General features: G+C 65.7%; 52 protein-coding genes (2 of these 52 only partly in view). 23 read left to right on the plus strand and 29 right to left on the minus strand.

Annotated elements, in window-relative coordinates:
* From N3C64_RS05805 to ccoN, 7 genes are all read right to left on the minus strand, one after another.
* A protein-coding gene (locus N3C64_RS05805; RefSeq protein ID WP_260012750.1) for a heavy metal translocating P-type ATPase crosses the window boundary here: on the minus strand, window positions 1–1,115 show its beginning. The gene continues 1,120 nt to the left of window position 1, outside the view; only the first 1,115 of its 2,235 coding nucleotides appear in the window; the start codon lies at window positions 1,113–1,115; its stop codon lies off the left edge, out of view.
* A 3-nt stretch (window positions 1,116–1,118) separates the two neighbouring features.
* The gene (locus tag N3C64_RS05810; protein ID WP_218628843.1) at window positions 1,119–1,574 is read right to left on the minus strand and encodes a FixH family protein; all 456 of its coding nucleotides are present in this window, start codon (window positions 1,572–1,574) and stop codon (window positions 1,119–1,121) included.
* A 24-nt stretch (window positions 1,575–1,598) separates the two neighbouring features.
* On the minus strand, window positions 1,599–3,053 hold the full coding sequence (gene ccoG, locus N3C64_RS05815) for a cytochrome c oxidase accessory protein CcoG (protein ID WP_218628844.1): 1,455 nt from the start codon (window positions 3,051–3,053) through the stop codon (window positions 1,599–1,601).
* 293 nt (window positions 3,054–3,346) lie between these two features.
* Window positions 3,347–4,240: a cytochrome-c oxidase, cbb3-type subunit III gene (ccoP, locus tag N3C64_RS05820; RefSeq protein WP_260012752.1), complete on the minus strand. Its 894-nt coding sequence runs from the start codon at window positions 4,238–4,240 to the stop codon at window positions 3,347–3,349.
* Window positions 4,241–4,255: 15 nt separating this feature from the next.
* Window positions 4,256–4,471, minus strand: a complete 216-nt coding sequence (locus tag N3C64_RS05825) for a cbb3-type cytochrome oxidase subunit 3 (RefSeq protein ID WP_218628846.1) — start codon at window positions 4,469–4,471, stop codon at window positions 4,256–4,258.
* Window positions 4,472–4,482: 11 nt separating this feature from the next.
* The gene (gene ccoO, locus N3C64_RS05830) at window positions 4,483–5,226 is read right to left on the minus strand and encodes a cytochrome-c oxidase, cbb3-type subunit II (protein WP_218628847.1); all 744 of its coding nucleotides are present in this window, start codon (window positions 5,224–5,226) and stop codon (window positions 4,483–4,485) included.
* Window positions 5,227–5,238: 12 nt separating this feature from the next.
* A complete protein-coding gene (ccoN, locus tag N3C64_RS05835; protein ID WP_218628848.1) occupies window positions 5,239–6,837 on the minus strand; it encodes a cytochrome-c oxidase, cbb3-type subunit I in 1,599 nt (532 codons plus the stop codon).
* Between the two features lie 357 nt (window positions 6,838–7,194).
* Here ccoN and N3C64_RS05840 point away from each other — a divergent pair, with 357 nt between their 5' ends.
* On the plus strand, window positions 7,195–8,034 hold the full coding sequence (locus tag N3C64_RS05840) for a universal stress protein (protein WP_260012756.1): 840 nt from the start codon (window positions 7,195–7,197) through the stop codon (window positions 8,032–8,034).
* A gap of 73 nt (window positions 8,035–8,107) precedes the next feature.
* On the opposite strand, the gene fnrL is transcribed toward N3C64_RS05840, so the two are convergent.
* Window positions 8,108–8,854 (minus strand): transcriptional regulator FnrL, encoded by a 747-nt coding sequence (gene fnrL, locus N3C64_RS05845; protein WP_218628850.1) that lies wholly within the window; start codon window positions 8,852–8,854, stop codon window positions 8,108–8,110.
* 58 nt (window positions 8,855–8,912) lie between these two features.
* On the opposite strand from fnrL, the gene hemN reads away from it, so the two are divergent.
* Window positions 8,913–10,268 carry an oxygen-independent coproporphyrinogen III oxidase gene (gene hemN / locus N3C64_RS05850; RefSeq protein WP_260012757.1) on the plus strand — a complete coding sequence of 452 codons (1,356 nt, stop codon included), beginning with the start codon at window positions 8,913–8,915 and terminating at the stop codon, window positions 10,266–10,268.
* 51 nt (window positions 10,269–10,319) lie between these two features.
* Here the strand turns inward: hemN and N3C64_RS05855 are convergent, their stop codons facing one another.
* The 5 genes from N3C64_RS05855 to N3C64_RS05875 all read right to left on the minus strand — a co-directional run bounded on the left by N3C64_RS05855 (window position 10,320) and on the right by N3C64_RS05875 (window position 16,765).
* Window positions 10,320–11,912 carry an ABC transporter ATP-binding protein gene (locus tag N3C64_RS05855; protein ID WP_260012759.1) on the minus strand — a complete coding sequence of 531 codons (1,593 nt, stop codon included), beginning with the start codon at window positions 11,910–11,912 and terminating at the stop codon, window positions 10,320–10,322.
* Entirely contained in the window at window positions 11,909–13,015 is a 1,107-nt protein-coding gene (locus tag N3C64_RS05860) for an ABC transporter permease (protein ID WP_260012762.1), read from the minus strand. Before N3C64_RS05860 ends, N3C64_RS05855 begins: the two co-directional genes overlap by 4 nt.
* Window positions 13,015–14,169, minus strand: coding sequence for a microcin C ABC transporter permease YejB (locus N3C64_RS05865; protein ID WP_218628854.1), 1,155 nt, complete (start codon window positions 14,167–14,169; stop codon window positions 13,015–13,017). Before N3C64_RS05865 ends, N3C64_RS05860 begins: the two co-directional genes overlap by 1 nt.
* Window positions 14,170–14,197: 28 nt before the next feature.
* Complete coding sequence (locus N3C64_RS05870) at window positions 14,198–16,087, minus strand: extracellular solute-binding protein (RefSeq protein WP_375546098.1); 1,890 nt, start codon at window positions 16,085–16,087, stop codon at window positions 14,198–14,200.
* Between the two features lie 135 nt (window positions 16,088–16,222).
* Window positions 16,223–16,765 carry a c-type cytochrome gene (locus N3C64_RS05875; protein WP_218628856.1) on the minus strand — a complete coding sequence of 181 codons (543 nt, stop codon included), beginning with the start codon at window positions 16,763–16,765 and terminating at the stop codon, window positions 16,223–16,225.
* Window positions 16,766–16,970: 205 nt separating this feature from the next.
* Between N3C64_RS05875 and N3C64_RS05880 the strand changes: the two genes are divergently transcribed.
* On the plus strand, window positions 16,971–17,807 hold the full coding sequence (locus N3C64_RS05880; protein WP_260013115.1) for a prephenate dehydratase: 837 nt from the start codon (window positions 16,971–16,973) through the stop codon (window positions 17,805–17,807).
* Here the strand turns inward: N3C64_RS05880 and N3C64_RS05885 are convergent.
* Both N3C64_RS05885 and nudC read right to left on the minus strand, forming a co-directional pair.
* Complete coding sequence (locus tag N3C64_RS05885; RefSeq protein WP_260012765.1) at window positions 17,798–18,259, minus strand: SRPBCC family protein; 462 nt, start codon at window positions 18,257–18,259, stop codon at window positions 17,798–17,800. The genes N3C64_RS05880 and N3C64_RS05885 overlap by 10 nt on opposite strands.
* 24 nt (window positions 18,260–18,283) lie before the next feature.
* Complete coding sequence (gene nudC, locus N3C64_RS05890; RefSeq protein WP_260012772.1) at window positions 18,284–19,315, minus strand: NAD(+) diphosphatase; 1,032 nt, start codon at window positions 19,313–19,315, stop codon at window positions 18,284–18,286.
* Window positions 19,316–19,484: 169 nt separating this feature from the next.
* Here nudC and N3C64_RS05895 point away from each other — a divergent pair, with 169 nt between their 5' ends.
* Window positions 19,485–21,371 (plus strand): bifunctional 2',3'-cyclic-nucleotide 2'-phosphodiesterase/3'-nucleotidase, encoded by a 1,887-nt coding sequence (locus N3C64_RS05895; protein WP_260012774.1) that lies wholly within the window; start codon window positions 19,485–19,487, stop codon window positions 21,369–21,371.
* A gap of 138 nt (window positions 21,372–21,509) precedes the next feature.
* Here the strand turns inward: N3C64_RS05895 and map are convergent, their stop codons facing one another.
* A complete protein-coding gene (gene map / locus N3C64_RS05900; RefSeq protein ID WP_260012777.1) occupies window positions 21,510–22,319 on the minus strand; it encodes a type I methionyl aminopeptidase in 810 nt (269 codons plus the stop codon).
* A gap of 115 nt (window positions 22,320–22,434) precedes the next feature.
* Between map and N3C64_RS05905 the strand changes: the two genes are divergently transcribed.
* From N3C64_RS05905 to N3C64_RS05915, 3 genes are read left to right on the plus strand one after another with little or no spacing between them, the layout of a single operon-like run.
* Window positions 22,435–23,163, plus strand: coding sequence for a competence/damage-inducible protein A (locus N3C64_RS05905; RefSeq protein WP_260012779.1), 729 nt, complete (start codon window positions 22,435–22,437; stop codon window positions 23,161–23,163).
* The gene (locus N3C64_RS05910; protein WP_260012781.1) at window positions 23,160–23,873 is read left to right on the plus strand and encodes a GNAT family N-acetyltransferase; all 714 of its coding nucleotides are present in this window, start codon (window positions 23,160–23,162) and stop codon (window positions 23,871–23,873) included. Before N3C64_RS05905 ends, N3C64_RS05910 begins: the two co-directional genes overlap by 4 nt.
* Entirely contained in the window at window positions 23,870–24,793 is a 924-nt protein-coding gene (locus tag N3C64_RS05915) for an OmpA family protein (protein WP_260012783.1), read from the plus strand. The genes N3C64_RS05910 and N3C64_RS05915 overlap by 4 nt, the downstream gene beginning before the upstream one ends.
* Window positions 24,794–24,829: 36 nt before the next feature.
* Here N3C64_RS05915 and N3C64_RS05920 read toward each other — a convergent pair whose 3' ends face one another.
* Complete coding sequence (locus N3C64_RS05920) at window positions 24,830–25,735, minus strand: LysR family transcriptional regulator (RefSeq protein WP_218628863.1); 906 nt, start codon at window positions 25,733–25,735, stop codon at window positions 24,830–24,832.
* Window positions 25,736–25,938: 203 nt separating this feature from the next.
* On the opposite strand from N3C64_RS05920, the gene N3C64_RS05925 reads away from it, so the two are divergent.
* Window positions 25,939–27,951 carry an NADPH-dependent 2,4-dienoyl-CoA reductase gene (locus N3C64_RS05925; protein WP_260012784.1) on the plus strand — a complete coding sequence of 671 codons (2,013 nt, stop codon included), beginning with the start codon at window positions 25,939–25,941 and terminating at the stop codon, window positions 27,949–27,951.
* 87 nt (window positions 27,952–28,038) lie between these two features.
* Here the strand turns inward: N3C64_RS05925 and N3C64_RS05930 are convergent, their stop codons facing one another.
* The 8 genes from N3C64_RS05930 to N3C64_RS05965 all read right to left on the minus strand — a co-directional run bounded on the left by N3C64_RS05930 (window position 28,039) and on the right by N3C64_RS05965 (window position 36,099).
* Window positions 28,039–28,392, minus strand: coding sequence for a hypothetical protein (locus tag N3C64_RS05930; protein ID WP_218628865.1), 354 nt, complete (start codon window positions 28,390–28,392; stop codon window positions 28,039–28,041).
* Between the two features lie 12 nt (window positions 28,393–28,404).
* Complete coding sequence (locus N3C64_RS05935) at window positions 28,405–29,175, minus strand: DUF6478 family protein (RefSeq protein ID WP_260012787.1); 771 nt, start codon at window positions 29,173–29,175, stop codon at window positions 28,405–28,407.
* A gap of 123 nt (window positions 29,176–29,298) precedes the next feature.
* Entirely contained in the window at window positions 29,299–29,928 is a 630-nt protein-coding gene (locus N3C64_RS05940; protein ID WP_218628867.1) for a hypothetical protein, read from the minus strand.
* A gap of 39 nt (window positions 29,929–29,967) precedes the next feature.
* Complete coding sequence (locus N3C64_RS05945) at window positions 29,968–30,621, minus strand: ATP-binding cassette domain-containing protein (RefSeq protein WP_260012789.1); 654 nt, start codon at window positions 30,619–30,621, stop codon at window positions 29,968–29,970.
* The gene (locus tag N3C64_RS05950) at window positions 30,618–32,219 is read right to left on the minus strand and encodes an ABC transporter permease (RefSeq protein ID WP_260012797.1); all 1,602 of its coding nucleotides are present in this window, start codon (window positions 32,217–32,219) and stop codon (window positions 30,618–30,620) included. The genes N3C64_RS05945 and N3C64_RS05950 overlap by 4 nt, the downstream gene beginning before the upstream one ends.
* Entirely contained in the window at window positions 32,216–33,391 is a 1,176-nt protein-coding gene (locus N3C64_RS05955; RefSeq protein ID WP_260012801.1) for an ABC transporter substrate-binding protein, read from the minus strand. Before N3C64_RS05955 ends, N3C64_RS05950 begins: the two co-directional genes overlap by 4 nt.
* Window positions 33,392–33,394: 3 nt before the next feature.
* Entirely contained in the window at window positions 33,395–34,006 is a 612-nt protein-coding gene (locus N3C64_RS05960; protein ID WP_260012807.1) for a CDP-alcohol phosphatidyltransferase family protein, read from the minus strand.
* On the minus strand, window positions 34,003–36,099 hold the full coding sequence (locus N3C64_RS05965; protein ID WP_260012809.1) for a dihydrolipoyl dehydrogenase family protein: 2,097 nt from the start codon (window positions 36,097–36,099) through the stop codon (window positions 34,003–34,005). Before N3C64_RS05965 ends, N3C64_RS05960 begins: the two co-directional genes overlap by 4 nt.
* Window positions 36,100–36,226: 127 nt before the next feature.
* Between N3C64_RS05965 and N3C64_RS05970 the strand changes: the two genes are divergently transcribed.
* Both N3C64_RS05970 and nagA read left to right on the plus strand, forming a co-directional pair.
* Window positions 36,227–37,057 carry a glucosamine kinase nucleotide-binding domain-containing protein gene (locus N3C64_RS05970; RefSeq protein WP_218628872.1) on the plus strand — a complete coding sequence of 277 codons (831 nt, stop codon included), beginning with the start codon at window positions 36,227–36,229 and terminating at the stop codon, window positions 37,055–37,057.
* Window positions 37,045–38,193: an N-acetylglucosamine-6-phosphate deacetylase gene (gene nagA / locus N3C64_RS05975; protein WP_260012811.1), complete on the plus strand. Its 1,149-nt coding sequence runs from the start codon at window positions 37,045–37,047 to the stop codon at window positions 38,191–38,193. Before N3C64_RS05970 ends, nagA begins: the two co-directional genes overlap by 13 nt.
* On the opposite strand, the gene serB is transcribed toward nagA, so the two are convergent.
* On the minus strand, window positions 38,169–39,041 hold the full coding sequence (gene serB, locus N3C64_RS05980; protein WP_260012814.1) for a phosphoserine phosphatase SerB: 873 nt from the start codon (window positions 39,039–39,041) through the stop codon (window positions 38,169–38,171). The two genes, nagA and serB, sit on opposite strands and share 25 nt — an antisense overlap.
* Window positions 39,042–39,295: 254 nt before the next feature.
* Here serB and N3C64_RS05985 point away from each other — a divergent pair, with 254 nt between their 5' ends.
* From N3C64_RS05985 to N3C64_RS06005, 5 genes are all read left to right on the plus strand, one after another.
* Window positions 39,296–40,441 carry a phosphoserine transaminase gene (locus N3C64_RS05985; RefSeq protein WP_260012816.1) on the plus strand — a complete coding sequence of 382 codons (1,146 nt, stop codon included), beginning with the start codon at window positions 39,296–39,298 and terminating at the stop codon, window positions 40,439–40,441.
* A gap of 74 nt (window positions 40,442–40,515) precedes the next feature.
* Window positions 40,516–42,111, plus strand: coding sequence for a phosphoglycerate dehydrogenase (gene serA, locus N3C64_RS05990; RefSeq protein WP_218628876.1), 1,596 nt, complete (start codon window positions 40,516–40,518; stop codon window positions 42,109–42,111).
* Window positions 42,112–42,176: 65 nt separating this feature from the next.
* Window positions 42,177–42,914 (plus strand): metallophosphoesterase family protein, encoded by a 738-nt coding sequence (locus N3C64_RS05995; RefSeq protein WP_260012819.1) that lies wholly within the window; start codon window positions 42,177–42,179, stop codon window positions 42,912–42,914.
* A gap of 126 nt (window positions 42,915–43,040) precedes the next feature.
* Window positions 43,041–44,216 carry an acetyl-CoA C-acyltransferase family protein gene (locus N3C64_RS06000; RefSeq protein ID WP_218628878.1) on the plus strand — a complete coding sequence of 392 codons (1,176 nt, stop codon included), beginning with the start codon at window positions 43,041–43,043 and terminating at the stop codon, window positions 44,214–44,216.
* 98 nt (window positions 44,217–44,314) lie between these two features.
* Complete coding sequence (locus tag N3C64_RS06005) at window positions 44,315–46,507, plus strand: response regulator (RefSeq protein WP_260012820.1); 2,193 nt, start codon at window positions 44,315–44,317, stop codon at window positions 46,505–46,507.
* Here N3C64_RS06005 and recQ read toward each other — a convergent pair.
* Window positions 46,504–48,579, minus strand: a complete 2,076-nt coding sequence (recQ, locus tag N3C64_RS06010) for a DNA helicase RecQ (RefSeq protein WP_260012823.1) — start codon at window positions 48,577–48,579, stop codon at window positions 46,504–46,506. The genes N3C64_RS06005 and recQ overlap by 4 nt on opposite strands.
* Before the next feature lie 3 nt (window positions 48,580–48,582).
* Entirely contained in the window at window positions 48,583–48,876 is a 294-nt protein-coding gene (locus N3C64_RS06015; protein WP_218628881.1) for a YggT family protein, read from the minus strand.
* 140 nt (window positions 48,877–49,016) lie between these two features.
* Between N3C64_RS06015 and N3C64_RS06020 the strand changes: the two genes are divergently transcribed.
* The 8 genes from N3C64_RS06020 to dxs all read left to right on the plus strand — a co-directional run bounded on the left by N3C64_RS06020 (window position 49,017) and on the right by dxs (window position 56,865).
* Window positions 49,017–49,544 carry an acyl-CoA thioesterase gene (locus N3C64_RS06020; RefSeq protein ID WP_218628882.1) on the plus strand — a complete coding sequence of 176 codons (528 nt, stop codon included), beginning with the start codon at window positions 49,017–49,019 and terminating at the stop codon, window positions 49,542–49,544.
* 65 nt (window positions 49,545–49,609) lie between these two features.
* Complete coding sequence (locus tag N3C64_RS06025) at window positions 49,610–50,959, plus strand: MFS transporter (RefSeq protein ID WP_260012826.1); 1,350 nt, start codon at window positions 49,610–49,612, stop codon at window positions 50,957–50,959.
* A gap of 8 nt (window positions 50,960–50,967) precedes the next feature.
* Complete coding sequence (mepA, locus tag N3C64_RS06030) at window positions 50,968–51,876, plus strand: penicillin-insensitive murein endopeptidase (RefSeq protein ID WP_218628884.1); 909 nt, start codon at window positions 50,968–50,970, stop codon at window positions 51,874–51,876.
* Window positions 51,849–52,751, plus strand: a complete 903-nt coding sequence (locus N3C64_RS06035) for an esterase-like activity of phytase family protein (RefSeq protein ID WP_260012828.1) — start codon at window positions 51,849–51,851, stop codon at window positions 52,749–52,751. Before mepA ends, N3C64_RS06035 begins: the two co-directional genes overlap by 28 nt.
* 93 nt (window positions 52,752–52,844) lie before the next feature.
* Window positions 52,845–53,465, plus strand: a complete 621-nt coding sequence (locus N3C64_RS06040; RefSeq protein ID WP_218628886.1) for a queuosine precursor transporter — start codon at window positions 52,845–52,847, stop codon at window positions 53,463–53,465.
* A 361-nt stretch (window positions 53,466–53,826) separates the two neighbouring features.
* Entirely contained in the window at window positions 53,827–54,075 is a 249-nt protein-coding gene (locus N3C64_RS06045) for an exodeoxyribonuclease VII small subunit (protein ID WP_260012829.1), read from the plus strand.
* The gene (locus N3C64_RS06050) at window positions 54,075–54,941 is read left to right on the plus strand and encodes a polyprenyl synthetase family protein (RefSeq protein ID WP_260012831.1); all 867 of its coding nucleotides are present in this window, start codon (window positions 54,075–54,077) and stop codon (window positions 54,939–54,941) included. The genes N3C64_RS06045 and N3C64_RS06050 overlap by 1 nt, the downstream gene beginning before the upstream one ends.
* A 13-nt stretch (window positions 54,942–54,954) precedes the next feature.
* Window positions 54,955–56,865 carry a 1-deoxy-D-xylulose-5-phosphate synthase gene (dxs, locus tag N3C64_RS06055; protein WP_260012832.1) on the plus strand — a complete coding sequence of 637 codons (1,911 nt, stop codon included), beginning with the start codon at window positions 54,955–54,957 and terminating at the stop codon, window positions 56,863–56,865.
* On the opposite strand, the gene N3C64_RS06060 is transcribed toward dxs, so the two are convergent.
* Window positions 56,866–56,913: the 3' portion of an ornithine cyclodeaminase family protein gene (locus N3C64_RS06060; protein WP_260012834.1), read on the minus strand. Its footprint extends 873 nt past the window's final position; only the last 48 of its 921 coding nucleotides appear in the window; its start codon lies off the right edge, out of view; it ends in the stop codon at window positions 56,866–56,868.

A 56,913-nucleotide genomic window follows, 5' to 3' on the forward strand; every position in this document is an offset into this window, starting at 1 on the left:
GAGGTGTAGCGGGTCTTGGCGCTTTCGGCCATCGCCACCAGATCGGCCATCCGGTGCAGCGCGCTGTCCTTGCCCGCCGCGATCACGCGCAGGGTCAGCGGGCCTGTTAGGTTGACCTCGCCTGCGTTCAGTTTGCTGCCCGGGCCGGCATAGACCGGCAGGCTTTCCCCGGTCAGAAGCGAGCGGTCGGTCTCCGACGTGCCCTCGGTCACCTCGCCATCGGCGGGGATGCGGGCTCCGGGGCGCACGCGGATCAGATCTCCGGGCGCAAGTTCGTTCACCGGCACCACGACCTCGGCGCCATCGCGCAGCAGGGTCGCGCGCGGCACCTCCAGCGCGGCCAGTTCCTCGGCTGCCGAGCGGGCTACCGCGCGGGTGCGATAGTCAAGGTAGCGACCCACGAGCAGGAAGAAGGTCAGCATCACCGCTGCGTCAAAATAGGCGTGATGGCCGTGGTTCATCGTCTCGAAGACCGAGATTGAGGAGGCCAGGATGATCGCCAGCGAGATCGGCACATCCATCCCAAGCCGGCCAGCCTTCAGCGAGGTCCAGGCCGAGGCGAAGAAGGGCTGCCCGGCAAAAGCCACCGTCGGCAGCGCAATCGCGGCCGAGATCCAGTGGAACAGGTCGCGCGTCGCGGCCTCGGCCCCCGACCAGACCGAGATCGACAGCAGCATGATGTTCATCATGGCAAAGCCCGACACGCCGATCCGCATCAGCAGATCGCGCCCGCGCCGGTCGGTCTCGGTCGCAGAGAGCAGGCCGGGATCAAGCTCATGCGCCTCGTAGCCGATTCCGTCGAGCGTCTTGATCAGCTCATCCGCGCCGACCGTACCCTCGGCATCGACGGAAACGCGCTTGAGCGTGAGGTTGACGCGGGCCGAGCGCACGCCCGGGTGGCGGTGCAGGGCGCGCTCGACATCGCTGATGCAGACCGCGCAATGCGCCGTGGGCAGCGACAAGATCAGGCGTGCGCCCTTGATGTCGCCGGATCTCGCGAGATCTTCGGCCGAAGGCGCCGCAAGGCAGGCCGGGCAGGCCGAGGCCGAAACATGCTCGTCGGTGAACTCCGAGGGCGCTTCGGTCAGTCGTCCAGCGGCGGGCGCGACGCTCATGGATCAGCCTCTTACGAAAAGGTCGATGCGCTGACGGAATGGCGTGCCATCAGACGCAACTGCATCAAGATGCAAAAGCCAGGCGCCGGGTTCGAGCGTGAGCGGGGCGACGAAGATGCCGCCCGCATAGGTGAAGGCCGGCTCGATGTCGGCGCGCACATGGGTGGTGCGCCCGACAAGCGCCTTGAGTTCGGAGACGCGGGCCGGAAGGCCGGCCCGGTCGCGGATTACCAGCGAAAGCGTGCCGTTCTCATAGGTGGGCTCGACGCTCCAGCCGAGCTCCTCCTGCGCCGCGCGCTCCTTGTCGAAGGATTGCGAGGCGACGTAGGAGTTCGACACCTCGAGCCCCGGGAAGGTCGCGATCGCCTTCCACGCCATCACGAGGTTGACCGCGATGATGACGCCGAAGGCCGCGACGGCAATCGCCAGAACTTTCTTTCCGGTGATCTCTTTCGCCATGAGAAACTGCTCCCGAGTGATCCGTTAGTCGCGCTTGCCGGTACCGTTGAAGACGGTATCCACCGCCGCACGCGCCGGTGCGCCGACCTCTTCCACCCATACACGCAATTCGGTGCGGTCCGCCAGAGCGGGGGCCGATCCGGCCGGCGCCTCGATATAGACACGTTGGGTCAGCGTCTCGTCGGCGGGGGCCGAGATCTCGTTACCTTCGGCGCCTTCGAGCAGCAGGTTCAGATCGGTGCGCGGCGCGCCGTTCTCACCCGTGACGGTGATGCGGAAGGTCGTCTCATCCCCGGCCTTGTTGCGCAGGCGCATCGTGTAGATGTTGCGCACCGAGCCGTCACCTTGGATCACGTAGAGCGGGTCGCGGTTCGGGGTCAGGTTGAAATCGATCGGAGAGCGCATGAACAGTGCCACGACCAGCGCAACGCCGATACCGGCCCAGAGGGTGAAGTAGAGCAGCGTGCGCGGACGGAAGATGTGCTTCCAGACGTTCTTGGGATGGCCGCCGGCGCGCTCCATCGACTCGTCCTTGAGTGCCATATAGCCGATCAGGCCACGCGGTTTGCCGATCTTGTCCATCATCTCGTTGCAGGCGTCGATGCACAGGCCGCAGGTGATGCACTCCAGCTGCTGGCCATTGCGGATATCGATCCCCATCGGGCAGACCGCAAAGCAGGCGTTACAGTCGATGCAGTCGCCCTGCCCTTCGGGCGTGACGCCCTTGTGCAGCTTGCCGCGCGGCTCTCCGCGCCATTCGCGGTAGGCAATGACGAGCGTGTCCTCATCCATCATCGCGGCCTGAATACGCGGCCAGGGGCAGGCGTAGATACAGATCTGCTCGCGCGCGAAGCCGCCAAAGGCAAAGGTCGTCGCGGTCATCACGGCGATGGTGGTATAGGCGACCGGATGGGCCGCGCCGATAACGAGGTTCTTCAGCAGCTCGGGCGCATCGGTGAAGTAGAACACCCAGGCGCCGCCCGTCGCGATCGAGATCAGCAGCCACAGAATCCATTTCGTGATCCGCTTGCGGACTTTCTCGGCATTCCATTTCTGACGCAGCAGACGGATGCGGGCGTTACGGTCGCCCTCGACCCAGCGTTCGACCAGAATGAAAAGGTCGGTCCAGACGGTCTGCGGGCAGGCATAACCGCACCAGACGCGACCGGCGGCCGAGGTGAAGAGAAACAGCCCCAGGCCCGCCATGATCAGGAGGCCCGCGACGAAGTAGAACTCGTGCGGCCAGATTTCGACCATGAAGAAGAAGAAGCGCCGGTTCGCAAGGTCAACCAGCACCGCCTGATCGGGTAGCGCCGGGCCACGATCCCAACGAATCCAGGGGGTGATGTAGTAGATGCCCAGCATCACCGCCATCAGCACCCATTTCAGGGAGCGGAAACTACCGTTGACACGCTTGGGGAAGACGGGTTCGCGTGCGGCGTAAAGGGGGGGCGGATCGGCTTGATCGGTCGAGCTCACGACTCTCTCCGTTTGCTGAGGCAATCTATGTTCGGGTCCCTTCTGCTATGCAGCAGAAAAAAAGACTTTGACATGCGTCAAAAAGGCAAGTCTGCGATACAGCAATTAGCCATGTGCAGGTAATCAGGCCGAATAAGGCTTTGACAGATTACACCATGCCGCTAAATGTGTATCCCAAATACGAAATTGGGCGGGACCTAAGCCCCGCCCGATAAGGACACCGGCGCCCCCAGGAAACGCGCGAACAGGACGGGGCGCCGGTGCTACCCAAGGGGCCGAAGCCCCCCGGATTGTTATTCGCCACCGCCGAGGCCGTGGACATAGGCCGCAACAGCGCGAATCTCGGCCTCCGACAGACGCTGCTCACCGCCTTCAGGCGCAAAGCTCCACGACGGCATGACGCCGAAGCGGGCATTGGCGACCGTGTAGGTCAGCGCGTCGACATCACCACCGTAGAGCCAGATGGCGTCGGTCAGGTTCGGCGCACCTTGTGCGCGGTCACCGGTGCCGTCTTCCATGTGGCACGAAGCACAGTTGTCGGCGAAGACAACAGCACCTTCAGCCTCCAGGGCAGCATCATACTCCTGCCCCGAGATCTTGCGGACGTGCTGTACGACCTGCGCGATCTGGGCGTCGTCGAGCAACTCATCGCGACCGAAGGCGGGCATCTGCGAATAGCGCGCATCGTCGTCTTCGTCGTTACGAATGCCGTGGGCAACCGTGAGGTAGATGTCCTCGATCGAGCCGCCCCAGAGCCAGTCCGAATCCAGCAGGTTCGGATAGCCCAGACGGTCGTTCCCGCCCGCGCCCGCACCGTGGCACTGTGCGCACCAGGTTCTGTAGACGGCCGCACCCGCGTTCTGGGTGAAGGAAGCCAGTTCCGGGTCGTTCGCGATCTGGGTCAGGTCGGTCGCAACCAGCTTTTCCTCGATCGGCTTGTTGGCCGCCGCGTAGCGGTCGATCTCGGCCTGAACGTTCGCGCGGGTCGACGAGCCAAGAAGGCCCGGCGTCGCGCCGTTCAGAAGCGGCCAAGCCGGCATGGCGATGGAGTAGCCGATGCCCCAGATGATGGTGGCATAGAAGCTCCACAGCCACCAGCGCGGCAGGGGGTTGTTATACTCTTCAATACCGTCCCACGAGTGACCCGTGGTGTCCGGCTGATGGTGTTTGGTGGGTTTTTTGCTCATTTCGTCCACGCCTCCTTACAACGTGGCGCCGTCGTCATGACAGCGGCCGCCTTGGCAGCCACCGCCCTGACAGGCGGGTTTGTCATCGTGCCGGAAGGGGATGTTCGCAGTATCCTCGTGCGTTTTGCGCGAACCGGGACGAAACGCCCAGAACACGATCCCGATGAACATCGCAAACAGCGCAAGCATGGCCCAGCTATCGGCGAATTCCCTGAGAATATGATAGTCCATCCCCTACCTCCTTAGCGACTTGCCACGGGTTCGAAGGTCGAGAAGTCGACCATCGTGCCGAGTACCTGAAGATAGGCAACCAGAGCATCCATTTCGGAGATGCCCGGCTGACCGTCGAAGTTGCGCACGTTGACCGCCGGGGAGCCGAAGGCCTCCGAATAGCGCGCATTCAGCCCATCGAAATCGCCGTCAGGATCGACCTGAGCGGCAAAGTCCGCCTTGGCGTTCTCGATCATTTCGGAGCTGTAGGGCACGCCCACGAGCGCATCGGTGGCCAGACGGTCACCGATATGGTCTGCGTCCACCATCGTGTTCAGCAGGAACCCGTATTTCGGCATCACCGATTCCGGCACGACCGCTTGCGGGTTCACCAGGTGATCCACGTGCCACGCATCCGAGTAGCGGTTGCCGACGCGGGCGAGGTCAGGCCCCGTCCGCTTCGAACCCCACTGGAACGGGTGGTCGTACATCGACTCGGCTGCGAGCGAATAGTGACCATAGCGCTCCACCTCGTCGCGCATCGGGCGGATCATCTGCGAGTGGCAGACATAGCAGCCCTCGCGGATGTAGATATCGCGCCCGGTCAACTCCAGCGGCGTGTAGGGACGCACACCTTCTACCTTCTCGATCGTGTTCTCGAGGTAGAAGAGGGGTGCGATCTCCACGATGCCGCCGACGGTGACGACGAGGAAGGAGAAGACCAGCAGAAGCGTGGCGTTCTTTTCAATGACGCCGTGTTTATCTAGAAGTGCCATCTGCCGCTCTCCTTATTCAGCCGGAACAGCAGCCACCGAGGCAGCCGCGACACGCGGTTGCTTGGCGACGGTTGCCCAGAGGTTGTAGGCCATGATCATCGAGCCGACGAGGTAGAGCACACCGCCGAGGGCGCGCACGACATACATCGGGTGCTTGGCGGCCACGGTGTCGGCAAAGGCGTTCACGAGGAAGCCCTGGCTGTCCACTTCGCGCCACATCAGGCCTTCCATGATACCGGTCACCCACATTGCGGAAGCGTAGAGGACGATACCGATGGTAGCGAGCCAGAAGTGCCAGCTGACCAGCGTGTTCGAGTAGAGACGCTCACGTGCCCACAGACGCGGCACCAGGAAGTAGAGCGCGCCGAAGGTGATCATGCCGTTCCAGCCCAGAGCGCCGGAGTGGACGTGACCGATGGTCCAGTCGGTGTAGTGCGACAGCGAGTTCACGGCCTTGATCGACATCATCGGACCTTCGAAGGTCGACATGCCGTAGAAGCCGATCGACACCACCATCATACGGATGACCGGGTCGGTACGCAGCTTGTCCCATGCGCCCGAGAGCGTCATCAGACCGTTGATCATGCCACCCCAGGACGGCATCCACAGGATGACCGACATCACCATGCCGAGGGTCGAGGCCCAGTCCGGCAGAGCGGTGTAGTGCAGGTGGTGCGGGCCAGCCCAGATGTACAGGAAGATCAGCGCCCAGAAGTGCACGATCGACAGCTTGTACGAGTAGACCGGACGTTCAGCCTGCTTCGGCACGAAGTAGTACATCATGCCCAGGAAGCCCGAGGTCAGGAAGAAGCCCACTGCGTTGTGGCCATACCACCACTGAGTCATCGCATCCTGCACGCCGGCGAACACCTGCACCGACTTCGAACCGAAGATCGAGACCGGGATGGCGAGGTTGTTGACGATATGCAGCATCGCGATGGTCACGATGAACGACAGGTAGAACCAGTTCGCCACATAGATGTGGGGTTCCTTGCGCTTGATGATCGTGCCGAGGAAGGCGACCAGGTAGAACACCCAGACGATCGTCAGCCACAGGTCGACGTACCATTCCGGCTCGGCATATTCCTTCGACTGGGTGGCGCCCAGGATATAGCCGGTCGCGGCAAGCACGATCACCAGCTGATAGCCCCAGAACACGAACCAGCCAAGGCCGCCGCCGAAGAGGCGCGCTGCCGAGGTGCGCTGAACGACATAGAACGACGAGGCGATCAAAGCGTTACCGCCAAAGGCGAAAATAACTGCCGAAGTATGCAGCGGGCGCAGCTTGCCGAAGTTCAGGTAACCCTGGGCCCACTCAAAGTTGAGCACCGGGTAGGCAAGTTGAAACGCGATGATAACCGCGACCAGGAAGCCCACGACCCCCCAGAACGTGGTGGCAATGACACCCGCGCGAACGACATCGTCAAAGTATTCGTTTTGCGGGGCCGGAGCCGACCCCATGGTGCGAAGCACCCAGATAAACGCGATCGCCGCGGCCAGCATGACCTCAATCGCGTTCACCATATAGGCAAGATCGCGCGCGTAGTTGGCCGCGATGGCGGCAAGTACCGCCACGAGGCCAAGCGCGATCAGCTTGAAATAATCCCACATGTTGTGCGTCCCTTCGTCTTGTCTGTTTCCCTGCCCCGGCCCGAGTCGGTCTTCGGACAGAGAATTCATGACTGTAGCCCTTGTGGTCTCAGGGTATGCCCGATGCATTGATCTGCATCAAATCCCTCGGAGCGGGGTGTGTTGTTTCGCCGCAGGTGCGAGAAACCGCGCCGCAACTGCATTGAACGCCCCCGTCCCGGCCCCAATATGCCCTAGCCGCGATCAGATCGCTCGCAAAAGTTGCATGGCAGATGTGAAATTTTTCCTGCCCGCTCGGGGGGATGACTTGATCCGGGTCAAAGTCCTTGCGGCTTTTGCAGCCTAGCGTTCATCAGGGAGATACGCGCGGAGGATACCATGTCGTACAAATCCATTCTGACCATCGTCACCGATCCCGCAGCAGCAGGATCGCAGCTTGAGACCGCAATCGCGGTCGCCCGGCGGCAGGACGCGCATCTCGATGTGCTCTGCCTTGGCGTCGATCGGACGCAGACGGGCTATTACTACGCTGGCGCCACCGCCTTCGTGCAGCAAGAGGTGCTCGACCGCGCCCAGCAAGATGCGCGCGAGGTCGAGGCCGCCGTCAAGGCGCGCCTCGGAGCCGAGGATATCCGCTGGGGCTCGGACACGCTTGTCGTGCAGATCGGCGCCATCGCCACGGTCGTCGGGCTGCGCGCCCGCTTTGCCGATCTCGTGGTCATGGGGCGGCCCTATGGCAAGGGTCGCGGGCAAGAGCTTGAGGCCGTCGTCGAGGCGGCCCTGTTCGAGGGGCAGGTTCCGGTGCTCATCGTACCCGACGGCTACAGTGGCGCGGCAGTCGCGGCGCGCGTGGTCGTCGCCTGGAACCAGTCGAACGAAGCCATGAGCGCTGTGCGCAAGTCTCTGCCGGCGCTGAAGGCGGCGCAACAGGTGGATATAACCGTGATCGACCCGCCGACCCATGGCCCGGAACGCTCGGACCCCGGCGGTCAGCTCAGCCAGATGCTCGCGCGCCACGGCGTTCATGCCGAGGTCTCGGTGCTGGTCAAGACCATGCCGCGCGTCTCGGATGTACTCAACCGTCACGTGCGCGACACCAATGCCGATATGATCGTCATGGGTGCCTATGGCCACTCGCGCTTCCGCGAAGCGATCCTGGGCGGCGCGACGCGCAACATGCTGGAACTGGCCGAAGTGCCGGTTCTGATGGCGCATTGAAACGACCGGAAGACCACTCACAAACCAAAGCGGCGCCCCTCGGGGCGCCGTTTGCCGTTTTCAGTCGCTGTGGTCAGACCAGGAAGCCGCCGTCGTTGTCGTCGCCCGCCTCTAGCAGCAGGCGGTCCATATCCGGCACGGTCACGTGGCGCTTGCCCTCCAACTCGATCACCCCGTCGCGCTTGAGCGCGGACATCTGCCGCGAGACCGTCTCGAGCGTCAGGCCCAGGTAATCCGCCATCGCCTCGCGCGTCAGCGGAAGGTCGAAGGTCATCCGACCCTGCGGATGGCGCAACTTGATCGAGGCATCGCGGCGCGCCACGATCGACAAGAGCGATGCGATCTTTTCCCGCGCCGTCTTGCGCCCCAGAAGCAGCATCCATTCCCGCGCTGCATCGAGCTCGTCGAGCGTCATCTGCAGCAGCCGCTGCGCAATATGCGGGGTGCGCTCCATCATCTCTTCGAACGGCTTGCGGCGGAAGCAGCACATCAGGATGTCGGTGGTCGCCGTCACATTATAGGCCGCAAACTCGCGCCCCGGACGGCCCACGAAATCTGATGGCAACAAAAGGCCCACCATCTGCGTGCGCCCGTCTTCAAGCGTTTGGGTCAGCGTCGCGATGCCGGTGACCACCGAGGCCACGAAATCCATCTTGTCGCCCGCCCAGATAACGGTCTGACCAGCCTCAAAACTACGGTAATATTTGATCGATTCGAGTTCTTCGAGTTCGTCTGTTTCGCACCTTGCACAAACAGCGCGGTGGCGAATAGGACAGTCTCCGCAGGCAAGGGAGACCGGATACACGTCGTCGTGTGCCATCTGTGTCACTTGATTTGGGTCAATTTCTGTTGCGCGTCTTGTCGGTAACGATACGCGCATGGAACAGGAATCGCAACTCACCCGGCTCGGGCTATTCGACGCACGGGTGCCCCGTTATACAAGCTATCCGACCGCGCCCCACTTCTCGACCGACGTGGGGCCGTCGCACTTCGAGGAATGGATCGAGGCCATACCGGCCGGCGCCTCCATCTCGCTTTACATGCATGTGCCCTTCTGCCGCAGGTTGTGCTGGTTTTGTGCCTGCCGCACGCAGGGCACGCAAAGCGACGATCCGGTGCGGATCTATTCGGAAACCCTGCTGGCCGAGCTGAAAATGCTCAAGAGCCGCCTTGCACCCGGCGTGACGCTCTCGCGCCTGCATTGGGGTGGCGGCACGCCCACGCTGATGCCCGCCGACATGATGCGCCGCGTCGCGGCCGCCGTGTTCGAAGCGGTGCCGATGGGCGAAGGTGCTGAATTCTCGGTTGAGATCGATCCGAACGAGATCGACGATTCGCGTATGGATGCGCTGGCCGAAAGCGGGCTGAACCGCGCCTCGATCGGGGTGCAGGATTTCGACGAGCAGATCCAGCAGGTGATCGGCCGCGACCAGAGCTATGAAATCACCCGGCGCGCGGTCGAGATGATCCGCGAGCGTGGCGTGCAAAGCCTCAACGCCGACATTCTCTATGGCCTGCCGCACCAGACCCCGGCGAAAATCTCGGATTCGGTGCAGAAGCTGCTCTCGCTCGGCCCCGACCGGGTGGCGCTTTACGGTTATGCCCATGTGCCGTGGATGGCGCGGCGGCAGAACATGATCCCGTCAGACCACCTGCCGACCCCGCAAGAACGCCTCACGCTGTTCGAGACCGCGCGGCGTCTGTTCGTGGCGGATGGCTATGACGAGATCGGCATCGACCACTTCGCCCTGCCGACCGACGGGCTGTCGAAGGCGCTGAAATCGGGCAAGCTGCGCCGCAACTTCCAGGGCTACACCGACGATCTGGCCGAAGCGCTGGTGGGTATGGGCGCAAGCTCGATCTCGCGCTTCCCGCAGGGTTTCGCACAGAACGCCTCGGCGACGGGCGCGCATACGGGCGCGATCCGCGATGGCCGCTTCTCGACCTCGCGCGGGCATGTCTTCACCGAAGACGACAAGATGCGCTCGCGCCTGATCGAGGCCCTGATGTGCGACTTCAAGGTCTCGGCGCAGGAACTGGTGCGCGATTATCGCGCCGATCCGGTGAAACTGGCCGAGATGTTCGCCAGCTGCGCCTCCAAGTTCGAGGACATGGTGCAGGTAACCACCGAGGGTCTGGAGATCCCCGAAAAGGGCCGACCGCTGACCCGCATGATCGCCCGGCATTTCGATGCCTATGACCTGTCCAAGGCCGGTCACAGCTCGGCAATCTGATCTATTCGAAAGGCTGACCTGCCCCGCCTCACAGCGGGGCTTTTTTCTTGCTCAGACGCGTTCGCCCAATGCGGCGGTGATCAGCTCGCGCGTGTAGTCGGTTTGCGGGCGCGCGAAGATTTCGGCGGCGGGGCCGGCCTCGACCACATCGCCGCGCTTCATCACCATGACCTTGTGCGCCAGTGCGCGCACCACGCGCAGATCGTGGCTGATGAACAGATAGCCAAGCCCGTGGCGGCGTTGCAGATCGCGCAACAGGTCAACGATCTGCACCTGCACCGTCATATCGAGCGCCGAAGTTGGTTCATCCAGCACTACCAGACGCGGGCGCAGGATCATCGCGCGGGCAATGGCGATCCGCTGGCGCTGACCGCCCGAGAACTCATGCGGGTAGCGCGTCATCGAGCCGGGGTCGAGCCCGACCTCGGTCATGATCTCGGCCACCATGTCGCGCCGGTTGCGACCCGGATCGACGCCATGCACCGTCAGCCCCTCGCCGATGATCTGCTCGACCGTCATGCGCGGGCTCAGGCTGCCGAACGGATCCTGGAAAACGATCTGCATGTCGCGCCGCAATCGGCGCAGTTGCCGCGCCTGCCAGTCGGCAATGTTCTGCCCGGAATAGACGATCGGCCCTTCACTGGCGATCAGACGCATGATGGCCAGCGCCAGCGTCGTCTTGCCCGAGCCGGATTCGCCCACGATCCCCAGTGTCTCGCCCGCGCGCACGCTCAGCGATGCGTCATTGACGGCCTTCACATGGCCGATGGTGCGGCGCAAAAGCCCGCGCTGGATCGGAAACCAGACCTTGAGATGCTCGGTCCGCACCAATTCCTCGGCACCTTCCGGCACCGGGTCGGCCAGCCCTTTCGGCTCGGCCGCCATCAGCTTGCGGGTATAGGGGTGCTGCGGGTTGGCGAATATCTCCTCGGTCCGCCCCTGCTCGACAATCTCGCCCATCTGCATGACGCAGACCTTGTCGGCGATCCGGCGCACGACGTTCAGATCATGACTGATGAACAGAAGGCTCATGCCCTCGGCCCGTTTCAACTCGGCCAGCAACTCAAGGATCTGCGCCTGAATGGTCACGTCGAGCGCGGTCGTGGGTTCGTCCGCGATCAGCAACTCGGGGCCGTTCGCCAGCGCCATGGCAATCATCACGCGCTGGCGCTGCCCGCCCGAAAGCTGGTGCGGGTAATCCTGCAAGCGGCTTTCCGGGTTCTGGATCCCGACCTTCTCCAGCAACTCAATGATCCGCGGGCGCGCGGCGTCGCCGGTGATGCCCTGATGCAGCGCCAGGCTCTCGCCGATCTGCTTTTCCAGCGTGTGCAGTGGGTTGAGCGAGGTCATCGGCTCCTGGAAGATGAAACTGATGTCATTGCCGCGCACTTCAAGCAGCTTGGCCTCGGGCGCGCCGATCATCTCGGCGCCCTCATATTGGACCGAGCCAGACAGCTCGGCGTTCGAGCCAAGCAGTGCGACCGTGGCCAGCGCCGTGACCGACTTGCCCGAACCGGATTCCCCCACCAGCGCAACGGTTTCGCCCTTTTCGACCGTGAAGGACACACCCTTGACCGCCGGGATGATCTTGCCGTCCTGCCGGAACGAGACGCGCAGGTTATCGACCTTGAGAACGGTGCTCATTTGAAGACCTTTCTCGGATCGAAGGCATCGCGCACGCCTTCAAAGATAAAGACGAGCAGAGAAAGCATCATCGCGAAGGTGAAGAAGGCCGAAAACGCCAGCCAGGGCGCCTGAAGGTGCTGCTTGCCCTGCAACGCCAGTTCCCCCAGCGAGGGCGCGGAACTGGGCAGGCCATAGCCGAGGTAATCGAGCGAGGCGAGCATCGAGATCGTGCCGGTGATGACGAAGGGCAGCATCGTCAGCGTGGCGACCATCGCGTTGGGCAGGATGTGGCGGAACATGATCACCCGGTCCGACACGCCAAGCGCCCGCGCGGCGCGGACATACTCGAAGTTGCGCGCCCGCAGGAACTCGGCTCGCACGACGCCGGTCAGGGCGGGCCAGCCGAACAGGATGGCCACGAAAACCAGTAGCCAGAAACTTCGCCCCAAGATCGCGAAGAGGATGATGATGACGTAAAGCGAGGGGGTCGAGCCCCAGATCTCCAGCAGGCGCTGGAAGACCAGATCGACCCGCCCGCCGAAATAACCCTGCACCGCCCCCGCCGAGATACCGACGACCGAGGCCACCGAGGTCACGATCAGCGTGAACAGGATCGAGGTGCGGAAGCCGTAGATCACGCGGGCCATCACGTCGCGCGCGGTATCGTCGGTACCGAGCCAGTGCTTGCTATCGGGTGCCGAGGGTGCGGTGCCCACGTTGTTGATCGTGCGGTAGTGATAGGGGATCGGCGGCCAGATCATCCAGCCTTTCTCGATCGGCTCAGCCTCGACCGTACCCTTGGTGCGGGCCTCCTCCATATAGGTGTCGGGGTCGTCCCAGCATTCCTCGCGCCCGCCGGTGACGATCAGGCACTGCACCGCCTCATCGCGGTAGATCGCCTCGGTGCGGAAATCGCCGCCAAAGGCGGTCTCGGGGTAGAAGCGATAGGCGGGCACGAAGAACTCGCCCCGGTAGCGCACAAGGATCGGCTTGTCGTTCGCGATCACCTCGGCAAAGAGCGAGAGCACGAAAAGCGCCAGGAACAGCCACAGCGACCAGAAGGCGCGGCGGTTGGCCTTGAAGTTGCGCCAGCGGCGCGCGTTGAGCGGTGAGAGCGCCATCAGCCGGCCCTCCGCTCGAAATCGATCCTGGGATCGACGAAGACATACATCAAGTCAGACAGGATGCCGACGACCAGCGAGATCAGGCCAAAGACGTAAAGCGTGCCGAAGATGACCGGGTAGTTCCGCTCGACCGCGGCCTGGAAGCCCAGAAGCCCCAGACCGTCGAGCGAGAAGATCGTCTCGACGATGATCGAGGCGCCGAAGAACACGCCCAAAAAGGTGGCCGGAAAGCCTGCGATGACAATCAGCATGGCGTTGCGGAAGACATGGCCGTAAAGCACCTTGCGCTCGGCCAGGCCTTTGGCGCGGGCGGTCATGACATATTGCTTGTTGATCTCATCCAGGAACGAGTTCTTGGTCAGCAGGGTCATGGTCGCAAAGCTTGAGATGGTCGTGGCGATCACCGGCAGCGCGATGTGCCACAGGTAATCCAGCGCCTTACCCATCATGCTCAGCTGATCCCAGTTGTCCGAGGTCAGCCCGCGCAGCGGGAATATCTTCCAGTACGACCCGCCCGCGAACAGCACCATCAGCATGACCGCAAACAGAAAGCCGGGGATCGCGTAACCGATGATGATCGCACCCGAGGTCCAGGTATCGAAGGGCGTGCCGTCCTTGACGGCCTTGCGGATGCCAAGCGGGATCGAGATCAGATAGGCGAGGATGGTGGACCACAGCCCCAGCGTGATCGACACCGGCATCTTGTCCACGACCAGTTCGATCACCGTCTGCGAGTGGAAGAAGCTCTTGCCGAAGTCAAAGCGCAGATAGTCGCCCATCATGTAGAAAAAGCGTTTCCAGGCCGGGATCGGCTCCTTGCGGCAGGCGGGGTCTTTCAGATCGGGCGTGCCGGTGAAGCCCTCGTCGCAGACGATGCGCGAAAAGCCCATCTGCACCTCAAGCTGCGCGAGCAACTCGGGCGAGATACCGCGCGCACCCTGATAGCCGCTATCCTCGACGCCACCCTGCGCGGCCCCTGCATCGCCCCCGCCCGAGATGTTGCGCAGCGAATCCGCCTCGCCCTCGACGCGGGCGATGATCTGTTCGATCGGCCCGCCGGGAACGAACTGGGTCAGCGTGAAGTTGATCAGCATGATCCCGAACAGTGTCGGAATCACCAGAAGCAACCGCCTGAGGATATAGGCGCCCATACCTGCTCTGCCTTTATTATTCTTCCGCTCAGAACGCGCCGGCGGCTTTCAGTTTCTCGGCTTTCTCGGCGTTATACCACCAGAAGTCCAACTCGCCCAGAGCGTAGGGCGGCAGGTTCTCGGGGTGCTCGTACATGTCGAAATAGGCGACCGTGTGGCTGCCCTTGTACCATTGCGGGACCCAGAAGCGCAGGGCGCGCAGGGCGCGGTCCAGCGCATGGACGCGTGGCGTCAGCTCGTCCTTGGTCTTGGCTTCCTCGACCAGACGGATCAGCTTGTCGATTGCCGGATTGGCCAGCCCCATGGCGTTGAACACGTCATCGGTCGAATTCGAGCCGAAATACTGCTGCAGATCGGCGCCGGGGATATAGTCCTGCCCGAGATGGGCAGAGATCATGTCGTAGTCATGACTGCGGCGGCGGTTCTCATACTGCGCGTCATCGACCCGCGACATGGTGGCATCGACGCCAAGCGCGCGCAGGTTCTCGACATAAGGGTTGATGACCCGATCGAAGGTCTGGCTGTCGTTCAGGATCTCGACCCGCAGCGTCTCGCCGCGCGCATTGCGGCGCACGCCGTCGTCGTCAACGGGCCAGCCCGCCTCATCCAAGAGCGCCGCGGCCTTGCGCAGGTTGCCCCGGTCAAGCTGGCGCGTGCCGGAAACCGGCGCCATCGCCGCCTCGTCGGTCAGAATCCCCTCCGGCAGATCGGCGGCAAGCGGCTCGAGGATCGCGACCTCCTCGGGCGAAGGTACGCCCGTCGCAGCCAGTTCCGAGTTCTCCCATGCCGAGTTCACCCGGTCATAGAGGCCGTAAAACAGCGTCTCGTTCGACCATTCGAAGTTGAACATCAGCCCAAGCGCTTCGCGCACGCGGATATCCTGAAACTTCTCGCGCCGCAGGTTGATCGCGAAGACCTGCCCCGAGGCGATATCGCCCGAGGGCAGTTCGGCCTTGACCACCTGCCCCGAGTTGAACGCCGGGAAATCATAGGCCGTCGCCCAGATGATCGAGCTGGCCTCGTTGCGGAAGGTGTAGGAACCCGCCTTGAAGCCCTCGAAGGCCGCCTGATAGTCGCCGTAATACTCCACCCGGATACGATCAAAGTTGTTCTTGCCCCGGTTGATCGGCAGATCTTCACCCCAGTAATCGGGGTTGCGCTTCCAGATCACCGTGCGGCCATCCTTGGCGCTGTCGAACATATAGGGCCCCGAGCCCATCAGCACCTTGTCCGAGGCCTTTTCGAGATCCAGCCCGTCGCGCTCAAACTGCGCCTTGGACAGCACCGGCAGCCCGCCCGCCGCCTGAATGATATCGCGGCGCGGGTAATCGGGTGTGAAGGTGAACTTGATGCGGCGCGCGTCCAGCACCTCGGCCGAGGCGATTTGTTGCGAGACGACTGCACGGAAGGACGACAGCCCCTTGTCGCGAAAGACTTCATAGGAGAACAGCACATCCTCAGAGGTCATCGGCGTGCCGTCGGAAAACCGCACCCCTTCGCGCAGGGTGAAAATCACCCAGTCCCTTGAGGCCGGGTACTCGAAGCTCTCGCAGAGCAGGCAATACGCCTCGCCGACGGTGTCCGCCGTACCCGTGAGCATCGATTCATGCGGCGCCGAGGACAGCGCAGCGGCGCGGCCCTCAAGCGTGTAGGGATTGAAATTGTCGAACCCGCCCGCCGTCCATTCCGAGATCTCGCCGCCCTTCGGGGCATCGGGGTTCACATAGTCGAGATGCGTGAAGTCAGGGCCGTATTTCAGATCGCCCAAGGTCGCGATCGCGCTGGCGACGATGGTCTCCTCGGCCCGCGCAAGGCCCGCGAGGCCCATCCACAGCGCCGCCCCTACGACCGCGGCCCCAAGCATCAGCCCCGGTCGCCGGTCCTGCGCCGCCACTGCCACCGCCTGCTTCCTCGCCATCCGGGCCTCCCTTTCCAAACACTTCCGGCTAGCTAAAAGCGCGACGCGCGCGGGCGCAAGTTGCAACTGCGTGAGATGAAAGGAAAAGGCCGCACCTTTCGGCGCGGCCTTCGAATTCAGCACGGTGATCGCGGATCAGCCGCCAAGCGAGCGGAGGTAGGCGATCAGGTCGGCGCGGTCCTCGGCCTTAGGCAGACCGGCGAAGGACATCTTGTTGCCCGGAATGTAGTCTTTCGGCTTGGCGAGCCAGGCGTCCAGCGCCTCGAGCGTCCAGGTGCCGCCATGGGCAACCATCGCGTCCGAATAACCGAAGCCCTCGACGCCAGCGACAGCGCGATCGACCACACCATCGAGATGCGGGCCGGTGCCGTTGCTGCCATCGACCTTGTGGCAGGCCTTGCACTTACCGAAGACTTTCTCGCCCTTGGCAGCATCGCCGCCGTCCAGCGCGACGACAACTTCTTCCTCGGCGGCAGCTTCCTCACCACCACCGGCGTCGAGCAGACCGCCCGGTGTCGCCGTCATCATCGCGACTTCGGCATGTTCGCCTTCCGCTTCGCCATGGGCGGTATCGCCGATGGTGAAGAGCGCGTTCGATGCCGTGTTGGCGACGAGGAAGAACAGAAAGGCGCCCAGCAGAGCGCCCGCTGCCTTGAGGACATTCATGGTTTTGAACATAGCACTTCCCTGATATGGCCGTTCAGTTGAGGGCATGTATCCGGTTTACGCCCCGTGTTTCAAGGTTTCTTTGCGTGGCAATGCGACAAACCTGCGCCTGAGCGTGCATTTCCGGCCTAGCCGTGGGCTTTGGCGCTTTCCTCAGCCTTCCCCGCGCGCTAATGCAGTGCCACACCAGCCGATGGGGGAGCGCATGAGCCACAAACTGACCGGACGGATCGCATTCCAGGGCGAGCCCGGGGCCTATTCGCATCAGGCCTGCCGCGACGCCCGCCCCGACATGGAGGCCCTGCCCTGCCGCACCTTCGAGGACGTGATCGAGGCCGTGCGCAAGGGCGATGCCGACCTTGCCATGCTGCCGGTCGAGAACTCGACCTATGGGCGCGTGGCCGACATCCATCACCTGCTGCCGGAATCGGGGCTGCATATCATCGACGAAGCCTTCGTGCGGGTGCATATCAACCTGCTGGCAGTGAAGGGCACGAAGCTTGACAATGTGCGCGCCGTAATGAGCCACACCGTCCTTCTGGGCCAGTGCCGGGGCTTTCTGCAATCGCACGGGCTGGAGCGGATCACCGGTGCCGACACCGCAGGCTCGGCCAAGATCGTCGCCGAGCAGCGCGATCCTTCGGTCGCGGCGCTGGCCTCGGAACTGGCGGGCGAGATCTACGGTCTGGACGTTCTGGCGCGCCATATTGAGGACAAGCAGGACAACACTACCCGCTTCCTGATCATGTCGCGCGAGCCGAACCTAGCGCGCCGTGGCGACGGGACGATGATGACCACCTTCGTCTTCCGCGTGCGCAACATCCCGGCCGCACTGTACAAGGCGATGGGCGGGTTCGCGACGAATGGCGTCAACATGACCAAGCTGGAAAGCTACATGGTCGGCGGCAGCTTCACCGCAACCCAGTTCTACGCCGACATCGAGGGCCACCCCGACGACCACAATGTCCGCCTCGCGCTGGACGAGCTGCGCTATTTCACCTCGCAGCTGGATCTTCTGGGCGTCTACCCGGCCGACCCGCGCCGTCAGTCCTGAGAGCCACGCTCGATTCGGCGCGCGAAGCCGCGCACCCGATCGGCGAGTTTCTTCTCAAGTCCCGCGCGCCCCAGCCGGGCCGATTGCACCACCAGCCGCGCGCCAAGCGTGCGCGGCTTGACCTCAAGCCCCACGATCAGCCGCGTGCGCTCTCGCGCCAGCGCCATCAGGCGCAGTTCCAGCAGCACCTCGTAGCTGCCCGACAGGCCGCGATAGTCCAGCGCCTCCGGCCGGTCGAACCGCTGAATATCGGCCATCAGCCGACGCGCCTTGCCGCGATAGTCGAAATCGATCAGCCAGGACATGCCTGGCGCGGGCGCGCTCAGCGTATCGGTGCGCCGCATCGACACGCCCCGGCGCAGCGCCTCGCCGCGAAACACCGCGAAATCGGCGAGGTGATCGAAAATGTGATCGGGTGTCGCGTTAATATCTTCTCGGGTCGAAAGTCGCATTCTCAGAATCCTTGGGCGGGCAAGTCAGAGCCGGTCGGCCAGCCAGTGTCTGAGCAGCCATCCCGCGATGGCGCCCTTGCGCGGCGCCCGGATCTCGGGGTCTTGCCCGGCGAAAATCGCAGCCAGACGTTCGCGCGTCACCCACAGGGCATCCTCGATCTCGACCGGGTCGATGGTGATCGCATCGCTGATCGCCTCGGCGCGGCAGCCCAGCATCAGCGAGGTCGGGAAGGGCCAGGGCTGCGATGCAACAAAGCTGACCGCACCCACCTGAACACCGGTTTCCTCGGCCACTTCGCGGCGCACGGCAGCCTCGAGCGGCTCGCCCGGCTCCATGAAACCTGCGAGGCAGGAATACATCCCCTCGGGCCAGGGGTGGCTGCGCCCGAGCAGCACGCGGTTGCCGCGTGTCACCAGCATGATCACCACCGGATCGGTGCGCGGGAAATGCTGCGCGCGGCAGGCGATGCAGCGGCGCTGCCAGCCCGCCTGTTCGGGCTGACTGGGCGCGCCGCAGCACGAGCAGAAGCGGTGCGTGGCCTGCCATGACAGGATCGCCCGCGCGGTCGCGGCCAGCTCGGCCGCGCGCGGATCAAGCGCCATCATCTGGCCGCGCAACTCGGCAAAAAACGTGCCTTCGGGAAGTTCGGGGTGGCGCTGTTCGCTCGCGTCGAAGAAGGCCGCCGGGTCTGGCAACGGGCCATCGGGCACCCAGTCCGAGACATCCTTGGCGAAGATCGCGACGCCCTCGCACAGGCCCAGAAAGATCGCGCTCTCGCCGCCGGCAGCCAGCAACCTATGCCCCGGCGCGATCGGCGCCAGTCCGCGCCCCGCCGCCGTGGCGGGGGCATCTTCGGCCGCGAACAGCGGGCGACCACGCCAGAACGGAAGGATCAGCGTGGCCGGGTCCGCAAGCGCCTGCGCCAGAAACGCAGCATCGCCGCGCAGATGCGCCGCACGCTCCAGCCCCGAACCGGCGAAGGCCAGCCCTTCGCGCTCCAGGGCCTCGGCCAGAGCAGCCGTCGGCGCGTGGCCCGCTGTCGTGAATGCGCTCATCTTTCCCCACCCCTTCGCTTGCGGAACTGATCGCATGAAAGCCCTGAATTGGCCAGTAGCGTTGCAGGGATGTCGCGCGAATGGGTAAACCTCTGGTGCGGCGGCGCTTTGAGTTGGCTTTGATCGCAACTCTCCCTTAGGTTGTGCACGAAATGGAAGGTAAGCAGGAATGACGGCAGGTTCCGCGCCCAATCGCCCCCCCGATGGGCCCCGGATCGCACTACGATTGCTTGAGACGACCGATCTGCACGGCCATATCCACGGTTACGACTATTACACCGACCGCCCGAGCGACGCGGTGGGCCTTGCACGCCTGACCAGCCTGATCGACATCGCCCGCGCCGAGGCCGCCAATTGCCTTCTCTTCGACAATGGCGATTTCCTGCAAGGCACCGCGCTGACCGAATACTGGGGCCGCGAGCATGGTCTGGCCGCGGGCGAGACGCATCCGATGATCGCCGCGATGAATGCCGTGGGCTATGACGCGGGCACGCCGGGCAATCACGAGTTCAACTATGGTCTCGAATTCATGCTGCGCGCACTGGCCGGGGCCGCGTTTCCGATGGTCTGCGCCAATGCGATCACCGAGCGAAGCCCCGAGCCCCTGCGCGACCGCACCCTGCTGCCGCCCTGGGTGATCCTGACGCGACAGATGCGAGACACCGCAGGCACGGAACACATGCTGCGCATCGGCGTGATCGGTTTGTTGCCGCCGCAGATCACCGCCTGGGATCGCCAGCACCTTGAAGGGCGCTTGGCCACGCGCGATATCGTCGAAGCGGCGCGCGCCCATGTGCCCGCCTTGCGCGCCGCCGGGGCGGATCTTGTGGTCGCGCTGGCGCATACCGGGATCTCGGCCTGCGAGGAGGATGCCGAACATGCCGCCCTTGCACTGGCACGCGTGCCGGGGATCGACGTGCTGCTCTGCGGCCACAGCCACCTGCCCTTCCCCGGCCCTGAAACCCGTCCGGCCCCCGGCATCGACCCGGCGCGCGGCACGCTTCATGGCAAGCCCGCGATGCTTGCGGGGCGGTGGGGCTCGCATCTGGGGGTGATGGACCTACAATTGCAGCGCTGCTGCGATGGCTGGCGCATCGCCGATTTCGCAACCGAGCTGCGCCCGATCCGCCCGCCCGCAGGCGCCCCCCGCCCGCCCGAGGCGCCGCGCATCATCGCCACCAATACCGCCGCCCACGCGAAGACCCTGGAGTTCGCCCGCCGCCCGGTCGGGCACTCTGCGGTGGCGCTGCACAGCTACTTTGCCCCCGTCGCGCCGGACCGCGCGCTGACGCTGGTTGCGCAGACGCAGCACGACCACGTTCGGCGATGCCTGGGCGACGATCTGCCTATCCTGTCCGCCGTCTCGCCCTTCAAATGCGGCGGGCGGAGCGGGCCCGAGCATTTCCTCGACATCCCGCCGGGGCCGCTGACAACGCGCCATATCGTCGATCTCTACCTCTTCCCGAACACGATCAGCGCGATAGAGATCACCGGCGCCGGGTTAGCCGACTGGCTGGAGCGTGCGGCGGGGCTGTTCCATCGCCTCAACCCGGGCGTTCAGGACCAGCCTCTGCTGAACCCCGATTTCCCCTGCTACAATTTCGATGTGATCCTTGGCCTGACCTACCAGATCGACCTATCACAGCCCGCGCGCCATGCGCTCGACGGTCGACTGGTGAACCCGCAGGCACGACGCATCGGAAAGCTATGTCATAAGGGCCACCCCGTCGCACCCGATGATCGCTTCATTCTGGCCACGAACAACTATCGCAGCTCGGGCGCGGGGGGTTTTGTCGCCGAAGGGATCAGCGTGCTCGATCTCGGCCCGCCTGTCTCCGCGCAAGACGCGTTGATGCAGGCGGTACAGAGCGTTCCCGCTGTTGCGCCGCAAGCGACGCCGGTCTGGCGCTTTGCTTCGATGCCGGATACCTCGGCACTCTACCGCACCGCGCCCCGCGCGGCACGGTTCCTGCCGCTGCCCAATGGCCCGCATATGGAAGCGCTAGGGATCCGCGACGACGGTTTTCTTGAGCTGCGGTTGTTCTTTCAGGAGTAAGCGCGATCTTCACCCAAGCCTGACGACGCCGGGATAAGAGCTTTTCCAACAAAGCGCGCCCATCACCCGCCTGACCCGGCCGGGGGTTTCACACCCCCGGACCCCCGTGGGATATTTGGGCCACATTGAAGGGGCAGGTCAGCCCCAGGTCGGGTGGAAGCGGTTTGCGGGCGAGAGGGTAAAGATCTCGCAGCCGTCGGAGGTGACGCCGACCGAATGCTCAAACTGCGCGCTGAGCGACTTGTCGCGGGTCACCGCGGTCCAGTCGTCGGCGAGCACCTTGGTTTCGGGGCGACCGAGGTTCACCATCGGCTCGATAGTGAAGAACATGCCTTCCTCGAGCATGGGGCCGGAGCCTTTTCGGCCGTAGTGCAGCACATTCGGCGGCGCGTGGAAGACCCGGCCAAGGCCGTGGCCGCAGAAATCGCGCACCACGCCCATACGGTGGCCTTCGACATATTGCTGGATGGCAAAGCCGATGTCGCCGAAGGTGTTGCCGGGGCGGACCTGCTCGATCCCGATCATCAGCGCGTCATGAGTGACCTGGATCAGGCGCTCGGCCTTGCGGCTGAGGTTGCCTGCCACATACATACGCGAAGTGTCGCCGAACCAGCCATCGAGGATCACGGTCACGTCGATGTTCAGGATGTCGCCATCCTTGAGAACCTTGTCACCCGGGATGCCGTGGCAGACCACGTGATTGACCGAGATGCAGGAGGCATGTTTGTAACCGCGATAGCCGATGGTGGCCGAAGTGGCGCCCAGTTCCGTGACGCGGTTGCGGATGAAGTCGTCCAGCGTGCCGGTGGTCACGCCCGGCTCGACCAGGGCGGCAACCTCGTCAAGGATGCGCGCGGCGCAATGGCCGGCGGCCTGCATCCCGTCGAAATCGGCTGCTTCGTAGATACGGATGCCGTCCTTGGTCACCCGGCCGCGGGCTTCTTCCACTGCTATTCTCCTGCTTGGCTTGGGCCCTAGATAGTCATTTCTGCGCGCCTTGGCCAGAGCCGGGCTTTCGCGACGCAAGCGCGAGGCTTATACATTGGCGCAAAGGAGGCCCGCGATGCCAAACCCCACCGCTGCGACCCTGATTATCGGCGACGAAATCCTGACCGGCCGCACCCGCGAGGGCAACGCCCATTTCCTGGCCGGAGAGCTTGCGAAAGTGGGCATAGACCTGCGCCAGATCCGCGTGATCGGAGATGAACACGCGAGCATCGTGGCGGCGGTGCGCGCGCTGTCCTCCAGCCACGATCATCTGTTCACCTCGGGCGGGATCGGACCGACCCATGACGATATCACCGCCGATGCGGTGGCCGAGGCCTTCCGTCGCCCGATTGGCGTGCGCGAGGATGCCCGTGCGATCCTCGCCGCGCATTACGCCGCGCGCGAGGTCGAATTCACAGAGGCCCGGCTGCGCATGGCCCGCATCCCCGACGATGCGCGGCTGATTGACAACCCGGTCTCGGGCGCGCCCGGTTTCAGCATCGGAAACTGCCATGTGATGGCGGGCGTTCCCAATATCTTTCAGGCGATGGTCGCGGGGCTCTTGCCGAGGCTGACCGGGGGCGCTCCGCTATTGACCCGCAGCTGGCAGATGATGATCCCCGAGGCGGCGATCGCCGATGAGTTGGGCGCGCTGGCTGCGGCGCATCCGGATGTCAGCTTCGGCTCCTACCCATTCGTGACCGAGGGGCGCTATGGCACCAACCTCGTCGTGCGCACAACCGATCCCGCGGCGCTTGAGGCCGGGTTCGCCGCGCTGCAAACCGCCTTCCCGGAGGGACAATGACCGAGCAGGTCTTCGCAGTCATCGACGCCACCTGGCCCCCTGCCGCCCGCTCGGAAGCCGGCGGCTTCGTGATCCGTGAGGGCAAGGGCGGCGGCTCGCGCGTCAGTGCGGCCTCGCGATGCGCGCCCTGGGAGGCGTGCGATCTGAAGGCGGCCATCGCGGCGCAGCGCGCACTCGGCCAGAACCCCAAGTTCCAGATCCGACCCGGCGATGCGGCGCTGGACACGGCGCTGGAGGCGCGCGGCTTTGTCGTGACCGACCCGACCGTGATCTATGACGCCCCCATCGACGCGCTTCAGGGCGAGGTGCCACCCGTCACAGCCTTTGCCCATTGGCCGCCCTTGCAGATCGCGCGCGATCTGTGGACCGACCTCGGCATCGGCCCCGCGCGACAGGCGATCATGGAGCGCGCCGACGCGCCCAAATGCTGCATTCTCGGGCGCAAGACCGACCGCGCCGCCGGAACGATGTTCGTGGCGATCCATGACGCGGTGGCGATGATCCATGCGCTGGCAATCCTGCCCGAGATGCGCCGCATGGGCCTAGCCCGCGCCATGATCCACGAGGCCGCGCGATGGGCCGCCGAGAACGGAGCGCATCGGATGATGCTGGTGGTGACCGAGGCAAATGCCGAGGCGAATGCGCTTTACCGCGTGCTCGGGCTGGAAATGATTGGCCGCTACCACTTTCGCAGCGAGGCCGCGAAATGAAGCTTGCGATCTGGGTTGCCGCTCTGGCCCTGCCCTGCGCCGCTGCTGCCTTCGAGCCGACCCTGCCCGAGGGCGCCGCGCAAAGTGCCGAGGCGATCAACCCGGCGACCAGCTACGGGCTGCTGACCGGCCCCTGGAAAGACGGCAAGGCACAGCGCATCGCCATCGAGGGACCGCGCACTGACAGCGCCTGGCGACTGCGCGCCAACCAGATGACCACCTTGCAGATCCTCGCGCCGCTGCGCGAACAGATCACGGCGGCGGGCTATCACATCCTGTTCGAATGCGAGACCGACGCCTGCGGCGGTTTCGATTTCCGCTATGAACTGGGCCTGTTGCCCGAGCCCGAGATGCATGTCGACCTGAGCGATTTTCGCTATCTCGCGGCGCGCAACGCGTCCGACTACCTCGCGCTGACCGTCAGCCGCTCGAGTGAGTCGGGGTTTATCCACCTGACGACACTTGCGGCCCAGCCGATTGCCGTTGCGGCGCCGACGAACCCGCTGGCGCAAAACCGGCCCGTAGTCGAACTGCCCGTCACTCCGCTCGGCACCGCGTTGGAAACCCAGGGCTCGGTCGTGCTGGAAGATCTGGTGTTCGAAAGCGGCAAGAGCACGCTCGAGGGCGAGGATTTCCCCAGCCTCGCGGCTCTGGCCGACTATCTCTCAACCCGCCCCGAGGCGCGGGTGACGCTGGTAGGTCATACCGACACCATCGGCGGGCTTGAGCCCAATATCGCAATCTCGCGCCAACGCGCCGAATCCGTGCGCAACCGTCTGATCGAGCGTTACGGCGTCGCGGCCGCGCAGCTTGGGGCAGAGGGCGCGGGCTGGCTCGCACCGCGTGCTAGCAACCAGACCCCAGAGGGGCAGGCGAAAAACAGAAGGGTCGAGGCAATACTTACCTCGACCCCCAGTTGATGGCGCCCGACAGGGACAGCGCCGAAGAAAGCGGGTTCACCAGATATCCGGACCCTTGTCCGAGAACGTCGCGGCGAGAAAATCGATGAAGGCGCGGACCTTGGGCTGGGTGAAACGGCCCGGCGGGTAGATCGCGTAGATGCCCTGCGTCTCGGTCGGCAGATCGGGGATCGCATCCTCGACCAGCCCCTGCCGCATCGCATCTGCGAAAAGGAACGAGGGCAGATAGGCGATTCCCAACCCCGCGATACAGGCATGCAGCAGCGATTGCCCGTCATTCACCGTCAGCCAGCCGTTCGAGCGCACCTGCCGCCGCTCGCCCGAGGGGGCGGTGATCTTCCAGACATTGCCGTTCGACTGGCTGGAGTAATGCAGCAGCTTGTGATCGGTCAGATCGTCGATCCGCATCGGGCGCCCGTGGCGCTGGAAATAGCTGGGCGAGGCAATCATCCGCTGCGAGGTCTCGGTCAGCTTGCGCGCGCGCAGGCTCGAATCCTCCAGCTCACCCACCCGGATCGCCATGTCGAACCCTTCCGAGATTAGCTCGACATACCGGTTGTTCAGCACCATGTTCACGGTAATATCAGGATATTCCTGCAAGAATTCGCCCAGAACCGGCGAGAGCAGATTGACCCCGAAATCCGTCGCCACCGAAATGCGCAGCAGACCCGAGGGCGCAACCTGCATCGAAGTCACGAGCGCGTCGGCCTCTCCGGCATCATTGAGCACCCGGCGCGCACGATCATAATAGGCCAGACCGATCTCGGTCGGGCTGACGCGGCGGGTGGTGCGGTTCAGAAGCCGCGCGCCAAGACGCGCCTCAAGCGACGAGACATGCTTGGACACCGCGGATTTCGAGATGCCCATCTTCTTGGCTGCATCCGTAAAACCACCCTGATCCACCACAGTGGCAAAGGCTTCCATTTCGGTCAGGCGATCCATCTTTCACCCTTCGGCAAACTCGTCGGTTCGCTCACCTATGGCGGGTAATTCGGGCCGAAATGGGGCCATGGAGAGACAATACCGGGAAAGTAGGGCGCGTTGAGTCCGCGGCGGAAACGATGGCGCCGCGCCCGTGACGCGGCGTTCGGCGTGACAGTCTCTGACGTTCACGTCACATTGCGCCCAGCCAAGGGAGGAAACCTATGAGCCAATATCCGCATATGCTGGCCCCGCTCGATCTGGGGCATGTGGTCCTGAAGAACCGCGTGCTGATGGGCTCGATGCACACCAATCTCGAAGAGACCGGCGACTGGAACCGCGTGGCCGAGTTCTACGCGGCCCGCGCACGCGGCGGCGTGGCGCTGATGGTCACCGGCGGTATGGCTCCGAACCATGAAGGCGGCGTCTTTCCCGGCGCGGCAGGCCTGTTCACCCCGCAAGACATCGCCAACCACCGCGTGATCACCGACCGGGTGCATGAGGCGGGCGGGCTGATCGCCATGCAGATCCTGCACGCGGGCCGCTACGCCTATGGCCCCGAATGCGTCTCGGCCTCGGCGATCAAGTCGCCGATCTCTCCCTTCCCGCCGAAGGAGCTTGATGAGGAGGGGATCGAGAAGCAGATCGCCGATATCGTCACCGCCGCCATCCGCGCGCGCGAGGCAGGCTATGACGGGGTCGAGGTGATGGGCTCGGAGGGCTATTTCCTCAACCAGTTCCTCGTACGCCACGTGAACCGCCGCACCGATCGCTGGGGCGGCGCCTATGAAAACCGCATGCGCCTGCCGGTCGAGGTCGTGCGCCGTGTGCGCGAGGCCACCGGCCCGGATTTCATCCTGATCTACCGCATCTCGCTGATCGACCTCGTGCCCGATGGCTCAACCTGGGACGAGGTGGTGCAACTCGCCAAGGCGATTGAGGGCGCGGGCGCCTCGATGCTCAACACCGGCATCGGTTGGCATGAGGCGCGCATCCCCACCATCGCGACATCAGTCCCGCGTGCGGCCTTCGCCTGGCTAACCGCGCGCCTGCGCCCCGAGGTCTCGATTCCGGTGATCACCTCGAACCGCATCAACACGCCCGACGTCGCCGAGGGGATTCTCGCGCAGGGTCAGGCCGATATGGTCTCGCTCGCACGCCCCTTCCTCGCCGATCCCGATTTCGTCGCGAAAGCGGCCGAGGGCCGCGGCGCGGAAATCGCCCCTTGCATCGCCTGCAACCAGGCCTGCCTCGATCACACCTTCTCGGGCAAGATCTCGACCTGCCTCGTGAACCCCCGCGCCGCCTTTGAAACCGAACTGTCTCTGACCCCGGCCGAGCAACCCAAGGCGATCGCGGTGGTCGGCGCAGGCCCCGCAGGCCTCTCCGCCGCCATCACCGCTGCCGGGCGCGGCCATGCCGTGACCCTCTTCGACCGGGCATCGGAAATCGGCGGACAACTCACCATGGCCCGCACCATCCCCGGCAAAGAGGAGTTCCACGGCCTCACCGACTGGTTCGCCACGATGGCCGCCCGCAGTGGCGTCACCCTACGGCTTGAAACCGAGGCCACGCCAGAATTGCTCGCGCCTTTCGACGAGGTGATCATCGCCACTGGCGTGATCCCGCGCGACCCCGGCATCCCCGGTGAGGAACGCGCGGCCAGCTACATAGACATTCTCACCGGCCGCGTTACCGCTGGCCCGCGCGTCGCCATCGTCGGCGCAGGCGGCATCGGCTTCGACGTTGCCGAGTTCCTCACGACCTCGGACAGCCCGACGCTGCACCCCGAGGAATGGATGCGCGAATGGGGCGTGGGCGACCCCGCCACCACGCCGGGCGGCCTTGCCAAACCGCAGCCCGAGCCGCCCACCCGCACCGTCACGCTCCTGCAACGCAAGCCGGAGAAACCCGGCCGCAAGCTCGGCAAGACCACGGGCTGGATTCACCGCGCGACCCTTCATGCCAAGGGCGTCAAGATGATCGGCGGCGTCAATTACGAACGCATCACCCCCGAGGGCCTGCATATCTCCTTCGGCCCGGCGCACGAAAACCCGACGCTGATCGAGGCCGACACGGTCGTCCTCTGCGCCGGGCAACTGTCCGAGCGCAGCCTCGCCGACCAACTCATCGCGGCGGGCGTCACCCCCCATATCATCGGCGGCGCCGATGTCGCGGGCGAGCTTGACGCCAAACGCGCCATCAATCAGGGCACCCGCCTCGGCGCGATGCTCTGACCGGCGGGGCCTCCCCGGCCCCTCCATTTCTTCTTGGCAATAAATACCTCGGGGTGAGCGGCCTCCGGCCGCGAGGGGCAGCGCCCCTCAGCCCTCTGCTTCCGCGCAATGCCGCCGGAAGGCGCGCTTGAGCATATCCAGCTCGGCGCGCAACAGGTCGATCTCGGCGCGCAGATCCTGTTCCAGCGGCGCCCCTGTCACGATCGAGAACCGCTCGACGATCTCCCCGTTCTCCAGATCGCGCACCAGGAAGGTCTGCACCCCGTCCGCAAGCACCTCGGTCGGGATCGGCAGGCTCAGCCGCCACTTGCCTTCGGCCAGACGCTCGGCCCCAAGCCCCTCCAGCACCTGCCCCAGATGCAGCACCTCGACGCGCGGCAACTCCTGCGACAGGATTACACCTTCCCAGATGCCCCCACGAATCCGCGACAGTTCCAGCATGGCTTTCGCTCCTCAGATCTCGGCGCGCGGATGGCGCAGCAGATGCAGATCGCGCAACACGATCTCATTCATGCTCGGCGCATCGAAACTCAGATCGAGCCAGACCTTCTCGACCCGCTTCTCGTTGAACTTCACCGAGCCCAGATCGAACTCGACACTTTGCGGCCCCGACTGACCCGATAGCTGAAGAACGACCTGCGCAGTGTTCGGACCATGCTTGATATTGAGCCGTCCGAAAACCGGCACCGCGCGCTCACGCTGCATATCCACCGACAGCCGCATCAGATGCGACCGGCGCAGCCCGCGCAACGCTGCCTCGGGCAGATCCAGCGCGACCGACAGGAACGAGCCGCCAAATCCCAGCACATCGAGCTTGAGCCCAAAGGGCGCCACATCCCCGCGCCGGGAGTTGCGGATCTGGCGCAGGGTCAACTCGCGTTTGGGACAGTCGTGAAACACCGCAACCTCAGAGCTCAACCGGTCGTGACTTGCGACTCTGGCGATCCCCGCGGGCCGCACCGGCCCCGACCACAGTGCCGGTCGCCAGGCCCAGTCGCACCCAAGCGGGCGCTCGATCGCATCGCCCGTCACGCCCGCTACAAGCCGGGTATCCGAGACATGCAACACCCGCTCCACCTCGCGGCGCAGCGCCTGCGCCTGCGTGCGCAACACCCGCAGATCGGCCAGCGCGGCGCGCTCGGCCAAGCGCGCGGCGCGCCCCCAACGGTTCAGCGTTCGGGCTTGCACGATGCGGTCAAGCAATGAGGTCGGAATCTTGTTCATGACGCGGTCATAGCAGCAAATCGTTACAGATACGGATACCACAATGGGCCGACGCCGCAGAAATTCGCGCCCAAGGCAGCAGGACTAACTTAACACGCAGTCCTACCCGCCCAGACGGCGAGGTCAATTTGCACTTTTGGTCCGTGCGACGAAGTCGCGCAGCAGGGCAAGCTGCTCGTCATCACCCAGCCCGCTCTGCGCCAAGGGCATGACCGACAGCGCCGTGATCCGACCGCTAACACCGGTGACCGCGCGCCAGTAGGTTTCCGCGACCGGGGTGCCACGGCTGGCCGAGCGGTCGCGCAGCTTCATGATCAGCGCCTTGTCGCGCACGCGCGCGCTCAGGATCTCGACATCAGCCGCCTTGCCCGAGCGGGCAAGCGCCGCCCGCCCCGCCTCGGATCGGAAAAACGCCTCGATCTGCGCGAAATTCTCGGCCACCGGCTGCGGGCTTTGCGGCCCGACGCTCGCGCTCAGCAGCGCCCGCGCCGGGGGTTTAGGCGCCTGCGGATTGCCCGAGATCGCCGCGCAATTGCCAAAGAGCACAAAGCTGCCCGTCGCCCCCTCACGGGTCGAGCGCGGATCGACGCAAAACCCGTAGGGCGCGCTCAGCGTCACCGCGCCGCCTGCCACCGCAACCTTGCTGACCGCGCGCACGCCACCCGTTTGCTCGACACAGGCGGCAAGCAACAGCGCCCCCGCCCAAAGGGCGCGGCGGACAAGGGCTCCAGCAGGGAATCGGCGAGCGAACATGGGGCGGAGGCTTACCCGCAAGCCCCGCCTCGGGCAAGGCTAGCCCCCGGTCCCGAGCGCCGCGATGGCAAGGCTTTGCCGGGACACGGCGGCATCTTGCGCATCATGGCTGACCAGAAGCGCCGGAATTGCGGCCGCGCGCAAATGCTCAGCCACGAAATCGCGCATCCCCGCGCGCAGGGCGGGGTCGAGCGCGGCGAAGGGTTCATCGAGCAAAAGCGCCCCCGGCTGCGCCAGCAGCGCCCGCATCAGCGCGACACGCGCCCTCTGCCCGCCAGAAAGCGTAGCCGGATCGCGTGCGCCGTAGCCCGGAAGGCCTGCGCGCTCCAATGCCTCGCTCACCGCCGCGCGCCGCGCCGTGCGGCCCCGGAACTCGGGCGACAGGCCAAAGGCAAGATTGTCGCCGACCGACAGATGCGGGAACAGAAGCGCTTGCTGGAAGATCACGCCCACCCCGCGCCGCTCGGGCGGCAGGGCCAGCAGATCGCGCCCGTTCAGGCGAACCTGTCCGCTCAGAACGAAGCCGCGCGGCAGTTGCCCCGCGATACCGGCGATCAGGCTTGATTTGCCAACGCCCGACGGACCGGTCAGGCAGGCGATCTCGCCCGGCGCGATGCGCAGGCTGAGCGGCGCAAAGAGCGGCGCGGCAGCGCCGGGCGCGGTCAGGCAGAGGTCGTGCAACTCCAGCGTCATGGCGCACGCCCCCCTGAACCGCCCCGGCCATAGGCAGGCAAGGCCAGCGCCAGCGCGAAGGCCAGAAGCGGCAGCACCGCCTGCGCCAGCCCATAGACCGCAGCCACCCGCCGATCAGCCCCCGAGGCCAGAGCCACCGCCTCGGTCGTCAGCGTCGCCACCCGCCCCGCACCGGGCAGCAGAACCGCCAGATACTGCGCGACCGAGACGGCAAACCCCACCGCCGCCGCAGCCGCGATGGGCCGCGCCAGCAGCGGCAGCCGCACCCGCCACAGCTGTCGCCACGGCCCCGCCCCAAGGCTTGCCGCCGCGCGCAGCTGATCGGGGTCGAGCGCCCGCCACGGCCCGCCAAGCGACAGTAGCACATAGGGAAAGACGAAAAGCACCTCGGCCCAGATCACCGCGAGCGGTCCGGCGGGCAGGCCGAGCCACAAGAACCCCGTCGTCAGCCCCTGCAAGAACCCGATCTGCGGTAGCAACAAGGGCGCCACGATAATCGCCCCAAGGCGCAACGGGCGACCCGCGCGATGCTCGCCCTCCAGCACCGCGACCGCCAGCGCAAGCGCCAGAGACACGCTCGCCAGCCCCAGCCAGAGGCTGCGCAGCGCCACGGCAATCCAGTCGCCCCGCGCCCAGAGGGCAAGGCTCAGCCCCTCGGGCCAGAGGTCTGGAAAGCGCCAGACCCCGGTAATGCTCCAGAGTGCCAGTACCGCCATGGCCGCGACGAACAACCCGCCTTGGGCGGCCATCACAACTGACCCCGGCCAGCGACGCGCGATGCCGCGCCGCCCACGGCGCAGGGCCATAAGGCCGAAGGCCGTGCAGGCACGCTCGGCCAGCCACCAGATGCCCGCCAGCGCGGCGGTTATTGCGACCAATCCAATGGCCAGCACCGAGGCCTCGGCCTGCCGCATCTCGGGCGCGGTATAAAGGCGCAGAATCTGCACGGCCAGCGTCGGCGGGTGCGAGGGGCCAAGGATCAGCGCCATGTCCACTACTGACAGCCCATAGGCCAGCACGATGAACACCGGCAGCCTCAGGCCGGGATAAAGCTGCGGCCAGATGACCCGCGCCCAGACCCGCCCCGGCGCGTAGCCAAGGCTGCGCCCCACCGCCATCTGCCCCGTGACATCGACCTGCGAGGCCGAGGCCAGCGTCATCAGCAAGAGGAACGGCAACTCCTTCAGCACCAGCCCCAGAACCAGTGCCGCCCCATAGGGATCGCCGGGCAGCGGCCATGCAGGCGGCACGGCCCAGCCCAAAACCTGCGCCAACGCGCGCCCGAACCAGCCCGAAGGGGCGATCAGGAATGCCAGCCCGATCGCCAGCGCCGCATGGGGCACCGCCAGCATCGGCGCCAGCCAGCGCGCGGCCCATGGCCGGCCCATGATCCACAGCCCGAGCGGCACTGACAACGCCAGCGAAAGCACCGTCGCGCCAATCCCGGTGACCAGCGTAAGCCGCAGACCGCCCCACAGCCCCGGCTGCGCCAGAACCGCTGCCCAATCCGCACCCCATGCTGTGGCCAGAGTCAGCCCGACGCCCACCAGAACCGGCGCGCCAATCAGCATCGCGACAAGGGCGCGCAGCCAGATCACGGGGTGTAGCGCTTCGCCCAATCCGCGGTCAGGCGGGTCATCCAGCTTGGATGCGGCTCGGGCAGGGTCGGGCCAAGCTGCTCCAGCGTCGGCAGCGCGGGGGCCGAGGGCAGCGCCGCGAAAGCCGCGAGGGCCGCGTCGTCCAGCTTGGACGGGTCAAGAACCGAATAGCTGCCCAGAACGTTCACATCCTGCATATGCGCCTGCGTCGCCGGGTCGAGCAGGAAATTCGCCACCACCTCGGCCCCGGCGCGATTGGCCGCGTTGAACGGGATCGCCACGAAAGAGACATTGCCGATCGTGCCGCCCTCGGGGGTGAAGACGCGCACGCTTTCGGGCAGAACCCCTTGGGCGATCAGCGCGGCGGGCGCGGCCGGATCGAAGAACATGGCAATATCGACCTCGCCATCGGCCAGAAGCTGCGCCTGCACGCTTTCATTCTCGGGGAAGGCCTGCCCCGCGCGCCACAGGTTCGGGCGCAGCGCGTCATACCAGGCCCAAAGCGGCGCAGTCTGCGCGGCATAACCTGCATCGGTGACCGGAGCGGCCAGCGCGGCGGGATCGGGTGCAAGCTCGGCCAGCGCCTGTTTCAGGACGGTCGCGCCCATGAAATTGGCCGGGTTCGGATGCGTCAGCCGCCCCGGATGCGCCGCCGCCCAAACCGGGAAATCAGCCATGCGCGCAGGAGGCTCGACCCGCGCGGCATCATGGGCAAAGACAAACTTGGCCAGCCGCCAGGGCGCCTCCATCCCCTCGACCGGCACGGTGAAATCGGTGGCCGCGGGCGCGCCTTCGGAAAGATCAAGATACCGCGCATTGGGCAGATCAGCCACGAAGGGGCCGTGCAGCAGCCCCGCCTCTTTCATCGCCAGAAAGTTCGGCCCGTTGATCCAGATGAGGTCTACTGCCCCGCCCGTTTTCTGCCCGGCGGCCTTCTCGGCCTGCACACGGGCAACCGCCTCGGTGGTGTCCGACAGCTTGACCTGCGTGACCTTGACGCCGAACTGCTCCTCGGTTTGCGCACCGACCCAAGCGATGAAATCATTGGTACGCTGATCGCCGCCCCAGGCGTTGAAATAGACCGTCTGGCCCCGCGCCTCGGCCAGGGTCTCGGACCAGTCCGCCAGCGCGGGGCTGGCCGCCAGCATCAGTGCAAGCGCAAGAAATCGCATGGATCATCCTTTGTCGAAGGCCCGCCAGCCCATGGCCCAGCGGGTCAGAGTGGTCACGCCGCAGGCCGCGGCGAAGAGATAGGCCAACGCGGGAAACGCCGTAGGCCAGAGGCAGATCAGTACGAAGAAGGCAATGGTTTCCGCCCCCTCGGTCAGACCGCCCAGATAGTAGATGCCCTTGGCCGGGAAGGCTTCGGCCCGCATCCCGCGCTTGGCGGCGATGGTCGAGAAAGCCAGAAAGCTTGACCCCGTGCCGACGAAAGCGGCGATCAGCACGGCGGCGGGCAGCGCATTCGCCTGCCGATCGGCCAGCGCAAAGCCCAAGGGCACCAAAGCGTAGAAAACGAAATCGAGCGCGATATCGAGGAACGCTCCCCGGTCGGTTGCCCCCCTCAGCCGCGCGATCGCGCCATCGAGCCCGTCGGCCAGCCGGTTGAGCAAGATCAGCGCCAGCGCGGCGCCGAAGGCCTGCATCGCCAGCGCCGGCACTGCCGCAAGCCCAAAACCAAAACCCGCCAGCGTTACCTGATCTGCGCGCACCCCCGCCGCCACAAGGGCGCGGGCGGGGGGCTCCATCATCCGGCGCAGCGCCGGGGCGATCAGCGCGTCGATCATCCGCGCCTCCATGCATGAAACCGTGCGGCCAGCGCTAGGAGGCGCGGGTTGACGCGCGCCTGCCGCCAGCGACCGGCGGCGTTCTTGGCGGCCTCGGACCACGACGGGTAGATATGCGGCGTCGAGAGGATCTTGCCCAAGCCCAGCCCGTGACGCATCGCCAGGGTGAATTCGGACAGGATCTCGGGGGCATGGGGGCCGACCACGGTAGCGCCCAGAATCCGGTCGCTCCCCTTCGCCGTCAGCACCTGAACGAAACCAGAGCCTTCGCCTTCGGTCACGGCCCGGTCGAGATCGGCCAGCGGATAGCGGGTGATGTCATGGGCCAGCCCCTGCGCCTGCGCCTCGGCCACGCTCAGACCGACGCGGGCGACCTCAGGCGCGGTGAAAACCGCATGGGGAATCGGTGCCTCGGCCCGGAACCGCCAGAATGGCGCCGCCAGCGCATTCGCCGCCGCGATCCAGCCCTGATGGCCGGCGGCATTCGTGAGTTGCAGCGGCCCCGCCGCATCGCCCGCCGCGTAGATGCCGGGGACAAGCGTTTGCAGATAGTCGTCAGTCTCGATCACCGGGCCAGCAGCGATGCCCAGATCCTCAAGCCCCATCCCCTCGATCCGGGCGCGCCGCCCCGTCGCAAGCAAAAGCGTGCCGAAGGGAACCTCGGCGCCATCCTCCAGCACCGCCACGCCCGGCGCAAAACGCACGACGCGCGCCTCGATCAGCCGCACGCCGTCCGCCTCAAGTCCCGCGCGCACAAGGGCCGCGGCCTCGGGCTCCTCGTGCGCAAGGATCGCGCCTGCCTCGATCAGCGTCACCCCCGCGCCAAGCCGCGCCAGCGCCTGCGCCAACTCGCATCCCATCGCCCCACCGCCTAGGATCAAGAGATCGCGCGGCGGGGCGTCAAGCTGCGCCAGATGCTCCCACAGGGTTTCCGAGGTCAGCGGCGCGGCGGCTTCGATACCGGGAATCGGTGGGATAACCGGCGCGGCGCCGGTGGCCAGAACGATGGCGCGGGCGCTCAACCGCTGGCCGTCCACCTCGACCGTCCAGGGATCGACAAGGCGCGCGCGGCCCCGCAGCACCTCGACGCCCAAGCCGCGATAGCGTTCCTCGGAATCGTTCGGCTCAATGGCGGTGATGGCCCGGCGCACATGTGCCATGACGGTGGAAAAATCGACCTGCGCCTGCCCGGCTACGCCCAGCCCCGGGTTGCCGCGCGCCGCCACCGCCGCACGGGCGGCAGCGATCAGCGCCTTCGAGGGCACGCAGCCGTAGTTCAGGCAATCGCCCCCCATCGGCCCCTCAGCGATCAGCGTGACGCGCGCCTTGGCCGCCGCCGCGACATAGGCCGCGACCAGCCCTGCGGCACCGCCACCGATCACGATCAGATTGCAATCGAACCTGGCGGGCCGGGGCCAGCGCGCGGCCCGCCTGCGTGCCTCGATCAGCCGCAGCACCAGTCGCGTGATCCAGGGCAGAACGCCAAGCAGCACGAAGGCGCCGATCAGGCCGGGGCTGAGCACGTCCGAGAGGCTCTCGATCCGGCCAAGCTGGGTGCCTGCGAAGACGAAGGCCGCCGTGCCGGGCAGCATCCCCAACTGGCTGACGCCGTAAAACGTGGCCGCGCGCATCGGCGTCAGGCCAAAGGCGAGGTTCACCGCGAAGAACGGCACAAGCGGGATAAGTCGCAGGGAAAACAGGTAAAACGCCCCGTCGCGCGCCAGCCCCTTGTCGATCCGGGCCGCACGCGGGCCGAGGCGAGCACGCACCCAGTCGCGCGCTAGATAGCGTGCCACCAGAAAGGCCAAGCTGGCGCCGACGCTTGAAGCGAAGGACACGAGCGCCAGCGCCCCCCAGAAGCCAAACAGTGCCCCGGCAAGCAAAGTCATCCAGACCGCGAAGGGCAACGAGGCCGCGACCACCGCGACATAGACCCCGAAGAACGCTGCCGGCAGCACGCCGGGATGCTCGGCACGCCATGCCTCAAGCCGCGCCAGCAGGTCGCGCAGCGCGCCCGGATCGGGATCGGCCGCCCAGATCACCCCCGCGAGGCCAAGGGCGATCAAGGCGATGAACAGGATCGGTTTGCGCAAGCGGTTTCCCTTCGGTGGATTGCCCCAGACATATCGGGCGACTAGCCTCAAAGTCCATCTTGCATTCCCCTCCCGTCTGGCCAATTCGTCTACGCGGACACAGGCGTTACACGTCGAGAGGCAGACGATGTATTTTCTGGGCATGGATGGCGGAGGCACCGGCTGCCGCGCCGCATTAAGTGACATTGACGGCCATATCCTGGGCGAGGGCCGCGCGGGCTCCGCAAACATGGCCTCGGATTTCGAGGGCGCGCTCGGCAATATCCTGAGCGCGGCCGAGCAGGCACTGGCCGGGCGCGATCCGGGCCAGGTGCGCGCCGTGCTGGGGCTTGCCGGGTCGAATTTCTCGGGCATGGGCGCCCGCATGGAAGCCGCGCTGCCGTTTCGCGCACGCGTGGTTCAGGACGTCGCGACCTCGGTGCGCGGCGCGCTTGGCACGGCGGACGGGATCGTCGCGGCCATCGGCACGGGATCGGTCTTCGCGCGCCAGAGCGACGGGCAGATCCGCGCAATCGGCGGCTGGGGCCTGCGCTTGGGCGACGAGGCCTCGGGCGCCTGGATCGGGCGCGCGCTTTTGATGCGCGCCACGCGGATGCTTGATGGCTACATCCCGCCCACCCCCCTTCTCGCGCAGATCGCGGGTGAGTTGGGCGGCGCCCCTGGCATCGTGACCTTCAGCCTGCGCGCGACGGCTGCGGAATATGCCGCCCTTGCCCCGCGCGTGCTGGCGGCCGAGGCGACCGATCCGGCCGCCGCCCATGTGCTGGATGCGGCGCGGGCCGAGATCCGCTCGGCCATCCAGATCCTGCAACCGCGCGAGGCGCCGCTGCCCGTCGTCTGGATTGGCGGCCTTGGCCCGAAACTTGCGCTGACGGACTGGCCCATGCAATCGCCCCTTGGCACTTCCCTCGACGGCGCGCTACTGATGGCCCGCGAGGAGAGCACATGGCAGACCTGATCCTGACTGGCGCAAAGATTTTCGACGGCGAGAGCTGGCACGAAAATCATGCGCTGGTGCTGCGTCAGGGGAAAATCGCCACTCTGGTGTCGGAAGACATGGCCCCTGACGGCCCGCGCGAGCAGATCAGCGGCACCTTGGCCCCGGGCCTGATCGACCTTCAACTGAACGGTGGTGGTGGGGTGATGCTGGACGGTGCGGCCAGCGTGCAAAGCATTGCGACGATCTGCGAGGCCCATGCGCGGCTTGGCGCAACCGGCATCCTGCCCACGTTGATCACCGACAGCGCCGCCGCAACGCAGACCGTGCTCGCCGCTGCCATCGCCGCCGTGCCGCGTGTGCCGGGCTTTCTGGGCCTGCACCTCGAAGGCCCGCACCTCGATCCGCGCCGCCCCGGCTGCCATCCGCGCCAGCATATCCGCCCGATGACGGAAGAGGATATCGAGGTCCTGCTGGAAGCCGTAACCGGCCTGCCCGCGCTGATGATCACGCTGGCCCCCGCCGCCGTCACGCCGGAACAGATCGCACGGCTGGTCGGCAATGGCATCATCGTCAGCCTCGGCCACAGCGACTGCACCTATGACGAGGCCCGCGCCGCGATCGATGCCGGTGCAAGCGTCGTCACGCATCTGTTCAACGCCATGTCGCAGCTTGGCTCGCGCGAGCCGGGCCTTGTGGGCGCGGCGCTCGATCTGCCGGTGGATGTGGGGCTGATCGCCGATGGCATCCATGTCCATCCGGCTACCCTGCGCATGGCGCTGGCAGCCAAACGCCACGGGCGCATGTTCCTTGTGTCGGACGCGATGGCCGCCGCCGGCACCGATCTGGCCGAATTCGACCTTGCGGGCCAGCGCATCCTGCGCCGCGAAGGCGCGCTGCGGCTGGAGAACGGAACGCTCGCCGGGGCCGATCTCAGCCTGCCGCAGGCGATCCGCACGCTGATCACTCAGGCCGGGGTGCCTGCCGGACAAGCCATCGCGATGGCCAGCGCCATTCCCGCCTCGGTCATCGGCGCGCGCGCCGGGCGCATCGCGCCGGGGCTGCCCGCCGATCTGGTGCTCTTTGATGACGACTGGAACCTGACCCGCGTCTGGCGCGCGGGCAAGGCGCTTCAGGCGAACTCTTCGACCGCGTAGCCCTGAATGTAGAGCAGTGCCGACAGGTCGCCGTGGTTGATGCGGATATCGCATTGCGCCGCGACCGAGGGCTTGGCGTGCAGCGCAACGCCCGCGCCCGCAAGGTTCAGCATCCCCAGGTCATTCGCCCCGTCGCCCACCGCCATGACAGCATCATGGGACAGCCCAAGCAGTTCGGTGATCTCGATCAGCGCCTGCACCTTGGCCTCGCGGCCCAGGATCGGGCGCGACGGCACGCCGGTCAGTTTGCCATCCTCGATCATCAGGATATTGGCGCGGTTCTCGTCAAACCCGAGCGTCTCGGCGACGAAACCGGTGAAGGCGGTAAACCCGCCCGATACGAGCGCGCAATAGGCGCCATTGGCCTTCATGGTGCGCAAAAGATCATGGCCACCCGGCATGAAGGTGATGCGCTCTTCGATCACTTGCGTAATGACGCCCTCGGGCAGGCCGCGCAGCAGCCCCACGCGCTCGGTCAGCGCGCCTTCGAAATCCAGCTCGCCATTCATTGCACGGGCGGTGATTTCTTTCACCCGCTCGCCCACGCCCGCCACATCGGCCAGTTCGTCGATGCATTCCTGCTGGATCATCGTGCTGTCCATATCGGCCAGAAGCATCTGCTTGCGCCGCCCCGCCTCGGGCTGCACCACCAGATCGAGGCCGAGCGCCTGCATCCCTTCCCAGACCGACCAGCGGTTGGCCGGGATCGCCTCAATCGGAAACTCGGCGGCCACACCGGGGTTGAGCCAACGCACATCGCCCCCCGCCCAGGCATCGCGCAGCGATTCTACCGCGATGCGCTCAAGATTGGCGGATTTCGGGTCGGCAAGCAGGGTGACGATATACATGGGCAAGGTCCGCTAGGTTATCCGGTCGGGCGCTGACGCGCAGTCCGCCGCGCCTTATCGCAAAACACAGCGCGGTGCAAAGGTGGCGCGGCCCGTGGGGCGAAGTTTCCGATAGTGAACGCCGATGTCGCTTTCGTGTGCAGATGCGGCGTATTGGACCAATTTTCCTCTTGTGCGGAATCACGCGCCCCCGTATTTGCGGCGGCGGGACACCTCTCCCCAACGAGAGGCGTTTATCTGGAAGGATACCATTGATGGCTAACCAAGCTCCGGCCGCGCGGCCGGCCAATCCGCGCTTCTCCTCGGGCCCCTGCTCGAAGATCCCCGGTTTCTCCCTCGATATGCTTGCCGACGCGCCCCTGGGCCGTTCGCACCGTGCCGCTGTCGGCAAGGCCAAGCTGAAAGAGGCGATCGACCTCACCCGCGAAATTCTGGGCGTGCCCGCGGATTACCGCATCGGCATCGTTCCCGCCTCGGACACCGGCGCCGTCGAAATGGCGCTGTGGTCGCTGCTGGGCGCCCGCCCTGTCACCATGTGCGCCTGGGAATCGTTTGGTTCGGGCTGGGTGACCGACGTGGTCAAGCAGCTCAAGCTCGACGCGACCGTCAAGGAAGCCGGTTACGGCGACATCGTTGACTTCGCGACCGTCGATTTCAACACCGACGTCGTTTTCACCTGGAACGGCACCACCTCGGGCGTGCGCGTGGCCAATGGCGATGCGATCCCGGCCGACCGCGAAGGCCTGACCATCTGCGACGCGACCTCCGCCGCGTTTGCCATGGAACTGCCCTGGGACAAGCTCGACGTCACCACCTTCTCCTGGCAGAAGGTTCTGGGTGGCGAGGGTGGCCACGGCGTGCTGATCCTGTCGCCCCGCGCTGTCGAGCGTCTGGAAAGCTACAAGCCCGCGTGGCCGCTGCCCAAGATCTTCCGCATGACCAAGGCTGGCAAGCTGATCGAAGGTATCTTCGTCGGCGAGACCATCAACACCCCCTCGATGCTCTGCGTCGAAGACTATCTGGTGGCGATGAAATGGGCGCAAACCGTGGGCGGCCTGAAAGGGCTCGTTGCACGCGCCGAAGCCAATGCGAAAGTGGTGTGGGATTTCTGCGCCGCCCGTCCGTGGATCGCGAACCTCGCCAATGACCCGGCGACGGCCTCGACCACCTCGGTCTGCCTGAAGTTCACCGACGAGCGCATCAAGGACGGCGCCGCCTTCGCCAAGGCCGTGGCCAAGCGTCTCGAGAAAGAGGGCGTCGCCCTTGATATCGGCGCTTACCGCGACGCCCCGGCGGGCCTGCGCATCTGGTGCGGCTCGACCATCGAGGCGGCGGATGTCGCGGCGCTGATGCCCTGGCTCGAATACGCCTTCGAGGCGGAAATCGCGGCGCAAGCCTGATTTGCGAAGTCCGATGGGCGCCCCGGCGGCGCCCGTCCTTCCCCAGATTACATCAAGATTCAGGAGCCCCAGAAATGGCCCCCAAGGTTCTCATCTCCGACGAACTCTCCGACGCCGCCGTGCAGATCTTCCGCGACCGCGGGATCGAGGTGGATTTCCAGCCGAAGCTCGGCAAGGACAAGGAAAAGCTGGCCGAGATCATCGGCAACTATGACGGTCTCGCGATCCGCTCGGCCACCAAGGCCACCGCAGCGCTGCTCGAAAAGGCCACCAACCTCAAGGTGATCGGCCGCGCCGGTATCGGTGTCGACAACGTCGACAAGGAAGCCGCGTCCAAGAAGGGTGTCATCGTCATGAACACCCCCTTCGGCAACATGATCACCACCGCCGAGCACGCCATTGCGATGATGTTCGCCGTGGCCCGCCAGATCCCCGAGGCCTCGGCCTCGACCCATGCGGGCAAGTGGGAAAAGTCGAAGTTCATGGGCGTCGAGCTGACCGCCAAGACGCTTGGCGTCATCGGTGCGGGCAACATCGGCGGCATCGTGTGCGACCGCGCCAAGGGCCTGAAAATGAAGGTCATCGCGTTCGACCCCTTCCTGTCGGAAGAAAAGGCCGAGAAGATGGGCGTAGAGAAGGTGGAACTGGAAGAGCTGCTCAAGCGCGCCGATTTCATCACCCTGCACGTGCCGCTGACCGACTCGACCCGCAACATCCTGTCGCGTGAGAACCTCGAGAAAACCAAGCCCGGCGTGCGCATCATCAACTGCGCCCGTGGCGGTCTGGTTGATGAAGAGGCGCTGGCCGACCTGCTGAAATCGGGCCATGTCGCGGGCGCTGCCTTCGACGTGTTCTCGGTCGAGCCCGCCACCGAAAACCCGCTGTTCGGTCTGCCGAACGTGGTCTGCACCCCGCACCTGGGCGCCGCGACCACCGAAGCGCAAGAGAACGTGGCCCTTCAGGTCGCCGAGCAGATGTCGAACTACCTGCTCGACGGCGCTGTCGAGAACGCGCTCAACATGCCTTCGATGACCGCCGAAGAGGCCAAGGTCATGGGTCCGTGGGTGAAGCTGTCGGAATACCTGGGCGGTTTCGTCGGCCAGATGACCGATGAGCCGATCAAGGCGATCAACATCACCTATGATGGCCTCGTGTCGAAGATGAACCTCAAGGCGCTCGACTGCGCCGTTGTCGCCGGCATCATGCAGCGCGCCAACCCCGATGTGAACATGGTCTCGGCCCCGGTGATCGCGAAAGAGCGCGGCATCCAGATCTCGACCACCACGCAGGACAAGTCGGGCGTGTTCGACGGCTACGTCAAGGTTACCGTGGTCACCGACGCGCGTGAGCGTTCGATCGCGGGCACCGTGTTCTCGGATGGCAAGCCGCGCTTCATCCAGATCAAGGGCATCAACGTGGACGCCGAAGTCGGCAACCACATGCTCTACACCACCAACAAGGACGTGCCCGGCATCATCGGCAAGCTCGGCACGCTGCTTGGCAACCACGACGTGAACCTCGCGAACTTCACCCTGGGCCGCTCGGCCGCGGGTGGCGAAGCGATCGCCATCGCCTATCTCGACAACGCGCTCGACGCCTCGATCGTGGCCGAGCTCGAGGCGACCGGTCTCTTCCAGCAGGTGAAACCGCTGGAATTCAACGTCGACTGAGCTAAGTTCGCACCATGCCCAAGGGCCCCTCGCCACGGCGGGGGGCCCTATTCATTGGAACGAGAATGCGCATCTACGCCATCGGTGACATCCACGGCCAGCTTGACCGCCTCAAGGCGGCGCACGCGCTGATCGAAAGCGACCGCCGCGACACCGGCGACACCGACGCCCGCGTCGTGCATGTCGGCGATCTGGTGGACCGTGGTCCACGCTCGGCCGGGGTGATCGACTATCTGATGCAGGGACAGGCCGACGGGCGCCCGTGGGAGGTGCTGCGCGGCAATCACGACCGGATGTTCCTGGGCTTTCTGGACGACCCCTATTACCACGACCCGATGCTGCGCTTCGGCATCGAATGGCTGCACCCACGGGTCGGAGGCTGCACCACGCTTGAATCCTACGGCGTCGCCAATGCCGAGGACCGCCCGCTTGATCAGGTGCACCGCGACGCAGTCGCTGCGGTGCCCGCTCGCCATCGCGAATGGCTGGCCGCGCTGCCGATCCGGCTGCGCTCGGAACGGGCGTTCTTCGCCCATGCCGGGGTCCGTCCGGGGTTGGATCTGGACGCGCAGGTCGAGGACGATCTGCTCTGGATCCGGCGGGAATTCCTTGACGACCGGCGCGATCACGGGGTGCTTGTCGTGCATGGCCATACAGCCATTGATGAGGTTACCCACTATGGCAACCGCATCAACCTCGACACCAGCGCGGGCTACGGCGGGCCGGTCTCAGCCGTCGTGATTGAAGGCGACGAGGTCTGGCTGCTGAGCGAAAGCGGGCGGGTTCCCCCCGCGGCGGGCTGAACCGGGCGTTTTTCGCGGCAAATATTCGCCTGACCCTCGTTTCTGGGCGTTATTTCCCTAACGGAAACTGGCGCAATTGGATTTCGCACGATAACGTCCGATTCGAACCAACGAGGGGGACCCTACATGACTGGCATCGTTATCCTTTCCGGCGCGCGCACCGCTATCGGTACTTTCGGCGGAAGCCTTGCGGGCTTTTCGCCCATCGATCTGGCCACGCTGGTCAACAAGGCCGCGATCGAGCGCGCCGGGATCAGCGCCGACAAGATCGGCCAGGTCGTGCTGGGCCATGTGATCAATACCGAACCGCGCGACATGTATGTCTCGCGCGTGGCCTCGGTCCAGGCCGGCGTTCCGGTCGGCACCCCGGCGATGAACGTCAACCGTCTGTGCGGCTCGGGCGCTCAGGCCATCGTCTCGGCCACCCAGTCGCTGATGCTGGGCGATGCCGATTTCGCGCTGGCTGGCGGTGCGGAATGCATGAGCCGCGCCCCCTACATCATCCCCTCCGCCCGTTTCGGCCAGAAGATGGGCGACACCAGCGTTATCGACATGATGGTTGGCGCGCTGACCTGCCCCTTCGGCACCGGCCACATGGGCGTGACCGCCGAGAACGTCGCCTCGGAATGCGAGATCACCCGTGAAGAGCAAGACGCCTTCGCGCTGGAAAGCCAGAACCGCGCCGCCGCAGCCATCGCCGCTGGCGTCTTCAAGGATGAGATCGTCCCGGTCGAGATCGTCTCGCGCAAGGGCACCGTGGTCTTCGACACCGACGAGCACCCCAAGGCGACCTCGCTCGACAAGCTCGGCGGGCTGAAGGCCGTGTTCAAGAAGGGCGGCTCGGTCACCGCCGGTAACGCCTCGGGCATCAACGACGGTGCGGCCGCCGTGGTACTGGCGCGTGAAGAGGCCGCCGCCGCTGCGGGCCTTAAGCCGCGCGCCAAGATCCTGGGCTACACGGTTTCGGGCGTGCGCCCCGAGGTGATGGGCCTTGGCCCGATCCCGGCCGTGCAGCAGCTGTGCGAAAAGATCGGCCTGAACGTGTCGGACTTCGACGTGATCGAGTCGAACGAAGCCTTCGCCGCGCAGGCGCTGGCCGTCACCAAGGGCCTGGGCCTCGATCCGGCCAAGGTCAACCCGAACGGCGGCGCCATCGCGCTTGGCCACCCGATCGGCGCGACCGGTGCGATCCTGACGGTCAAGGCGCTTCATCACCTGGAGCGCACCGGCGGCAAGCGCGGCCTGATCACCATGTGCATCGGCGGCGGTCAGGGCATCGCCATCGCGATCGAACTCTGCTGAGAGTGATCTGGCGCGGCGGGTCATCCCGCCGCGCCGCTTAAGGGTTAATTCATTCCCCGCTGCCAATCTGCGCCGATGAGCGGAATGGATGTGCGGGGATGAGTGCCAGCATCATCGAAAAACTGGCGCAGGAACGGCGCGCCCGGCTGGCCGCCGAGCGGCTGCTGGAGCAAAAGAAGCGTGAGCTGTTCGCCGCGAACGAAAAGCTGTCGCATCACGCCCGGGCGCTTTCCGACCAGATCGTGCAGCAGCGCCATGGGCTTGAACGCGCCCTGACCGAGGCCGCAACTCTCAAGGGCGAAAACAGCAAGGTACGCTTCGATCTCGCGCGGGCGACCTCGCTTGCGCAAAGCGCGCAGCGGCGTCTGTGGGACGCGCTGGAAACCATCCGCGACGGCTTTGCCCTGTTCGATGACGATCTGCGGCTGGTGGCCGCCAACAAGGCATATTTGTCATTCTTTCGTGGCAATGAGGCCGTCAGCATCGGCACAACCTATGACGCAGTGCTGCGACAGATCGCCGAGAACGGTCTGGTCGAACTGAACGGGCGCGACCCGCAGGATTGGCACCGGCAGATGCTGGCCCGTATCCGCAGCCCGCGCATCGACCCTTTCGTGCTGACCACGCCGCAGGGCCGCCATATCCGCCTGATCGACCGCTGGGGCGAAGACGGCGATCTGGTCTGCCTGTCGCAGGACATCACCGCCATGATCCGCCGCGAGGCCGAGCTGGAAGAGGCCCGCCTGCGCGCCGAAGCCGCGAACCGCGCCAAATCGACCTTCCTCGCCAATATGAGCCACGAGATCCGTACGCCGATGAACGGCGTGGTCGGCATGGCCGAACTGCTGACCGAGACCGAACTGACCGAGGAGCAGCGGCTTTATGCAGAGACCATCCGCTCTTCGGGCGAGGCGCTGCTGGCGATCATCAACGACGTGCTGGATTACTCCAAGATCGAGGCCTCGCGCATCAAGCTGCGCCCCGAGCCCTTCGATCTGGAGCGCTGCCTGCACGAGATCATGGTGCTGCTGCAACCCTCGGCGCGCGAGAAGGGCGTGAACCTGCTGGTCGATTACGACCTCTTCCTACCCACGCGCTTCATCGCCGATCCGGGGCGGATGCGGCAGATCCTGATGAACCTGATCGGCAATGCGGTAAAATTCACCCCCTCGGGCCATGTCCTTGCCCGCGTCGTCGGCTTCGAGGGCGAGGACGCCGCCTATGAACTGCACATCACCGTCGAGGACACCGGCATCGGCATCGCACCCGAGCATGTCGAGCATATCTTCGGCGAGTTCAACCAGGTCGACAGTGCCGCGAACCGCAAGTTCGAGGGGACCGGGCTTGGCCTTGCCATCACGCGCCAACTGATCGAACTGATGGGCGGCGCGCTCTGGGTCGATAGCGAGTTGGGCGCGGGGGCCTGCTTTGGCTTTCGCCTCTCCCTGCCCCGCGCCGAGCCACCCAACGCCGCCAACCCGCCCGGCCCGCCGATCGCACTGCGCAGTGCGCTGGTCATCGACCCGATGCTGGTCAACCGCGCCGTCGTCGCGCGGCAGCTGGAGGCCTGCGGGCTTGCCGTCAGCGCAAGTCAGGATGTCGAGGAGGCGCTGAGGCTGATCGAGGCCGGCGGGCGGTTCGACGTGATCCTGACCGACGATGCGCCGTCCGGCAGCGAAAGCTCGATCTGCCAAACGCTGCGGGCGCGCGGCGTCACGGCGCCCATTCTTCTGGTCACGGCCCACCGCGACGCGGTGACCGGGGATTGCTTCTGCGCGCGCCTCGACAAGCCGGTGCTGCGCGCAGCGCTTTACCGGGAATTGCAGGCACTCTCCTCCACGCGCGGCGCGCAGAACCGGACGGGCCAACCGCCCCTGCGGCGGATGCGTATCCTTGCGGCCGAGGACAACCTGACCAACCAGCTCGTCTTCTCGAAAATGGTGAAGGATCTGACGATCGAGGTGCATTTCGCCAATAACGGGCATGAGGCGGTGGCACAGTGGCGCGCACTGCGGCCCGATCTGATCTTTATGGATATCTCGATGCCGGGGATGGATGGCTGCGATGCGACCCGTGCGATCCGCGCCGCCGAGACCGAAACCGGGGGCCATGTGCCGATCTGCGCGCTGACCGCCCATGCGATGGAGGGCGACAGCGATCCGCTGTTCGCCGCCGGGGTCGATCATTACCTGACAAAGCCTTTGAAAAAGGGCGCGATTGCCGATCTGATCCACGCCTGCCAGCCCGAGGGCACCCTGCCGATCCTGCCGGAAGAGGCGGTGCAAGCCTAGCGATATTCCTCGATCAGCGACAGGAACACCTCGGCGAAACGCTCGACCTTGGCCTCTCCCATGCCCGCAATCCGCGCCAGATCGCTGCGCGAGCGCGGCTTGGCCTCGGCGATCTTGCGCAGGGTCGATTGCGTGCAGCTCAGGTAGCGATCATTGCCGTGACCGCCATGGGCCAGATCAAGCTGCGCCTGCGCGAGACGGTCGAAGAGCGCCCCCTCCTCGCGCCCGGCAAGCTTCATCCGCGCGGGGTGGATGTCACCCGGCCCCGCCCCGGCGATCACCTCAAGAAAGGCCGCACCGTAACTGTCGAGCTTCTTGGCTCCCACCCCGTTGATCCGCGCCATCTGGTCGATGCTGGCAGGGCGCGCCTCGGCCATCTCGATCAGGGTGCGGTCGGGAAAGATCATGTAGGCGGGCAGGCCCGCAGCCTCGGACAGCGCACGCCGCTTGGCCTTGAGCGCGGACAGAAGCGGCGCGTCCTCGTCTGAGACCAGCGCCTTGACCACGGGCCGCCCCTTGGCCTTGCGGATCAGGTCGCGGCGCAGGGTGATCCCCTCTTCGCCGCGCAGGATCGGGCGGGCGCGATCGGTCATCACCAGCGCGCCGTGACGCTCGACATCGGGGCGCACGAGGTCGTGGCCCATCATCTGCCGGAATACCGCCTGCCACTGCGGACGGCTGAGGTCACGGCCGACGCCGAAGGTGGGCAGCTTGTCATGACCGCGCGCGGTGATGCGCTCGTTCGTGTTGCCCATCAGGATCTCGATCAGGTGGCCCGCGCCATAGCTTTCGCCCGTGCGCAGCGCCGCCGAGAGCGCCTTGCGGACGGCCTCAGTGCCGTCGAAGAGATCGGGCGGGGTTTCGCACAGATCGCAATTTCCGCAGGGCTCGGCCATCTCCTCGCCGAAATAGGCCAGTAGCTTCTGGCGACGGCAGGAATTGGCCTCGGCCAGACCGAGCAGCGCATTGAGGCGCGCGTGATCGGCACCCTTGCGCTCAGACGGCGCGAGGCCCTCGTCGATCTGCTGGCGGCGAAAGCGGATATCGTCGGGGCCATAAAGAGTCAGCGTCTCGGCCGGGGCGCCATCGCGACCCGCGCGGCCGATCTCTTGATAATAGCCCTCAATGGATTTGGGCAGGTCCGCATGGGCGACCCAGCGAATGTCGGGCTTGTCGATCCCCATGCCGAAGGCGACCGTGGCCACCACGATCAGCCCATCCTCGCGCTGAAAGCGGGCCTCGACGGTGCGGCGATCCTCGGCCTCCATCCCGCCGTGATAGTGGCAGGCGGGGTGCCCGGCCTCATTGAGCGCCTTGGCGAGGCTTTCGGTCCGCGCGCGCGAGGCGCAATAGACGATGCCGGACTGACCCCGGCGCGCGGCGGCAAAGCGCAGGATCTGCTGGCGCGGCTGGTCCTTGGGCTCGAACGCCAGATGGATATTGGGCCGGTCGAAGCCGCGCAGGAAGGTCGCCGGGGCCTGGCCGTCAAACAGGCGTGAGACGATCTCGGCGCGGGTTTCCTCGTCGGCGGTGGCCGTGAAGGCGGCCAGCGGCACGCCGAGGGCGCGTTTCAGCTCTCCGATACGCAGATAGTCGGGGCGGAAATCATGGCCCCACTGGCTGACGCAATGCGCCTCATCGACCGCAATCAGCCGCGTGCCCGCGCGCCGCAACAGCCCCAGCGTTGCGACCGAGGCAAGCCGTTCAGGCGCGATGTAGAGCAGCTTGAGGCAGCCCGCATCAATCGCGGCAAAGACCGCCTCGGTCTCTTCCTCGGTATTGCCCGAGGTCAGCGCGCCCGCCTCGACCCCCGCCTCGCGCAGCGCGCGCACCTGATCGCGCATCAGCGCGATCAGCGGCGAGATGACGACCGTCATCCCCGGCAGGCATAGCGCCGGTAGCTGGAAGCACAGCGACTTGCCGCCGCCCGTGGGCATGATGGCCAACGTGTCGCGCCCGGCCAGAACCGCGCGCACAATCTCTTCCTGCCCCGGCCGGAACGCCTGAAACCCGAAGACCGAGGCCAGCAGCGCGCCGGGATCGGGCGCAGGATCGGTCACCGGGTCCAGCATGGATCAATAGCCGAAGAAGAAGCCCGCGTTGTTGATCAGCGCGCGTTGCAGGATGATCACCACGATGAAGGCGACCAGCGGCGCAAGGTCCAGCCCCGGCGTGGCGGGCAAGAAGCGGCGGATGCGCCCGTAGATCGGCTCAAGCAGGTTGTTCAGCCCGTACCAGATCTGCGCGACCAGCGGCTGGCGCAGGTTGAGCACCTGAAAGTTGATCAGCCAGCTCATGATGATATGGGCGATCATGATGAACCAGACGACATTCAGGATCAGGTTGAGGGCCTGAAACAGCGTGACCATGCGAAACCTCCGGGCAATGCGGGATTACAGGTAAGGCAGGCGCGCGGGGGTTGCAACCTTGCGCATTGGCCAAATGCCGCGACGTAGCGGTTGACCTTCATGCTGCAACGCGGCACCGATGGCAGGATTCGGAGGCGCGCATGTATCCAGTTATTCGTATGGCCAAGGCCCTTGTCGCGGGGCGCGGCCAGACACTCGACATTCTCGACACGGTGATCAGCCAGCATCGCGCCTGGCCTTGGGATATCGACCCGTGGAAAGACCTCAATAACGGGCGCATCCTGACGCTGTTCGATCTGGGCCGCATCCAGCTGGCGCAGCGCACCGGGCTGAGCGCGGCGCTGATGCGCAATCGCTGGGGGATCGTGGTCGCTGGCAACACCACACGCTACCGCAAGCGCATCACCATGATGCAACGCTTCGAGATGCGCACCCGCGTCGTCGGCTGGGACAACCGCTTTGTCTATATGGAGCAGAGCATGTGGCGCGGCGCTGAGTGCTGCAACCATGTCCTGATCCGCGGCGCCGTGACCTCGCGCGAGGGGATCGTGCCGCCCATGCAGGTGCTTTCGGCGATGGGGCACAAGGCCGACAGCCCCGAGTTGCCCGGCTGGGTGCACCGCTGGATCGGCGCCGAGCACGAGCGCCCTTGGCCACCGCAGATGTGATCGCCCCTAACCCTTGCGCCGCCACCGCTTTTCGGGCTTGATCGCCGCAACGCAGGGGGCAGGGCATGATCACCACACGCAAGCGGATCTGGGGTTGGTTCTTTTTCGACTGGGCCAGCCAACCCTATAACACCCTGCTGCTGACCTTCATTTTCGCGCCCTTCATGAAGGAACTGCTGGGCAGCGGCTCGAACGCGCAGACGGTCTGGGGCTATGGCGTGGGCCTTGCAGGGCTGCTGATCGCGATCGCCTCGCCGCTTCTGGGGGCAATCGCCGACCGCTCGGGCCGCCGGATGCCGTTCATCTGGCTCTTTTCGCTGATGTATGTCCTGGGCGCCTGGGGCCTGTGGTATGCCGAGCCGGGCAATTTCAGTCTGATCCTGATCATGACCTCCTTCGCCATCGGCATGATCGGGATGGAGTTCGCCACCACCTTCACCAACGCGATGCTGCCCGACCTCGCGCCCCGCGAGGAGATCGGCAAGATCTCGGGCTCGGGCTGGGCCTTTGGCTATGTGGGCGGGATGGTCGCGCTGATCATCATGCTGGTGTTGTTGCAGGTGAACCCGAACACTGGCCGCACACTGGTCGGTCTGCCGCCGCTGTTCGGCCTTGATATCGCGACACGTGAGGATACGCGCATCGTCGGGCCGCTGACGGCGGTCTGGTATGCGGTCTTCATGATCCCCTTCTTCCTGTGGGTGCGCGAGCCGCGCCACCCCGGCGCAGTTCCGGTTGCCCGCGCCGCGCGCGAGGCCTGGCCGCAGTTGCGCCAAACCCTGCGCCGCCTGCCGCGCAACCGCAGCCTCTTTGCCTTCCTGCTGTCGTCGATGTTCTACCGCGATGCGCTGAACGGCATCTACACCTTCGGCGGGCTCTATGCGGCAGGGGTGCTGGACTGGTCCATCACCCAGATCGGTATCTTCGGCATTCTGGCCGCGATCACCGGAGCGATCTTTGCCTGGCTCGGCGGAAAGGCCGATGATCGCTTTGGCCCGAAGGCAGTGATCCTGTTCACTGTCGTGCTCCTGACCGCCGTCGTGGTCGGCGTCGTCTATATCTCGCGCGAGAGCGTATTCGGCGTGGCCGTCGGGCCTGACAGCATCCTGCCCGACGTGGCCTTCTATGTCATGGGCGGGCTGATCGGCGCGGGAGGCGGGGCGCTGCAAGCCGCGAGCCGCACGATGATGGTGCATCAGGCAGAGCCGGGCCGCATGACCGAAAGCTTTGGTCTTTACGCGCTGACCGGCAAGGCCACCGCTTTCATCGCTCCGCTCTCGATCGGGGTGGTGACGCATCTTACCGGCAATCAGGCGCTCGGCATCACTCCGCTCATCGTGCTTTTCGTTCTGGGGCTTGGGCTGCTAGGTTGGGTCAAGCCGAACGGCGCCCCGCAGCCCCAAAGCGCAGGATGACCCGAGATATGACCCTTGCCCACCTGACCCGCCCGCTTGCCCTTTGCCTTGCGCTGATCGCGGGCACCGCCGCCTCGGCCGAGCCGCTGGCCCGGCAGCTGTTTGGCGCGGCGAATGCCCCCTCGCAGCAGCGTGCGGCGGCGATCGGCTTCTATTCACGCGGATGCGCTGCGGGCCTCGTGGCCCTGCCCGAGACCGGCCCCACCTGGCAGGCCATGCGCCTGAGCCGCAACCGCAACTACGGCCAACCCGAGATGATCGCTTTCCTGAGCGATCTGTCGGCCTTCGCCGCAACCCTGCCGGGCTGGAAGGGGCTTTATATCGGCGATATCAGCCAGCCACGCGGCGGCCCGATGACTGGCGGCCACGCCAGTCACCAGATCGGCCTTGATGCCGATATCTGGATGCTGCCGCCGCAGCGCCTGAACCTCAGCCGTTCCGAGCGCGAAAAGATCAGTTCGGTCTCGATCCGCACCGCAGACCAGACCCGCACCAATGGCAACTGGTCGGCCCAGCATATGGCGCTGCTGCGCGCCGCCGCCTCGGACCCGCGGGTCGATCGCGTCTTTGTCGCAGCCGCCGCGAAGATCGCGATGTGCAACTCCACCCCGCGCGGCGATCGCAGCTGGCTGCAAAAGATCCGCCCGATCTATGGCCACGACTCGCATTTCCACGTGCGGCTGAAGTGCCCCCCCGGCCAAAGCGCGTGCGAGAGGCAAAAACCCACCGTGGCCGAGCTGTCGAAGGGCGGTGACGGCTGCGACGAGACCTTGAACTGGTGGGTAACGACCTATCTGGAAGAGTTGCGCAACCCGCCGAAAAAACCCAAGCGCACCGGCCCGCCCCCCAAGAACGCAAAAACCTACGTGATGTCGGACCTGCCAGGACAATGCAAAAACGTGCTCGCCTCGCGCTGATCGCGCTGGCCCTGGCTTTCGCGGGGCATCCCGCGACCGCTGCGGACCCCGCACTGCGGGCAGAGTTCCTGCAAACCTATGCCTGGAGCACAGCGAACGCCGCCTTCGGCGGGTTCTCGGGGCTGGAACTGGAAGATGACGGGCGCGATTTCGTCGCGCTCTCAGATCGCGCGACGCTGTGGCGCGGGCGGATAGCGCGCGATGCGACCGACCGGATCGTAGGCGTCAACGTACGTTCCGGACCGGTCAAGCTGCGCGACAGCAAGGGCGACGGCCTCGGCCAGTCGTCTGGCGATTCCGAGGGGCTGGCGCTGGCGCCTGACGGATCTGTCTACGTCTCGTTCGAGGGGCTGCACCGCGTGGCCCGCTACCCGCGCGATGACGGTCCGGCCGAGCGCCTGCCCCGCCCCGAGGCCTTCAAGCGGTTCCAGTCGAATTCCTCGCTTGAGGCACTGGCCATTGCGCCGGACGGCACGCTCTATACCCTGCCCGAGCGATCGGGGATGCTCAATCGCCCCTTCCCGGTCTGGCGTTATCGCGATGGCACGTGGGATCAGCCCTTCGCGATCCCGCGCGATGGCGACTGGCTGCCGGTAGGTGCGGATTTCGGGCCGGACGGGCGCTTCTATCTGCTTGAGCGCGACTTCTGGGGCCTGCTGGGTTTCCTGACCCGGGTGCGCGTCTTCGACATCGCGGGCGACAGCGTCACCGGCGGCGACGTTCTGCTGCAAACCCGTGCCGGGGTGCATGACAATCTCGAAGGCATCGCGGTCTGGCGTGACCGCGGCGGCGCGATCCGGCTGACGATGGTCGCAGATGACAATTTCCGGATCTTTCAGCGCACCGAACTGGTCGAATACCGGCTCAAGCCCTGAAATGGCTTGACCCAAGCGGGTAGAGCGCGTAAGCGCCGCGCTGCCCGGAGCCTCCGGGCCATGTCCCCGCTACCATGTAAAAACGGTGAAATCATGAACCGCTTCCTCCCCGGCATTCTTGCCATGGCCGCCATTGTCGTGGCCTCGAACATCCTGGTGCAATTCCTCGTCGGCGACTGGCTGACCTGGGGCGCCTTCACCTATCCCTTCGCCTTCCTCGTGACCGACGTGATGAACCGTGTCTATGGCCCCGCTGCCGCGCGCCGCGTTGTGGCCGCCGGCTTTGTCGTCGGTGTCATCTGCTCGCTCATCGGCACCCAGATCCAGGGCGAGTTCGGCCCCTATGTCACGCTGCGCATCGCCATCGGCTCGGGCACGGCCTTCCTGGTGGCCCAGATGATGGACATCGCCATCTTCGACCGTCTGCGCCGCGGCGTCTGGTGGGAGGCCCCGCTGGTCTCGACCATCGTGGGCTCCTCGCTCGACACGGCAATCTTCTTTTCGATCGCCTTCGCCGCGCAATTCGCCTTCATCGAGCCGCTCAACGATGTGTCCTGGGCGAACGAGGCGGTGCCGCTGGTCGGCATTGGCCCGATGGCCCCGCTCTGGGTCTCTTTGGCCGCTGCGGACTGGATTGTGAAAGTTGCGCTTTCTTTGGTCGCCCTTGTGCCTTTCAAGGCAATCGTCACGCGCCTATCGCCAAAGATTGCGTAATTTTTCTTGCCATACACAAAATCTGTGCCACCCTATCCTTATCGGCAACGCATGAAAGGAGGTGGTCCAGTGTCTAGAGTGATAGTGGAGAGAGGTGTCGGGACAGTCAGGGGGGCCGTGGCCTAAGGGCAAACCCAAGGGCAAATAACCCTGGCTGGGACGGAGGATCGACCAGACCCTAACCGGACCATCTCCGTAGATCTCGGGGGCCGCTGGCTTTGCCAAGCGGCCCTTTCTATTGCGCACCTCCCCGCGCGCCCGCCGCGCGCCGCCAGCCGATCTCGACACGCGCGCCGCGATGTGGTTTGGAGGGTCAGGGCGCCTTGGGCGCCGGGTTTCCGTAAGGCAGGGGAGCGGGCGAATGACCGACACTCAGACCGAGATCGCGGCGATGAGCTTCGAGGAGGCGATGAAGGCGCTGGAGCAGGTGGTGAACCAGCTTGAGCGCGGCGAGGTGCCGCTCGATCAGTCGATCGCCCTTTATGAACGCGGCGCCGCCTTGAAGGCGCGCTGCACCGAACTGCTGAAAGCCGCCGAGGAGCGGGTCGAAAAGATCACCCTAGGCGAAGGCGGAAAGCCCGCCGGAACGGTTCCGGTCGAAGGTCTTTGATGTTTCCCGAACGTCTGAGCGAAGTGCAGATTGCGGTTCAGCATGCGCTGGACCAGGCCGTCGCGCGCCTGCCCGCAGGCGATCTGCGCGATGCGATCGGCTACGCCGCGCAGGGCGGCAAACGGCTGCGCGCGTTCCTCGTGCTCGAATCCGCGGCGCTCTTCGGTATTTCGCAGGCGCAGGCCCTGCCCGCCGCCGCTGCGGTCGAGGCGCTGCACGCCTATTCGCTGGTGCATGACGACATGCCCTGCATGGATGACGACGCTCTGCGCCGGGGTCAGCCCACCGTCCATGTGAAGTGGGATGAGGCCACGGCCGTTCTGGCCGGAGACGCGCTGCAAACGCTGGCATTCGAGCTCTGCTGCGACCCGACCCTTGGCCCGGCAGATCGCCGCGTTGCCCTTGTGGCGGCGCTGGCGCAAGCCTCGGGCGCGGCGGGCATGGTCTATGGCCAGGCGCTCGACATCGCGGCCGAAACCGCTGCGGCGCCGCTGACGCTTGATGAAATCACCCGTCTGCAAGCAGGCAAGACCGGCGCGCTGATCTCATTCGCCGCCGAGGCGGGCGCGATCCTTGCGGGCGCCGACCGCGCGCCGCTGGCCGCCTATGCCCGCGCGCTTGGCCTTGCCTTCCAGATCGCCGACGACATTCTGGATGTCGAGGGCGATGCAGCACTTGTGGGCAAGCAGGTCGGCAAGGATGCGCAGGCCGGCAAGGCCACTTTCGTCTCGCTTTTGGGGCTGGAGAGCGCGAAATCCCGCGCCGCCGCCCTGATCGACGAGGCCGAGGCCGCACTTGCCCCCTATGGCGCAAAGGCGCAAAACTTGCGGGAAGCGGCGCGTTTCGTTATCTCGCGCGACAAATGACACGGGAACGCCGATGAGCCAGACCCCGCCTACCCCGATCCTTGACCGCGTGCGCCTGCCCTCGGACCTCAAGGCGCTGACCGACCGCGAGCTGCACCGGCTGGCGGATGAACTGCGTGCCGAGACGATCTCGGCGGTGTCGGTGACGGGCGGGCATCTGGGCGCGGGGCTTGGCGTGGTCGAACTGACCGTCGCGCTGCACGCGGTTTTCGATGCGCCGCGCGACAAGATCATCTGGGACGTGGGCCACCAGTGCTACCCCCACAAGATCCTGACCGGGCGGCGCGACCGCATCCGCACCCTGCGCACCAAGAACGGCCTCTCGGGCTTCACCAAGCGCTCGGAAAGCCACTATGACCCGTTCGGCGCGGGGCATAGCTCCACCTCGATCTCGGCGGCTGTGGGGTTTGCCATGGCGCGCGAGTTGGGGGCCGAGACGGGCGACGCCATTGCCGTGATCGGCGACGGGGCGATGTCGGGCGGCATGGCCTTCGAGGCGATGAACCATGCAGGGCACCTTGGCAAGCGGGTCTTTGTCGTGCTGAACGACAACGAAATGTCGATCGCGCCGCCGGTCGGTGCGCTGTCGAGCTACCTCACCCGGCTGTATTCCGAAGGCCCGATGCAGGATCTCAAATCCGTCGCCAAGGGCGCCGTGAGCCTGCTGCCCGAGCCCTTCCAGGAAGGCGCGCGCCGCGCCAAAGAGATGCTCAAGGGCATGGCCGTGGGCGGCACGCTGTTCGAAGAGTTGGGCTTCACCTATGTCGGCCCGGTCGATGGCCACGATCTGGACGCGCTGCTGCCGCTGCTGCGCACGCTGAAAGCACGCGCCACCGGCCCCGTTCTGATCCATGCGCTGACCAAGAAGGGCAAGGGCTATGCCCCCGCCGAAAGCCGCGCCGACCGGGGGCACGCGACCGCCAAGTTCGACGTGATCACCGGCGCACAGGTCAAGGCGCCCACGAACGCGCCCTCCTACACCAAGGTCTTCGCCGAAAGCCTCGTGCGCGAGGCCGAGGGCGACGAGAAGATCGTGGCGATCACCGCGGCCATGCCCGATGGCACCGGGCTGAACCTGTTCGCCGAGCGCTTCCCACGCCGCACCTTCGACGTGGGCATCGCCGAACAGCACGCCGTAACTTTCTCGGCCGGACTGGCCGCGACAGGGATGAAGCCCTTCTGCGCGATCTACTCGACCTTCCTGCAACGCGGCTACGACCAGATCGTGCATGACGTGGCGATCCAGCGTCTGCCGGTGCGCTTTGCGATCGACCGCGCGGGCCTGGTGGGCGCGGATGGCGCGACCCACGCGGGCAGCTACGATATCGGATTCATGGCCAACCTGCCTGGCATGGTGGTGATGGCCGCCGCCGACGAGGCCGAACTGGTTCATATGGTCGCTACCGCTGCCGCGCATGACGACGGCCCCATCGCCTTCCGCTATCCGCGCGGCGAGGGCATGGGCGTCGAGATGCCCGAGCGCGGTCAGCCACTGGAAATCGGCAAGGGCCGGATCGTGGCCGAGGGGGCGCGCGTTGCCATCCTGAGCTTCGGCACGCGCCTGGCCGAGGTACTGAAGGCGCGCGAGGCACTGTCCGCGCGCGGCCTTGCGCCGACCGTGGCGGACGCGCGCTTTGCCAAGCCGCTCGATACCGACCTGATCCTGCGGCTGGTGGCCGGGCATGAGGCACTGATCTGTATCGAAGAGGGCGCGGTGGGCGGCTTTGGCAGCCATGTCGCGCAGTTCCTGTCCGATCAGGGCGTGTTCGACCGGGGCTACAAGTTCCGCTCGATGGTGCTGCCCGATACGTTCATCGACCATGCGTCGCCCGAGGATATGTATGCCTCAGCGCGCATGAACGCCTCGGATATCGAGGCGAAGGTGCTTGAACTTCTGGGCGTGGCGGTCGCGAAGCGGGCCTGATCAGGCCCGGCTGATCCGCCAGGTTTGCAGGATATATTGCGCGCAGAT

The sequence above is a fragment of the Sedimentimonas flavescens genome (assembly GCF_025154035.1).
Lineage (GTDB): Bacteria > Pseudomonadota > Alphaproteobacteria > Rhodobacterales > Rhodobacteraceae > Rhodobacter > Rhodobacter flavescens.

Bases quoted from the DNA above. Each gene is read 5' to 3' on its own strand.
- N3C64_RS05810 (WP_218628843.1), bottom strand. From the start codon at position 1,574: ATGGCGAAAGAGATCACCGGAAAGAAAGTTCTGGCGATTGCCGTCGCG.
- ccoP (WP_260012752.1), bottom strand. From the start codon at position 4,240: ATGAGCAAAAAACCCACCAAACACCATCAGCCGGACACCACGGGTCAC.
- N3C64_RS05825 (WP_218628846.1), bottom strand. From the start codon at position 4,471: ATGGACTATCATATTCTCAGGGAATTCGCCGATAGCTGGGCCATGCTT.
- ccoO (WP_218628847.1), bottom strand. From the start codon at position 5,226: ATGGCACTTCTAGATAAACACGGCGTCATTGAAAAGAACGCCACGCTT.
- ccoN (WP_218628848.1), bottom strand. From the start codon at position 6,837: ATGTGGGATTATTTCAAGCTGATCGCGCTTGGCCTCGTGGCGGTACTT.
- N3C64_RS05840 (WP_260012756.1), top strand. From the start codon at position 7,195: ATGTCGTACAAATCCATTCTGACCATCGTCACCGATCCCGCAGCAGCA.
- fnrL (WP_218628850.1), bottom strand. From the start codon at position 8,854: ATGGCACACGACGACGTGTATCCGGTCTCCCTTGCCTGCGGAGACTGT.
- hemN (WP_260012757.1), top strand. From the start codon at position 8,913: ATGGAACAGGAATCGCAACTCACCCGGCTCGGGCTATTCGACGCACGG.
- N3C64_RS05855 (WP_260012759.1), bottom strand. From the start codon at position 11,912: ATGAGCACCGTTCTCAAGGTCGATAACCTGCGCGTCTCGTTCCGGCAG.
- N3C64_RS05860 (WP_260012762.1), bottom strand. From the start codon at position 13,015: ATGGCGCTCTCACCGCTCAACGCGCGCCGCTGGCGCAACTTCAAGGCC.
- N3C64_RS05865 (WP_218628854.1), bottom strand. From the start codon at position 14,169: ATGGGCGCCTATATCCTCAGGCGGTTGCTTCTGGTGATTCCGACACTG.
- N3C64_RS05870 (WP_375546098.1), bottom strand. From the start codon at position 16,087: ATGGCGAGGAAGCAGGCGGTGGCAGTGGCGGCGCAGGACCGGCGACCG.
- N3C64_RS05875 (WP_218628856.1), bottom strand. From the start codon at position 16,765: ATGTTCAAAACCATGAATGTCCTCAAGGCAGCGGGCGCTCTGCTGGGC.
- N3C64_RS05885 (WP_260012765.1), bottom strand. From the start codon at position 18,259: ATGCGACTTTCGACCCGAGAAGATATTAACGCGACACCCGATCACATT.
- nudC (WP_260012772.1), bottom strand. From the start codon at position 19,315: ATGAGCGCATTCACGACAGCGGGCCACGCGCCGACGGCTGCTCTGGCC.
- N3C64_RS05895 (WP_260012774.1), top strand. From the start codon at position 19,485: ATGACGGCAGGTTCCGCGCCCAATCGCCCCCCCGATGGGCCCCGGATC.
- N3C64_RS05905 (WP_260012779.1), top strand. From the start codon at position 22,435: ATGCCAAACCCCACCGCTGCGACCCTGATTATCGGCGACGAAATCCTG.
- N3C64_RS05910 (WP_260012781.1), top strand. From the start codon at position 23,160: ATGACCGAGCAGGTCTTCGCAGTCATCGACGCCACCTGGCCCCCTGCC.
- N3C64_RS05915 (WP_260012783.1), top strand. From the start codon at position 23,870: ATGAAGCTTGCGATCTGGGTTGCCGCTCTGGCCCTGCCCTGCGCCGCT.
- N3C64_RS05920 (WP_218628863.1), bottom strand. From the start codon at position 25,735: ATGGATCGCCTGACCGAAATGGAAGCCTTTGCCACTGTGGTGGATCAG.
- N3C64_RS05925 (WP_260012784.1), top strand. From the start codon at position 25,939: ATGAGCCAATATCCGCATATGCTGGCCCCGCTCGATCTGGGGCATGTG.
- N3C64_RS05930 (WP_218628865.1), bottom strand. From the start codon at position 28,392: ATGCTGGAACTGTCGCGGATTCGTGGGGGCATCTGGGAAGGTGTAATC.
- N3C64_RS05935 (WP_260012787.1), bottom strand. From the start codon at position 29,175: ATGAACAAGATTCCGACCTCATTGCTTGACCGCATCGTGCAAGCCCGA.
- N3C64_RS05940 (WP_218628867.1), bottom strand. From the start codon at position 29,928: ATGTTCGCTCGCCGATTCCCTGCTGGAGCCCTTGTCCGCCGCGCCCTT.
- N3C64_RS05945 (WP_260012789.1), bottom strand. From the start codon at position 30,621: ATGACGCTGGAGTTGCACGACCTCTGCCTGACCGCGCCCGGCGCTGCC.
- N3C64_RS05955 (WP_260012801.1), bottom strand. From the start codon at position 33,391: ATGCGATTTCTTGCGCTTGCACTGATGCTGGCGGCCAGCCCCGCGCTG.
- N3C64_RS05960 (WP_260012807.1), bottom strand. From the start codon at position 34,006: ATGATCGACGCGCTGATCGCCCCGGCGCTGCGCCGGATGATGGAGCCC.
- N3C64_RS05970 (WP_218628872.1), top strand. From the start codon at position 36,227: ATGTATTTTCTGGGCATGGATGGCGGAGGCACCGGCTGCCGCGCCGCA.
- nagA (WP_260012811.1), top strand. From the start codon at position 37,045: ATGGCAGACCTGATCCTGACTGGCGCAAAGATTTTCGACGGCGAGAGC.
- serB (WP_260012814.1), bottom strand. From the start codon at position 39,041: ATGTATATCGTCACCCTGCTTGCCGACCCGAAATCCGCCAATCTTGAG.
- N3C64_RS05985 (WP_260012816.1), top strand. From the start codon at position 39,296: ATGGCTAACCAAGCTCCGGCCGCGCGGCCGGCCAATCCGCGCTTCTCC.
- serA (WP_218628876.1), top strand. From the start codon at position 40,516: ATGGCCCCCAAGGTTCTCATCTCCGACGAACTCTCCGACGCCGCCGTG.
- N3C64_RS05995 (WP_260012819.1), top strand. From the start codon at position 42,177: ATGCGCATCTACGCCATCGGTGACATCCACGGCCAGCTTGACCGCCTC.
- N3C64_RS06000 (WP_218628878.1), top strand. From the start codon at position 43,041: ATGACTGGCATCGTTATCCTTTCCGGCGCGCGCACCGCTATCGGTACT.
- N3C64_RS06005 (WP_260012820.1), top strand. From the start codon at position 44,315: ATGAGTGCCAGCATCATCGAAAAACTGGCGCAGGAACGGCGCGCCCGG.
- recQ (WP_260012823.1), bottom strand. From the start codon at position 48,579: ATGCTGGACCCGGTGACCGATCCTGCGCCCGATCCCGGCGCGCTGCTG.
- N3C64_RS06015 (WP_218628881.1), bottom strand. From the start codon at position 48,876: ATGGTCACGCTGTTTCAGGCCCTCAACCTGATCCTGAATGTCGTCTGG.
- N3C64_RS06020 (WP_218628882.1), top strand. From the start codon at position 49,017: ATGTATCCAGTTATTCGTATGGCCAAGGCCCTTGTCGCGGGGCGCGGC.
- N3C64_RS06025 (WP_260012826.1), top strand. From the start codon at position 49,610: ATGATCACCACACGCAAGCGGATCTGGGGTTGGTTCTTTTTCGACTGG.
- mepA (WP_218628884.1), top strand. From the start codon at position 50,968: ATGACCCTTGCCCACCTGACCCGCCCGCTTGCCCTTTGCCTTGCGCTG.
- N3C64_RS06035 (WP_260012828.1), top strand. From the start codon at position 51,849: ATGCAAAAACGTGCTCGCCTCGCGCTGATCGCGCTGGCCCTGGCTTTC.
- N3C64_RS06040 (WP_218628886.1), top strand. From the start codon at position 52,845: ATGAACCGCTTCCTCCCCGGCATTCTTGCCATGGCCGCCATTGTCGTG.
- N3C64_RS06045 (WP_260012829.1), top strand. From the start codon at position 53,827: ATGACCGACACTCAGACCGAGATCGCGGCGATGAGCTTCGAGGAGGCG.
- N3C64_RS06050 (WP_260012831.1), top strand. From the start codon at position 54,075: ATGTTTCCCGAACGTCTGAGCGAAGTGCAGATTGCGGTTCAGCATGCG.
- dxs (WP_260012832.1), top strand. From the start codon at position 54,955: ATGAGCCAGACCCCGCCTACCCCGATCCTTGACCGCGTGCGCCTGCCC.